Origin of the sequence: Marinilactibacillus sp. 15R (assembly GCF_001895285.1) — a bacterium.
In the GTDB taxonomy this organism is placed as follows: Bacteria; Bacillota; Bacilli; order Lactobacillales; family Carnobacteriaceae_A; genus Marinilactibacillus; species Marinilactibacillus piezotolerans.
In genome coordinates this window covers 980,415-1,038,085 of record NZ_CP017761.1, presented here as the reverse complement: position 1 = coordinate 1,038,085, position 57,671 = coordinate 980,415, and the positions used below count along the sequence as shown (strand labels likewise).

Annotated in this window: 53 protein-coding genes, 7 tRNA genes and 3 rRNA genes (2 of these 63 cut by a window edge); 16 read left to right on the top strand and 47 right to left on the bottom strand. The window is 36.7% G+C overall.

All coding sequences use genetic code 11. The features are described from left to right. On the top strand, positions 1-289 hold the 3' portion of the coding sequence (gene alr / locus BKP56_RS05110; protein WP_072694101.1) for an alanine racemase. 881 nt of this gene lie to the left of the window's left edge; only the last 289 of its 1,170 coding nucleotides appear in the window; its start codon lies beyond the left edge, outside the window; it ends in the stop codon at positions 287-289. A gap of 202 nt (positions 290-491) precedes the next feature. On the opposite strand, the gene BKP56_RS05105 is transcribed toward alr, so the two are convergent. From BKP56_RS05105 to BKP56_RS05070, 8 genes are all read right to left on the bottom strand, one after another. Continuing rightward, entirely contained in the window at positions 492-1,319 is an 828-nt protein-coding gene (locus BKP56_RS05105; RefSeq protein ID WP_072694100.1) for a 3D domain-containing protein, read from the bottom strand. Between the two features lie 444 nt (positions 1,320-1,763). Further along, positions 1,764-2,528 carry an ABC transporter permease gene (locus BKP56_RS05100; protein WP_072694099.1) on the bottom strand — a complete coding sequence of 255 codons (765 nt, stop codon included), beginning with the start codon at positions 2,526-2,528 and terminating at the stop codon, positions 1,764-1,766. Continuing rightward, positions 2,518-3,177 (bottom strand): ABC transporter ATP-binding protein, encoded by a 660-nt coding sequence (locus BKP56_RS05095; protein WP_072694098.1) that lies wholly within the window; start codon positions 3,175-3,177, stop codon positions 2,518-2,520. The genes BKP56_RS05100 and BKP56_RS05095 overlap by 11 nt, the downstream gene beginning before the upstream one ends. Before the next feature lie 37 nt (positions 3,178-3,214). Beyond that, positions 3,215-4,114 carry a YitT family protein gene (locus tag BKP56_RS05090; RefSeq protein WP_072694097.1) on the bottom strand — a complete coding sequence of 300 codons (900 nt, stop codon included), beginning with the start codon at positions 4,112-4,114 and terminating at the stop codon, positions 3,215-3,217. Continuing rightward, positions 4,095-5,723 carry an amidohydrolase gene (locus BKP56_RS05085; protein ID WP_072694096.1) on the bottom strand — a complete coding sequence of 543 codons (1,629 nt, stop codon included), beginning with the start codon at positions 5,721-5,723 and terminating at the stop codon, positions 4,095-4,097. Before BKP56_RS05085 ends, BKP56_RS05090 begins: the two co-directional genes overlap by 20 nt. Positions 5,724-5,944: 221 nt before the next feature. Beyond that, positions 5,945-6,571, bottom strand: coding sequence for a glycosyltransferase family 32 protein (locus BKP56_RS05080; RefSeq protein ID WP_072694095.1), 627 nt, complete (start codon positions 6,569-6,571; stop codon positions 5,945-5,947). Between the two features lie 165 nt (positions 6,572-6,736). Next, positions 6,737-8,134 (bottom strand): MATE family efflux transporter, encoded by a 1,398-nt coding sequence (locus BKP56_RS05075; protein WP_072694094.1) that lies wholly within the window; start codon positions 8,132-8,134, stop codon positions 6,737-6,739. A 238-nt stretch (positions 8,135-8,372) separates the two neighbouring features. Continuing rightward, positions 8,373-9,770, bottom strand: coding sequence for an ISLre2 family transposase (locus BKP56_RS05070; protein ID WP_072694093.1), 1,398 nt, complete (start codon positions 9,768-9,770; stop codon positions 8,373-8,375). A gap of 246 nt (positions 9,771-10,016) precedes the next feature. Between BKP56_RS05070 and BKP56_RS05065 the strand changes: the two genes are divergently transcribed. Further along, positions 10,017-10,688, top strand: coding sequence for a CAP domain-containing protein (locus BKP56_RS05065; protein ID WP_091896211.1), 672 nt, complete (start codon positions 10,017-10,019; stop codon positions 10,686-10,688). Between the two features lie 120 nt (positions 10,689-10,808). On the opposite strand, the gene BKP56_RS05060 is transcribed toward BKP56_RS05065, so the two are convergent. Then, positions 10,809-11,603: a carbon-nitrogen family hydrolase gene (locus BKP56_RS05060; RefSeq protein ID WP_072694092.1), complete on the bottom strand. Its 795-nt coding sequence runs from the start codon at positions 11,601-11,603 to the stop codon at positions 10,809-10,811. A 403-nt stretch (positions 11,604-12,006) separates the two neighbouring features. On the opposite strand from BKP56_RS05060, the gene BKP56_RS05055 reads away from it, so the two are divergent. Together BKP56_RS05055 and BKP56_RS05050 are read left to right on the top strand one after the other, a co-directional pair. Further along, positions 12,007-12,324, top strand: coding sequence for a PTS sugar transporter subunit IIB (locus tag BKP56_RS05055; RefSeq protein WP_072694091.1), 318 nt, complete (start codon positions 12,007-12,009; stop codon positions 12,322-12,324). Positions 12,325-12,373: 49 nt separating this feature from the next. Then, positions 12,374-12,700 (top strand): PTS lactose/cellobiose transporter subunit IIA, encoded by a 327-nt coding sequence (locus BKP56_RS05050; RefSeq protein WP_072694090.1) that lies wholly within the window; start codon positions 12,374-12,376, stop codon positions 12,698-12,700. A 56-nt stretch (positions 12,701-12,756) separates the two neighbouring features. On the opposite strand, the gene BKP56_RS05045 is transcribed toward BKP56_RS05050, so the two are convergent. From BKP56_RS05045 to groES, 3 genes are all read right to left on the bottom strand, one after another. Next, positions 12,757-13,671, bottom strand: a complete 915-nt coding sequence (locus tag BKP56_RS05045) for a ketopantoate reductase family protein (RefSeq protein ID WP_072694089.1) — start codon at positions 13,669-13,671, stop codon at positions 12,757-12,759. Between the two features lie 301 nt (positions 13,672-13,972). Beyond that, positions 13,973-15,595 (bottom strand): chaperonin GroEL, encoded by a 1,623-nt coding sequence (gene groL / locus BKP56_RS05040; protein ID WP_072694088.1) that lies wholly within the window; start codon positions 15,593-15,595, stop codon positions 13,973-13,975. A 77-nt stretch (positions 15,596-15,672) separates the two neighbouring features. Further along, positions 15,673-15,957, bottom strand: a complete 285-nt coding sequence (gene groES / locus BKP56_RS05035) for a co-chaperone GroES (protein WP_072694087.1) — start codon at positions 15,955-15,957, stop codon at positions 15,673-15,675. 230 nt (positions 15,958-16,187) lie between these two features. On the opposite strand from groES, the gene BKP56_RS05030 reads away from it, so the two are divergent. Both BKP56_RS05030 and BKP56_RS14230 read left to right on the top strand, forming a co-directional pair. Then, positions 16,188-16,847 carry a CPBP family intramembrane glutamic endopeptidase gene (locus tag BKP56_RS05030; RefSeq protein ID WP_072694085.1) on the top strand — a complete coding sequence of 220 codons (660 nt, stop codon included), beginning with the start codon at positions 16,188-16,190 and terminating at the stop codon, positions 16,845-16,847. A gap of 28 nt (positions 16,848-16,875) precedes the next feature. Continuing rightward, positions 16,876-17,079 (top strand): DUF4305 domain-containing protein, encoded by a 204-nt coding sequence (locus BKP56_RS14230; protein ID WP_072694083.1) that lies wholly within the window; start codon positions 16,876-16,878, stop codon positions 17,077-17,079. A gap of 68 nt (positions 17,080-17,147) precedes the next feature. Here the strand turns inward: BKP56_RS14230 and BKP56_RS05020 are convergent, their stop codons facing one another. Continuing rightward, positions 17,148-17,840, bottom strand: a complete 693-nt coding sequence (locus BKP56_RS05020) for a redox-sensing transcriptional repressor Rex (RefSeq protein WP_072694082.1) — start codon at positions 17,838-17,840, stop codon at positions 17,148-17,150. A gap of 412 nt (positions 17,841-18,252) precedes the next feature. Here BKP56_RS05020 and BKP56_RS05015 point away from each other — a divergent pair, with 412 nt between their 5' ends. Both BKP56_RS05015 and BKP56_RS05010 read left to right on the top strand, forming a co-directional pair. Further along, entirely contained in the window at positions 18,253-20,214 is a 1,962-nt protein-coding gene (locus BKP56_RS05015) for an ABC-F family ATP-binding cassette domain-containing protein (RefSeq protein ID WP_072694080.1), read from the top strand. Between the two features lie 299 nt (positions 20,215-20,513). Further along, entirely contained in the window at positions 20,514-20,975 is a 462-nt protein-coding gene (locus BKP56_RS05010) for an Lrp/AsnC family transcriptional regulator (RefSeq protein ID WP_072694079.1), read from the top strand. A gap of 59 nt (positions 20,976-21,034) precedes the next feature. On the opposite strand, the gene tsaD is transcribed toward BKP56_RS05010, so the two are convergent. From tsaD to tsaB, 4 genes are read right to left on the bottom strand one after another with little or no spacing between them, the layout of a single operon-like run. Then, positions 21,035-22,045 carry a tRNA (adenosine(37)-N6)-threonylcarbamoyltransferase complex transferase subunit TsaD gene (tsaD, locus tag BKP56_RS05005; protein WP_072694077.1) on the bottom strand — a complete coding sequence of 337 codons (1,011 nt, stop codon included), beginning with the start codon at positions 22,043-22,045 and terminating at the stop codon, positions 21,035-21,037. 13 nt (positions 22,046-22,058) lie between these two features. Continuing rightward, positions 22,059-22,553: a ribosomal protein S18-alanine N-acetyltransferase gene (gene rimI / locus BKP56_RS05000; RefSeq protein WP_072694075.1), complete on the bottom strand. Its 495-nt coding sequence runs from the start codon at positions 22,551-22,553 to the stop codon at positions 22,059-22,061. Between the two features lie 26 nt (positions 22,554-22,579). Continuing rightward, a complete protein-coding gene (gene rimI / locus BKP56_RS04995) occupies positions 22,580-23,152 on the bottom strand; it encodes a ribosomal protein S18-alanine N-acetyltransferase (protein ID WP_156849222.1) in 573 nt (190 codons plus the stop codon). Continuing rightward, complete coding sequence (gene tsaB, locus BKP56_RS04990) at positions 23,139-23,864, bottom strand: tRNA (adenosine(37)-N6)-threonylcarbamoyltransferase complex dimerization subunit type 1 TsaB (RefSeq protein ID WP_072694074.1); 726 nt, start codon at positions 23,862-23,864, stop codon at positions 23,139-23,141. The genes rimI (BKP56_RS04995) and tsaB overlap by 14 nt, the downstream gene beginning before the upstream one ends. Before the next feature lie 197 nt (positions 23,865-24,061). Here tsaB and BKP56_RS04985 point away from each other — a divergent pair, with 197 nt between their 5' ends. Both BKP56_RS04985 and BKP56_RS04980 read left to right on the top strand, forming a co-directional pair. Next, on the top strand, positions 24,062-24,256 hold the full coding sequence (locus BKP56_RS04985) for a CsbD family protein (RefSeq protein ID WP_072694072.1): 195 nt from the start codon (positions 24,062-24,064) through the stop codon (positions 24,254-24,256). A gap of 113 nt (positions 24,257-24,369) precedes the next feature. Then, the gene (locus BKP56_RS04980; protein WP_072694070.1) at positions 24,370-25,104 is read left to right on the top strand and encodes an NAD-dependent epimerase/dehydratase family protein; all 735 of its coding nucleotides are present in this window, start codon (positions 24,370-24,372) and stop codon (positions 25,102-25,104) included. Positions 25,105-25,151: 47 nt separating this feature from the next. Here the strand turns inward: BKP56_RS04980 and BKP56_RS04975 are convergent, their stop codons facing one another. From BKP56_RS04975 to BKP56_RS04955, 5 genes are all read right to left on the bottom strand, one after another. Further along, positions 25,152-26,144, bottom strand: coding sequence for a LacI family DNA-binding transcriptional regulator (locus BKP56_RS04975; RefSeq protein ID WP_072694068.1), 993 nt, complete (start codon positions 26,142-26,144; stop codon positions 25,152-25,154). A gap of 70 nt (positions 26,145-26,214) precedes the next feature. Beyond that, the gene (locus tag BKP56_RS04970; protein WP_083540478.1) at positions 26,215-27,264 is read right to left on the bottom strand and encodes an aldose epimerase family protein; all 1,050 of its coding nucleotides are present in this window, start codon (positions 27,262-27,264) and stop codon (positions 26,215-26,217) included. A gap of 52 nt (positions 27,265-27,316) precedes the next feature. Beyond that, positions 27,317-28,840, bottom strand: coding sequence for a UDP-glucose--hexose-1-phosphate uridylyltransferase (gene galT, locus BKP56_RS04965; RefSeq protein WP_072694065.1), 1,524 nt, complete (start codon positions 28,838-28,840; stop codon positions 27,317-27,319). After that, positions 28,837-30,009: a galactokinase gene (locus tag BKP56_RS04960; protein ID WP_072694063.1), complete on the bottom strand. Its 1,173-nt coding sequence runs from the start codon at positions 30,007-30,009 to the stop codon at positions 28,837-28,839. Before BKP56_RS04960 ends, galT begins: the two co-directional genes overlap by 4 nt. A 268-nt stretch (positions 30,010-30,277) precedes the next feature. Continuing rightward, positions 30,278-30,868 carry a DUF998 domain-containing protein gene (locus BKP56_RS04955; protein WP_072694061.1) on the bottom strand — a complete coding sequence of 197 codons (591 nt, stop codon included), beginning with the start codon at positions 30,866-30,868 and terminating at the stop codon, positions 30,278-30,280. 484 nt (positions 30,869-31,352) lie between these two features. Here BKP56_RS04955 and BKP56_RS04950 point away from each other — a divergent pair, with 484 nt between their 5' ends. Further along, entirely contained in the window at positions 31,353-32,057 is a 705-nt protein-coding gene (locus BKP56_RS04950) for a zinc metallopeptidase (protein WP_072694058.1), read from the top strand. A gap of 168 nt (positions 32,058-32,225) precedes the next feature. Here BKP56_RS04950 and BKP56_RS04945 read toward each other — a convergent pair whose 3' ends face one another. From BKP56_RS04945 to BKP56_RS04870, 16 genes are all read right to left on the bottom strand, one after another. Continuing rightward, entirely contained in the window at positions 32,226-33,527 is a 1,302-nt protein-coding gene (locus BKP56_RS04945; RefSeq protein ID WP_072694048.1) for a Zn-dependent hydrolase, read from the bottom strand. Between the two features lie 93 nt (positions 33,528-33,620). After that, a complete protein-coding gene (locus BKP56_RS04940; RefSeq protein WP_072694046.1) occupies positions 33,621-34,100 on the bottom strand; it encodes an S-ribosylhomocysteine lyase in 480 nt (159 codons plus the stop codon). A 65-nt stretch (positions 34,101-34,165) separates the two neighbouring features. After that, positions 34,166-34,816, bottom strand: a complete 651-nt coding sequence (locus tag BKP56_RS04935) for a class I SAM-dependent methyltransferase (protein WP_072694044.1) — start codon at positions 34,814-34,816, stop codon at positions 34,166-34,168. 17 nt (positions 34,817-34,833) lie between these two features. After that, positions 34,834-35,376, bottom strand: a complete 543-nt coding sequence (epsC, locus tag BKP56_RS04930; RefSeq protein ID WP_072694042.1) for a serine O-acetyltransferase EpsC — start codon at positions 35,374-35,376, stop codon at positions 34,834-34,836. 24 nt (positions 35,377-35,400) lie between these two features. Continuing rightward, the gene (locus BKP56_RS04925; protein WP_072694040.1) at positions 35,401-36,540 is read right to left on the bottom strand and encodes a cystathionine gamma-synthase; all 1,140 of its coding nucleotides are present in this window, start codon (positions 36,538-36,540) and stop codon (positions 35,401-35,403) included. 1 nt (position 36,541) lies between these two features. After that, complete coding sequence (locus BKP56_RS04920; RefSeq protein WP_072694038.1) at positions 36,542-37,465, bottom strand: PLP-dependent cysteine synthase family protein; 924 nt, start codon at positions 37,463-37,465, stop codon at positions 36,542-36,544. 366 nt (positions 37,466-37,831) lie between these two features. After that, a complete protein-coding gene (locus tag BKP56_RS04915; RefSeq protein WP_072694036.1) occupies positions 37,832-38,533 on the bottom strand; it encodes a DUF975 family protein in 702 nt (233 codons plus the stop codon). 54 nt (positions 38,534-38,587) lie between these two features. Next, complete coding sequence (locus BKP56_RS04910; protein ID WP_072694034.1) at positions 38,588-39,130, bottom strand: hypothetical protein; 543 nt, start codon at positions 39,128-39,130, stop codon at positions 38,588-38,590. 107 nt (positions 39,131-39,237) lie between these two features. Continuing rightward, complete coding sequence (locus tag BKP56_RS04905; protein WP_072694032.1) at positions 39,238-40,128, bottom strand: hypothetical protein; 891 nt, start codon at positions 40,126-40,128, stop codon at positions 39,238-39,240. A gap of 159 nt (positions 40,129-40,287) precedes the next feature. Beyond that, entirely contained in the window at positions 40,288-41,640 is a 1,353-nt protein-coding gene (gene glmM / locus BKP56_RS04900; protein WP_072694030.1) for a phosphoglucosamine mutase, read from the bottom strand. Between the two features lie 41 nt (positions 41,641-41,681). Next, the gene (locus BKP56_RS04895; RefSeq protein WP_072694028.1) at positions 41,682-42,686 is read right to left on the bottom strand and encodes a CdaR family protein; all 1,005 of its coding nucleotides are present in this window, start codon (positions 42,684-42,686) and stop codon (positions 41,682-41,684) included. Next, a complete protein-coding gene (gene cdaA, locus BKP56_RS04890; protein ID WP_072694026.1) occupies positions 42,683-43,543 on the bottom strand; it encodes a diadenylate cyclase CdaA in 861 nt (286 codons plus the stop codon). The genes BKP56_RS04895 and cdaA overlap by 4 nt, the downstream gene beginning before the upstream one ends. Positions 43,544-43,697: 154 nt before the next feature. After that, positions 43,698-43,770 (bottom strand) — tRNA-Gln (locus tag BKP56_RS04885). A gap of 6 nt (positions 43,771-43,776) precedes the next feature. Continuing rightward, positions 43,777-43,857: transfer RNA gene (locus BKP56_RS04880), tRNA-Tyr, on the bottom strand. A gap of 30 nt (positions 43,858-43,887) precedes the next feature. Continuing rightward, a tRNA-Thr gene (locus BKP56_RS04875) sits at positions 43,888-43,960 on the bottom strand. A 39-nt stretch (positions 43,961-43,999) separates the two neighbouring features. Then, positions 44,000-44,071, bottom strand: a tRNA-Glu gene (locus tag BKP56_RS04870). 180 nt (positions 44,072-44,251) lie between these two features. On the opposite strand from BKP56_RS04870, the gene BKP56_RS04865 reads away from it, so the two are divergent. Continuing rightward, the gene (locus BKP56_RS04865) at positions 44,252-45,637 is read left to right on the top strand and encodes an ISNCY family transposase (RefSeq protein WP_072694024.1); all 1,386 of its coding nucleotides are present in this window, start codon (positions 44,252-44,254) and stop codon (positions 45,635-45,637) included. 139 nt (positions 45,638-45,776) lie between these two features. On the opposite strand, the gene BKP56_RS04860 is transcribed toward BKP56_RS04865, so the two are convergent. After that, positions 45,777-46,052, bottom strand: coding sequence for a GNAT family N-acetyltransferase (locus tag BKP56_RS04860; protein ID WP_072694022.1), 276 nt, complete (start codon positions 46,050-46,052; stop codon positions 45,777-45,779). 365 nt (positions 46,053-46,417) lie between these two features. On the opposite strand from BKP56_RS04860, the gene BKP56_RS04855 reads away from it, so the two are divergent. The 3 genes from BKP56_RS04855 (at position 46,418) to BKP56_RS04845 (ending at position 49,532) form a co-directional block, all read left to right on the top strand. Next, positions 46,418-46,774, top strand: a complete 357-nt coding sequence (locus BKP56_RS04855; protein WP_072694020.1) for a hypothetical protein — start codon at positions 46,418-46,420, stop codon at positions 46,772-46,774. Positions 46,775-46,804: 30 nt separating this feature from the next. Beyond that, a complete protein-coding gene (locus BKP56_RS04850) occupies positions 46,805-48,016 on the top strand; it encodes a cation:proton antiporter (protein WP_083540477.1) in 1,212 nt (403 codons plus the stop codon). Positions 48,017-48,206: 190 nt separating this feature from the next. After that, on the top strand, positions 48,207-49,532 hold the full coding sequence (locus tag BKP56_RS04845) for an IS3 family transposase (RefSeq protein WP_072694018.1): 1,326 nt from the start codon (positions 48,207-48,209) through the stop codon (positions 49,530-49,532). Between the two features lie 105 nt (positions 49,533-49,637). On the opposite strand, the gene BKP56_RS14225 is transcribed toward BKP56_RS04845, so the two are convergent. The 8 genes from BKP56_RS14225 to BKP56_RS04805 all read right to left on the bottom strand — a co-directional run bounded on the left by BKP56_RS14225 (position 49,638) and on the right by BKP56_RS04805 (position 57,330). Next, complete coding sequence (locus tag BKP56_RS14225) at positions 49,638-50,033, bottom strand: NUDIX domain-containing protein (RefSeq protein ID WP_442914829.1); 396 nt, start codon at positions 50,031-50,033, stop codon at positions 49,638-49,640. Between the two features lie 802 nt (positions 50,034-50,835). Further along, positions 50,836-50,908 (bottom strand) — tRNA-Thr (locus BKP56_RS04835). Positions 50,909-50,932: 24 nt separating this feature from the next. Continuing rightward, positions 50,933-51,005, bottom strand: a tRNA-Asn gene (locus tag BKP56_RS04830). A gap of 35 nt (positions 51,006-51,040) precedes the next feature. After that, a 5S ribosomal RNA gene (gene rrf, locus BKP56_RS04825) occupies positions 51,041-51,156 on the bottom strand. 230 nt (positions 51,157-51,386) lie between these two features. Beyond that, positions 51,387-54,300 (bottom strand): 23S ribosomal RNA (locus BKP56_RS04820). A gap of 160 nt (positions 54,301-54,460) precedes the next feature. Continuing rightward, a tRNA-Ala gene (locus BKP56_RS04815) sits at positions 54,461-54,533 on the bottom strand. 97 nt (positions 54,534-54,630) lie between these two features. Beyond that, positions 54,631-56,182 (bottom strand): 16S ribosomal RNA (locus BKP56_RS04810). Together the 16S, 23S and 5S rRNA genes with 3 tRNA genes alongside form the textbook arrangement of a ribosomal RNA operon. Before the next feature lie 419 nt (positions 56,183-56,601). Continuing rightward, positions 56,602-57,330: an O-methyltransferase gene (locus BKP56_RS04805; RefSeq protein WP_072694014.1), complete on the bottom strand. Its 729-nt coding sequence runs from the start codon at positions 57,328-57,330 to the stop codon at positions 56,602-56,604. 112 nt (positions 57,331-57,442) lie between these two features. On the opposite strand from BKP56_RS04805, the gene cbpA reads away from it, so the two are divergent. Beyond that, a protein-coding gene (gene cbpA, locus BKP56_RS04800; RefSeq protein WP_072694012.1) for a cyclic di-AMP binding protein CbpA crosses the window boundary here: on the top strand, positions 57,443-57,671 show its 5' end (the start). It continues 410 nt past the right edge of the window; 229 of the gene's 639 nt are visible here — the first part of the coding sequence; it begins with the start codon at positions 57,443-57,445; its stop codon lies beyond the right edge, outside the window.

Sequence of the window (57,671 nt, the reverse complement as noted above, 5' to 3'; positions counted from 1 at the left end):
GTTATCCAACCGATGGTATTTAACTGTAAACAAAGCAAAAGCTCCAATCGTCGGTAGAATTTGTATGGATCAGATTATGCTGGATGTCAGCGAAGTTGATTCTATCTCACAAGATGATGAGATTGTGTTTTTTGGTGATCCAAGCAGTCACTATCCTTCATTATATACAATGGCTGAGCTGACGAACGGATTTCATTATGAACTGTTATGTGGAATTGGAAAAAGAATTCCTCGTGTTTATAAAGAACAAGGCAATGTAGTTGTCCGAAATAATACATTACTGGATTAATTAATCGTTTTGAAATTTAAATATTGAATATCTTTCCGATTTATTAATAAGAGATTATCAAATTATAATTAGTAGTTGACTATTTTTCTATCGTTATTATATGTAAAAATACCCTCTAAGAATATTTCCTAACTAAACAAGGTAAATAAAAAGTCAAAGTGCTTGAACAGGCACTTTGACTTTTTCATATCTCATATTAAAATTAATTTAAAATTTGTACTTCTATTGAGCGACGTCCAAATTGTAGTGCTTGTTGAAGATCTGTCATGTGAATATCAATGCGGTTCCCATTAATTGCACTACCAGTATCTCCAGCAACAAATTCTCCATATCCTGGAATATAAACTGTAGAACCTAATGGTATAACACTTGGATCAACAGCAATCACATTTGGATTTTCTCTTAAATCAATACCTGAATAAGTGATATTTCCAAGATTAGATTGATTTCTTGAATATGCAGTTGCTTCTACAGTAATCGTTCTACCAGCAACTGGTGCAGTTGCTTCAGATTCAGATGAAGAAGTGTTTACTTCTTTTTCTTGAGTAGCTTCTGTAGTTGCTTCACTTTCTTCTTCAACTACTTCTTCTTTAACTGACTCTTCTACTTCATCCGGTGTTTCAGTTTCTACTACTTCTTCTTCAGAAACATCATAACTAACAACTTCATCGTTGTTCTCAACAGAAATAATTGAAGAATCTCCACTTAAATAAATTGTTGTTCCAACATGGATCATGCTTCGATTATCAATATCATTAACCTTAGCTAATTTATCTACTGATAAATCGGTAGCTTCTGAAATACCCCAAAGTGTATCTCCCCATTGGAAAGTATAACTTACTGAGTCTTCGTTGCTTTGTTCTGCTTTTTGTTCCTCAATTTCGGATGTGATTTCCGCCACTGTTCTTGGTTCCCAATTTGCTGCAGACATTTCTTCTGCATTTGCTTCACTTGTTGCTCCAAAAGTAATCATTGTTGCGAATGCAATTGTTGCTCCTGCTTTGATTAAATATTTCTGCACTGTAGACATAAGTTGTCGTGCTCCTTTTCATTTAGTCGATATCGTATGATTGATATTCTGTCGCATATGTTTGAATGTATAATAGATTGATTAACAAAAATTCTAATCTATCTGCGACCAGATGTTATCTTACCACGTTATCTACAAAATGGAAGGGTGATATGCCCGTTGTTACGCCTTTTTAGTATTACTGTATTATTCTACTTACTTTTTTACAGTTGTGTTGCAGAACATTACTAATAAGATTCTTTAGTAAAAACCAGGAAGCTATATTCGATTTATACATCATATTATGCATTTAAACACCATTTAATGTATTTTAATGCTTTAACTACTGGTTTAATTGTCATAGTATTTACATTTCAACCTTTATTTTGAATTGATTAATTCGCTTTCACGTTTTTTCTCTGTAATATTAAATTATGATCCTATCACTTGTACTTTATTTAATTTTTATTGAATCAATTGCTTCTGGTCATTATAAAATTGTCTATAAGCCAGAAAACTGGCAATCACACTAGAAATACTAGTAACTGCGATAAGCATAAACATTACTACAATCTGATACCTAATTGCTTCTGTAGGCTCTACTCCCGCAAAAATTAGACCTGACATCATCCCCGGTAAACTAACCAATCCTACGGTTTTTGTACTATCAATTGAAGGGGTCATACCTGTTTTAACACTTTCTCTTATAATACTCATTGAAGCTTGCTTTTCATTTGCTCCTAATGCTAATTTTTCTAATACTTGTTGTCTCTGATCTTGGAATTTCTGATTAAGGGCACGATAAGTCAATCCCATTGCTACCATAGCATTACTAGCTATCATTCCCGTTATAGGTACGATCTGTGAAGGAACCCACTCAATAGCTCCAGTAAAAACTAACAACCCTAAAGTAATTGCTGTACCTGTACCTAAAGAAAATATAGAGATTTTAAACGAATCAGGTATGCCTTCACTTCTTTTATGAGCGTTATAAGCAGCATTGAATACAATAAATAATACCATTGCTAGCGTTACCAGCACATTGTCTAGCTGGAAAACATAACTTAAAACATATCCTATAATAAAAAGCTGTATTACTGCTCTCAATCCTGCTATAAAAATTTCATTTCCAAGCCCTAATTTCTGCTTGTAGTCTATAAAGATTGCAATCATTAAAAGTCCTGTTGAGAATATTAATGATAGATTATTGATTTCAAGATTATTTCCCATCATTTTCCTCCAAGCGGCCGTCTACAATATGCAACAGTCTAGTTGAGTCTGAAAGTTCGGTTTCATCATGTGTAATTTTTACAACTGTAATTTGATTTGATTTGTTTAAATCTGAAATTACTGAATGAATAATTGCTTTGTTATTCGCATCTAAAGAACTCGTAACTTCGTCTAACAGTAACACTTCTGGTTGAAACAATAGATTTCGAACCAGTGCCACTCGTTGCTTTTCTCCACCAGATAATTCTGCAACGGGTTTATTATAATAGGCTTCTGGTATCTTCACTTTTTCTAAATATGATTTGATATAAGATTCATCAGCTTCCTTATCTCTTATAAAATAAGGAAAGGTCAAATTATCTTTTACGGTTTGATCGAATAAAGAAGCATTCTGAAAAAAATAAGAAACTTCTTTACGATACACTTCCGGATCGATCTGTTTTAATTCTTTTCCTTTATAAATAATTTCTCCCTCAGTGGGACTGAATAAGCTTCCGATAAGTTTGAGCAACGTACTTTTCCCGCTACCAGAGGGGCCCGTAATTGTCAGAACTTCTCCTTTTTGTATATCCAAAGTAATATCTTCTAAAATTGTTTTTTGGGCAATCTTAAAACTAATCTGTTTTAAAGATATAATTGGTGTATCCATTTTTATCACTCCATATCATGATCTTTGCTCTAGTAAGTTACTGTAAGCCTTGTTCTTCGGCTTCTGTTATTCTTTCAGCCTGTTCTTCTTGTGGTAAATAGGTAAATCCTTCTCCAGTAACTTCCTGTACATCTGAAATAGTCACAAAGGCATTGGGATCAATGGCTTCAACAATTCTTTTAATTGGCAACACTTCGCGTCGACTGATAATAATATACAAAATTTGTTTTTTATTTCCAGTATAATGACCACTGCCATCTAGTATAGTTATTCCACGACCGATCTGCAATTCAATCTGTCTTGCGATTTCATCATATTTTTCTGAAATGATAAAGAAAGATTTTCTTGGATTTAATCCCTCAAGCACAAAATCGATCATTTTAGTCTGAATAAATAAATTGACTAATGTCAGAAAAACATTCTCTGTTCCTATAATAAATACGCTAGGCACCACAATAAAAATATCAATTAATAATAATGAAGCAGGAATATTTATTCCAAGATATTTTTGCATTATTTTTGCTAAGATGTCACTTCCAGCAGTGGTTCCATGACCTAGCATAATTAAACCAATCCCCGCACCCATAAAAACACCTGAACCAATCGGCGCAAGCAGAGTTGTTTCAGGAATAAATTCCCATTTTGTTACAACTAAAAGTAAGACTGAAATAATTCCATTAGCAACTAGAGTATAATTCAACGTTTTTTTATCTAAAAACTTATACCCAATTGCAATAATTACGATATTACAGATAAAAATGGTATAAGACGGCTCTATATTCGTAAGGTAAAATAGAATCAGAGAGAATCCAGTTAATCCTCCCTCTGCTAAATCATTAGGTACAGTAAAAACATTCACACTAATGGCATACAAAAAAGAACCAAGAATGATCAAGATCATGTTTTTAACTGTTTCTTTATTTGCAATTGATTTCATTATTGATCTCCTTTCTGAATACTTCTTTACCTCCTACTACTGTAGAAAGAACTTGCACTTCTTTAAGCTCACTTGGTTCACAGGTAAAGATATTTCGATCTAACAGAACAAAATCCGCTAAGTATCCAGACTTGATTCTTCCTTTGACATTTTCTTCAAAGCTTGCATAGGCACTTTCATAAGTATAAGCATCTACTGCAGAATAAATATCCATTGACTCTTCCGGTAAAAATCCATTTGCTGACTTTTCATCTAATCTCTTTCGTGTGATCGCACAATATAAATTAGCCCAGGGATCAAACGTTACTATAGGAGCATCTGTACTAAGCGATTGATGTACTCCTGCTTTTCTTAATGTTTCAAAGGCATAAGAATTCTGAGCGCGTATTTCTCCTACTCTATCGTATATGATAGGAATGTCATCGTTTAAGAAAATAGGCTGTACATAAGTCAAATACCCTTTATCAATCACACGCTCAAGTAAGTCTTTATCTGTTATTTGAATATGATTAATACCTAAACGCAAATCATTCGGCTTACCTGCTAAAGCATAATCAAAAGCATCCAGAATTCTCTCAACACCTTTATCTCCAATACCATGTATAATGACTTGGAAATCATTCTCTACTGCAACCTGAACTTCATGGTTCAATTGCTCTTGAGTTTTAGTTTCAACACCATAGTTTCCCGGATCATCTGAGTAAGCTTTTCTAAGGGCTGCTGTCCTTGCTCCCAATGTACCATCCGAAAATAACTTAACTGGCCCGATTTTATTATAGAGACTACCTTGTCCAAGTTTATACCCTTTATCAAAGAACGGCTGCATATAGGCATCGTCGTTGAACCAGATTTGATGGTAAAATCGCAGACTCAATTTCTTTTCTGCCTCTAACTCTTTATATAAAGACAGAGTTTCCTCAATTTTATTATCCTTTGCGTCATTTACGTGCATGGAGGTAAGGCCAAAACTATTTGCCAACTTCATTGCTTGTTTCAATAACTGTTTCTTTTTCTCTCTGCTGGGTTCTGGAAGAAATGGTCGTACTAAATCAATAGCTCCTTCCGTTAAGACTCCTGTAGGTTCCCCATTTTCATCTTTTTTAACTTCTCCACCATTTTTCGGAAAAGAAAACTTGGTAATATTCAGTTGTTCAATAGCTTTTGAATTCAAACTCATGATATGACGGTCGACTCGCACCATTGCGACGGGGATTGTAGTAGAAATTTTATCCAAGTCTGTTCGATCGGGAATTTTCTGAATATCTGTAAAGTAATTCTGATTCCAACCTTCCGTATATAAAAAGTCTTCTTCGGTATACTGTTTTTCTTTGATATAATTTTTAGAACGCTCAATTAATTCCTGCATAGAGGTTACATCAGTTAATTTTAACATTTCTAAATATTCTGCTGCCATAAGAAAGTGAAGATGAGAGTCATTCAAACCAGGAATAACTGTAGCACCTTTTAAATCAATTACTTCTGCTTTATCTTTATACTTGTTATACAGTTCACGTCCTCCAACAGCTCTTATGTACTCATTGTCTACTAACATTGTTGTAGCAAACTGTTCTCTTTCAATGTAGATTGTTCCATTTACATATAATTTCAACCAACTTCGCCTCCTAAATTCACTTACTATTGTATCACGAGAATGAGCTGTGAATACAGTTTTTAAAATTAACTATACTCAATCTATTTCCCAAAAATCCAGTCACATTTAATTGAGATTAATATCACAAGAAATAAAGCGCCTTTCTTGACTGAAAATAAAAAAATTTCTACCTGATTGATAAATCAGGCAGAAATTAGTTTTAAAAAATTTATTTCAATTTACAGCCAACTACCTGTAAATTGATGTATTCCATAAGTGTTATCTGTTGCATCAATCTCTCTAGTCCAATAATCTTTTGGAGAGAAATACTCAAGAGGGAATATATGGCAGTTTTCAACTACTTGTTTAGTATTGTCGGGTTTCAATCCGCGCTCTGTCATAATTTCTGTGATTCTAATGACATTAGTCTTGCGGTCATGAGACCCATCTTCTTGTATAAATGTACGTCCATCATAATCGTTATATAATTCTTCAATAAAAGGATGGTGCGGTTCAGCTCCAATTATTCCAGTTGAAATCTCTGTTTCAATTTCAAAGCTGAAGAATGCTGGCAAATCTCTAAAATCATCGATTGGTTTTATCAATTCCATATCTGTATCTACATAAACGCCCCCATATTCTTTCAAAGCGTATAATCTAGCTACATCTGATACAAAAGCCCACTGCTTTTCATCGTAAGCCTGTTTTGTATAAATCCCATGATCTTCCGGCTTGAAATTTGATTCGTCCCACACCATAATTTCCCAGTCTGGACAATATTTTTTCCAGCTTGCCAAACATTTTTTTTCTAGTTCTCCTAGTTCATTTCCACCAAACCAAGCATAATGTATAATTTTAGGTATCATATTTTTCTCTCCTTAGTTAATTAGATAATTATCATGAAATTTTCTTGAAAACTTTAATCTAATTGTAACAAACAGATCCCTGTAAAATCGAATAAAAGGCTTGAAGAAATGAAGTTTTATTTCATATTGATTATATTTGTGTTATTAAATAAGCATCAATCTGGTTTAAGCATCTTCTGCAAAACGTTCATGACTGATCTCCATATGATCAGACATTGGCTGTATTTTTCTTTTGTATACGTATCGCATAGCAACAGCAGAAAAGACAACAGCGACTGCCTCGGATATGACGATTGCCCACCATACTGCATGGACGTTACCAGTGAGTGATAACAAATAAGCTGCTGGAATCAACACGACCAATTGTCTGATGACGTTTACCCATAAACTGAGCATGCCGTTCCCTAAAGCTTGAAATACCGTTCCCATAATTATACTGAAACCTGCCAGTATAAAACTAATACTAATTGTTCTAAGTGCAGATACTCCAATCGCTGTCATTTCTTCTGAAGCATTAAATAAACCTAATAGCTGAGTGGGAAAGAGTTGAAAGAATATTGTTCCTGTTAACATCAAACTGATTGCATAGATGAGGCAAATTTTAATTGCCTGAATCATCCGTTTTTTATTTCTTGCTCCATAGTTAAATGAAACAATAGGGATCATTCCATTGTTCAAACCAAAAACCGGCATAAAAGCAAATCCTTGTAGACGAATATAAACTCCATATACAGCTGTAGCAGTTGAAGTGAATTGTAGTAGAATATTATTTAATAAGAATGTGACTAAGGATGTAATCGAAGTCATGATCATAGATGGTATCCCTACAGAATAGATTCGTTTGATAACTGTCCAGTTCGGCCGGAACCCTTTGTATTTCATATCTACATCATCATTAAATTTAGCATTGAAGGTAAACGCCATAATTGCTGAAACAATTTGTGCAAACACTGTGGCGATCGCAGCTCCATAAACACCCATAGCAGGGAATCCAAATAATCCAAAAATCAAAATAGGATCCAATGCTATATTTAAAATCGCCCCTGTTCCCTGAGTAATCATCGTGTATAATGTTCTACCTGTCGCCTGAAGCGTACGTTCGTAGACAAACTGCATGAATTTCCCAATAGAAAAAGTTGTTATAATCATTGTGTATTCTATTCCATACTGAATAATAACTGGATTATCTGTTTGAGCTTGAAAGAAAGGACGAATCAATAATAATCCTAATATCAGAAAAACTGCATAATGAACAAATCCTAAAAAGACACCATTATTGGCAGTTTTACTTGCTAAATCTCTTCTATCTTCACCTAATCTTTTTGAAAGTTCTGCATTCATCCCTACTCCTGAGCCAACTTGTATCGCAAGCATCAGCATTTGGACTGGATAAGCAAGAGATAATGCAGCCAGTGCCTCTTCACTGATTTGTGCAACGAACATACTGTCTACTACGTTATATAGAGACTGAATCAGCATTGAAATCATCATAGGTAGTGATAAATTCAATACAAGTCGGTTCATCGGCATTGTTCCTAATTTATTTGATTTCATTTTTTTCATAGACTACACACCTATTCTACTTATCGAAAATTTATTTTAACCTTACCTAATATTTTAGTTAACTTTACTATTATACCCAAATCATAAAGCGAATAAAAGAAGTACCTTTTTCTCGTGTGTGTCAAGTTGTTGTAGGAAATCTCTAGAATCACTTTTTCCTGTTATTGTTTTTCGCTGTTTACTGAGGGATATGGGCTCATTGAGCCTTTCTCCCTCAGTAAACAGCCTTAAACTCTCTTTATTTTAGTGCTTTAGCCAACTGTCCCAGAGCGTGAGAAGACGCACAGTACTTTCCAATACTGCCTTCAATCACACCGATTGATTTTTTAGTTTTATATTTCTTTAGTAATGTACGGATTATCCCTTTGAATTCAGGGATGATTTCCTGTTTAAAAGCAGGAATCGTTTCAGTTAGCGCTTGTAAAAACAAACCATTCTTACGAGCCGAAATGATAGCCGCTAAGTTACCTGCACCTTTCTGTCCGAATCCACGACCTTGTCGTTTCATACGATAACTATAGGGACGGTGATTACTCTCGCAAACGCCAATCCCTTTTCGAAGAGAAAGATGACGTAAGTGAAGTTTCTTTAAACTGTCCCAATTTCGATCCAAGTAGCTGAGTAATTTTGTCAGTTCAACCTCATATTCAGCTCTACGATAATCGTCTTCAATGCGATTATTTGCTTGGGCAATCACTGCACAAACCTGAGTATAATCCCATTCTCTAACCGCTGAAATCATCTGGTAAGACATTTCCTTATCGAAAAACAAACGCTGTTTGATTTTTTGATTCACATGATAGGCATCTCGGAAGTGTTCATGTCGTGCGCATTTCCCAATAATCGAATCAAATTTGTCCTTCTCATAGCCACTACCTCCATCACTATTTGAAATAATGACCGTATTTCGAAGATTATACGTCGCTTCAATCCACGCACTCGCTCGTCTAAAAGCCTCTTGGCTCGATTTTGTACTTTCAAACATCAGGGAATGCACTAGAACAGGCCGTTTTCCTTTTTTCGCCACACCTTCATGAATCTGCACACGATGAAGCTCCGCACGTTCTTTTCCTTTACGTCTAGTCAAAAGCAGGCCATCCCCTTCAATAAATAGAACAGGTACTTTTCTCTTTTTTTCCATCCCTGTTTCATCAGACAAAGGTTTCTGTTCTGTCCATTCTTGAACTTTTTGACCGACACGTTGGGTAATGGAGTGAATAGCTGAATGACTTAAAGAAAAGTTGGTTAATAAATCAATTGCATCGGCAGCTTTACGATACACCCCATCTGAAGCCATTTGCGCTGCTTTCATTTCTACCAAGGGAGAATTTCTTGAACGAGGAGACAATTGTAAAAACTTATCTAGCGGGATAAGACTGGTTTCTCCTTTTTTACGCACACGTCTACGTGAAAATTCAACGGTCCCAAAGGTAAATTGCATCGTACGCTTTCTTACACTATCTATCTCGTACCCTTGATCTTTGTATGATTGAATACACTTTTTATCTAAACGCTCCATGCATTCTTGAAAGTATTCCTCCGCTTTTTGCCTGAAAAGCTCCTCAAATAAGATTTCTGCCTCTAAAAGTGTATTCGACTCTTCTAATATTCCCATCATTTGTGCTATAATTTCCATCGTAAAGAAGACCTCTTTCTCTCTAGTTTCCGCAAATTCTAGATTAAGGGTCTTCTTTCTTTTTGTCTACCCTATTTTTTTCCATTTCCTACATAAACTTTACACATAGCTTTTTCTCATTAAATTATTTCCGATATTAGCTATAATATTTATTATCTTAATAAAGAAGTACAAATCAAACTCTAGTATTTTCCCGTTTTTCTGATACAATATTCTAGAGAAAAGAGAAAGGAGCTGGAATAATATATGAAAGTTATTAGAAAATTAATTACTTTACTTCTGGCCATACTTTTCGGTTTCTGGTTAGCAACAACTGGAATTCTACACGGTACTATCGTTGGCGATTGGTTAGAAACCATTGTCAATATTGTTCCTTCTCCAAATGAATGGCCAAACTTCAGTACAGTAACTGATAAATCACTGGATATCAGTGATTCTAGTGACCAGTTAAGTACAATTGAAAAATCTGATCAGTCAGCTTCTTCCTACCAATCAGAATCATCTGAGGTAGATTATCAAATAGTTGAAGAACGTATTTTTATTTTATTAAATGACTTAAGAGAAGAACAGGGGTTAAACAGTCTTAAAAAAAATAATATACTGAAAAAAGCTGCAGACCTTAGAGCTCAGGAAACAGAAGTTTCTTTCTCACATACTCGTCCTAACGGCAAGAATCCATTTACTATATTTGAAGAAAATGGATTAGCTTATCCTTACCGAGTAGTCGGAGAGAATTTAGGAATGGCAACGTATTATTTAGACGAAAAAGAAATGGCCGAGCTGCTGTTTAACGGGTGGGTCGAAAGTGAAGGTCATTACGAAAACATGATTCGTCCGGATTATGAAGAAATTGGTATCGGCGTTCACTATGATGGCGAGTTCTTATACGCTACCCAAATGTTTGGAACTCCTATGTAAAAGGAAAAATAATTATAGAAACTATAGAACAGCGAGTGCTCTTATATTATGTGAGCACTCGCTGTTTCTGTTATTCCTTTTTTATGCTTCTTATATAGCAGAAAATATGCAGGACTGAAATTACACTGAGTAACGATTATACAGTTCAGGTCGACGGTCCTCAAATACATTGATCTGTTCTTTAATGGTTTTACGTTTCTCTAAATCTAAGGTCGCATTTAAAATCGTTTCATTATCGTTGGAACTAGCCAGTACTTCGCCAGCAGGATCTACTATAAGTGAATGTCCACAAAAAGTGAGCTTGTCTGTTGTTCCTACACTATTTACTCCCACCACAAATAACTGATTTTCAATTGCTCTTGCTTTTAATAAAGTCTCCCAGTGAGATACTCGAGGATTTGGCCATGCTGCCGGGATAAATAATATCTCAATCTCCGATAATGCTAATAGTCTTATCCATTCTACAAATCTCAAATCGTAACAAGTTGCTATCCCTACCTTTACTCCATCTAACTCAAAAATCCCTAACTGATTACCTGCAGTAAATTTATTATGTTCTTCAGAGGGAGAAAATAAATGTACTTTATGATAAGTGTGGATTAGGTTCCCTTCCCGATCAAACTGATAGCTTGTATTATAGTACTTTTCCTCATAAACTGTTGCCACAGTTCCACCAACTATATTCACCCGATACTTTTCACTCAAATGACTGAGAAATGCTTTAGTCCGTTTCCCATCTTTGTCAGCATTGGTCTGAATATTATCTGGAAAGAAAGACACATTCCACATTTCGGGTAAAACGATTGTATCTGGATGATATTTTTCCATTGTCTTTTCAATTTCATTTTTTATTTTTTTTTCATTTTGAAGCGGATCATCAAAAGCTAAATCTAATTGAATTGCACTAATTTTCATCTTGTTCTCCTCTACTCAGATTTTATTTATCACTAGTTAAAAACTTCTTTCTAAGATACCCTGCTACAATATAAAATCATATTTTTAATTGTAGATTTAGCTTATCATTATTTTTATATTTAGCAAATATGATAAAGTTATGATATGAAAATATAACCGGTACCAGAACATTTTAATTGGTAACTATTGAATTTATATCGAAATTAGTGTATAAATAGTATATAGTAGTAAACGATTTCATTGCAGTCTTTTAAGCCGTCTCTGATGATTATTCGAATTATTTGTTATTTGAACAAAAAATGTAACCGCGTTCAATTATTAAAAATCAGAAAACCGACGGACTTAAAAAGAAGGCTTCAGCTGTCGTATACGTATTAAATTTGTTTCAAAAGGGGAAATTACTATGTCAACGAAAACTATTATGTTAGTGTGTGCTGCTGGAATGAGTACCAGCATGCTTGTTTCAAAAATGCAAAAAGCTGCTGAAGCAGACGGAATAGAAACAGACATCTTCGCAGTTTCAGCAAATGAAGCAGACAGCTATTTAGAATCTAAACCTGTAGATGTATTAATGTTAGGTCCTCAAGTGAAATTCTTAAAAAAACAAATGGAAACAAAAGTTGAAGGAAAAGGTATTCCTGTAGAAGTAATCGATATGAGAGATTACGGTATGATGAATGGAAAAAGCGTGTTAGACAAAGCTTTGGAATTAAGTAAATAAATTATAAAAATCTTCTCGCTGAGAAATATACTTAAGAAGGGAATTTAGTATGTCAGATAGAACAGAAGAACAAGAAGAAATGCTGCAAACTATCATGGGATTGATCATGCATGGTGGCGACGCTAAAGGTAATGCAATGGAGGCAATACAAGCAGCAAAAGAAAGTGATTTTGAAGCTGCTGAAGCAAGTTTGAAACTAGCTGATGAAGCCTTAACACGTGCACATCATTCACAGACGGGTTTATTGACAAGAGAAGCTTCCGGAGATAGTGTAGAACTATCACTATTAATGGTTCACGGTCAAGATCATTTGATGAATGCTATTACATTTAAAGATTTAGCCGTTGAAATCGTAGAATTATATAAAACACGTTAATGTAATTATAAATCAAGACTCTGAGATTTTTCTCAGGGTCTTGTTTATTTACTATATTAAAATAATTGTTCCATTTCTTTTACTTTTGTATACAAAAGTTCATTGACAGGGGTTGGAATACCATGTTCTTTAGATTTAGCTAAAATCGTCCCTGCAAACAGTTCTACTTCAGTCAGTCTTTTAGCTAACCCATCTTGTCTCATGGAGGGCATTCCTTCCGGATCTACTGTATCGATGATATCAAATGCACTTTGAATATGTTCTTCTTTCAATGGAATCCCTTCTGCTTGGGCTATCAATACAACTTCTGCCATAGCTGCCCAAGCTTGTTCATGATAGTCTCCTCCAGTTTGAATACCTTTATAAGTCGTTTCATTGACCATAACAACCTGGTTCACGCCTACATTCATGATAAATTTCTGCCAGATTTTCAATATTATATCTTCTTCTATAGTATAAGGAAACTGGGCTTCATCAAATAGTTCTTTTACCCTCATCAGTCGTTGCTCTTTTTCTGGTACATCGACTCCGATCTGCAGCCATCCCTTAACTTTAGATCGTACATTTTGTCCTTCTCTTGTCGCATCCATTCCGATTGCAACTGTAGGAATTACTTTTTCATGTCCGAATCTCTCTCCTAAAATTTGTTCGCTGGATATCCCATTGATTAATGAGAGTATAGTGGTATGTTCTCCAACCTGATTCTTCATCGATTCCATGCCACTATCTAGTGTTAGAGACTTAGTACAGACAATGACTAAATCTGCTGGATTCCCTTTTTCTGTTTCCAAAATATAATTGAAATCACAGTATTCTCCATTCAATGTGACTCCCTCTTTTTCATACCGTCTTTTTCTTTCTTCATTTACAATAATTCGTACACGTTCTTTTCCCAAAGCAGCTGATAAGTGCTGACCATATAATATACCTAAAGCACCTAATCCAACGATTGCGATTGTTTGTTTAGTCATCTCTACTTCACCATTCTTTCGATTATCATTTATGTATTTATCATAGAACCTATCTTACCATATTCATGAATCATGGGTATTATTTCATGTTTTAATTTGTAGCTCAAGATCGAAATGATTGATGAGTTAGACATAATTGACTTTTTCTTCTTGCTCACAAAAGATTTCTTTAATGAGATACCTGTAAATCACTTTATCTTATTTTTGATACAATTTATTATTTTGAACCGCATATAAAATCAAAATATAATCCAAAAAAGCCACATCAAATTCGACGTGGCTTCCTTTATCTAATAATTTTTTACATCATTCCGCCCATTGCGCTTGGATCCATTCCAGCTCCTGGAGCTTCTGGTTCAGGAATATTGGCAACTGCCGCTTCAGTTGTAAGGAGTAATGCAGAAACAGATGCAGCGTTTTGTAATGCAGAACGCGTTACTTTAGTAGGATCAATGATACCTGCTTCTACCATGTTGACCATTTCACCTGTAGCTGCGTTAAATCCAATACCTGGTTCCACATGTTTCAAGCGTTCAACAATTACACTTCCATCAAGTCCAGCATTGAATGCAATTTGACGAACTGGTTCTTCTAACGCACGAACTACGATTTTAACACCAGTTGCTTCATCGCCGGTAGCTTCAATTTCTTCCAGCTTGTTCAAAATGTTAATATAAGCTGTTCCACCACCAGCAATCACACCTTCTTCAACTGCTGCACGAGCTGCGTTCAAAGCATCTTCAATACGTAATTTACGTTCTTTGATTTCTGTTTCAGTTGCTGCTCCAACTTTAATGACAGCAACCCCACCAGCAAGTTTAGCAATACGTTCTTGTAACTTCTCGCGGTCGAATTCAGAATTTGTTTCTTCTGACTGAGCACGTAACATAGAGACTCGTTGTTCGATTTTATCCCTTTCTCCAGCTCCTTCTACAAGTGTAGTGTCATCTTTAGTAATAACTGCTTTGCCGGCAACACCAAGTTGATCAATGGTCATATCTTTCAAGTCTAGACCTAGATCATCAGTAATCACAGTACCATTTGTCAAAATTGCGATATCTTCAAGCATTCCCTTACGACGGTCACCAAAACCAGGTGCTTTAACCGCGACAACGTTTAATGTTCCTCTTATTTTATTCAGTACTAGTGTTGGCAGTGCTTCACCTTCAATATCATCAGCAATAATTAATAATGGACGATTTTGTTGCATGATGTTTTCTAGAACAGGAAGAATGTCTTGTACAGAAGAAATTTTCTTGTCTGTGATCAAAACATAAGGATTATCCAGATTTGCTTCCATTTTTTCATTATCCGTAACCATATACTGAGATAAATATCCACGATCAAATTGCATACCTTCTACAACATCTAATTCAGTTTCAATTCCTTGAGATTCTTCGATCGTAATAACACCGTCACTACCAACTTTTTCCATAGCATCTGCTAATAGTTGACCGATCTCTTCATCTCCAGATGAGATTGCTGCAATTTGAGCGATTGATTCTTTTCCTTCTACTTTAGTAGAAACTTCATGTAAAGCTTCTACTGCACGTTTAGTGGCTTTTTCAATTCCACGGCGGATACCAACTGGATTGGCACCAGCTGTAACGTTTTTCATTCCTTCATTAACGATTGCTTGTGCTAGCACCGTTGCAGTGGTTGTTCCATCTCCAGCGATATCATTTGTTTTGCTTGCAACTTCAGCAACTAACTGAGCACCCATATTTTCAAACTGATCTTCCAGTTCGATCTCTTTTGCAATCGTCACACCATCGTTAGTAATTTGAGGAGCACCAAAAGATTTATCTAAAATAACGTTTCTTCCTTTGGGACCTAATGTTACTTTTACTGTGTTTGCCAATTTGTCTACTCCACGTAGCATTGCTGCACGTGCATCTTCAGAAAATTTAATATCTTTAGCCATTATTTCCACCTCTTAATTAAATTTTTCAAACTTTCAATTTTATGATTTGACACGAATAAAATACAACTTCATAAAAATTATTCTACAACAGCAATGATATCTGAATCTTTAAGAACTAAATATTCATTGCCTTCATATTTAACTTCTGATCCAGCATATTTCTCGAAAATCACTTTATCTCCAACTGCAACGTCCATATCGGCACGTTTCCCGTCATCTAAAACTTTCCCACTACCCACAGCGACTACTTTAGCTGTTTGCGGCTTTTCTTTTGCTGACTCCGGTAAAACAAGTCCACTGACAGTTTTTTCTTCTTCTTTGATTACTTCCAGAAGAACACGATTTCCTAAAGGTTTTAACATGGTGTTATCCCTCCATATAATTTTATAGTTGAGTTTATATTCGTGTTAGCACTCGATGCACCCGAGTGCTAACTCCAATACTTAGTATATTCAAAACTGAGTTTTCTTGCAACCCTTTTGAAGTTAAAAAATTGATTAAAATCATATCTGGAATACTGACAAAATTTATGTTAAGTTACTAGTAATGTCAAAAACGACTTTATTATCTTTAGAAAATGAGGATGAATCTATTGGAACAATCACATAAAAAAACAGCTCTCCAAATCATACTGCTGTATATATTCGTTCAGTTGGCAACCGTACTAACCGCTCAATTTCTACCTGAAAGCATTCGTACAGATGGGGTAATCTGGTCTAACCTGCTTTTCTTTACTCTTGGTGCAGTCGGAATGATTTATCTCAACCAGAAAAAAGATTTTACATTTTCTTTTGAAAAACCCTTTAGATCAAATATTCCTGAAATTATCTTATGGGGATTTCTCGGATTAATTATTGCGCTCTTTGCGCAATTTATTGCTACAATGATTGAAATCAATTTCCTTGGTGCATCTCAAGACTCACAAAACACTCAAAATATTATTGCAATCATCAAGCAGTATCCTTACTTTCTTCTACTCTCTTCTATAGCCGGACCTATTATGGAAGAATTTGTCTTCCGTAAAGCAATATTTGGTATGGGTTTAGAGAAAATCGGCGGAATAGGTGCAGCTGTTGTCAGCTCGCTCATGTTTGCAGTCATTCACTTTGATGGAAGAATTTTAGTTTATTCTACTATGGGACTTGTTTTTTCTTGGTTGTATTTCAAGACAAAAAACATTTGGACACCTATCATCGCCCATTGTCTTATGAATACAGCTGCTGTAATTGGAAATCTGATTCTAAATAACTAAAGAATTTATTGTATGAAAGGATTTTTAAATGACCGAAAAACAAATTCTAAGCTATATATTTTTTAAGTACGTAATGTGCTTTATATTACTCTACTTCGTCATTGATATTGTCGGATTGGAAGGATGGGGTATATTCCCGTTGTTGTTTGCCTTTCTGGCTACCAAAGACTTTGTTCAGGGAACTCGTCTAGCAGATTCATATTTTAAAATCAGGAAAAACCGAAATAAATAATCAAAAAAGCAGCTACCCGTTGATTAATTCAATCAAACAAGGTAACTGCTTTTATTTTCCTGTATTACTTAATCTTCTACAAATATCTCTCCAGTTTCTTCATCAATGATTACTTCTTCCTCATCATCTAATTCTTGATAATAATTGATGAAATAAATCAACGTTTGTAATTCATTAGTCAAGTCAACATTGTGTACACGCACACTGTCAGGAACATTCACTCGAATAGGTGTAAAGTTCATAATTCCTTTAACGCCACCTTCGACAAGTTTGTTCGCCATTTCCTGCGCAATTTCTGAAGGAACAGTCAAAATCGCAACATCAATTTGCTGCAGATCCAACTGTTCTACCATTTCATCTATATGATAAATGGGAACACCTTGGTGAATGGTTCCAATCAATTTCTCATTGATATCAAATCCTGCACTGATACGGGTATTATTGTTTCTTCTGAAATTATAATTCAAGAGAGCTTGTCCTAGATTTCCTACACCGATCAAGGCAACATTCGTCAATCGATCCTGGTTCAATGTTTTACTGAAAAAGTTCATCAATGCTTCAACATCATATCCATATCCACGTTTTCCTAATGCACCAAAGTACGAAAAATCTCGTCTAATTGTTGCACTGTCAACTTTTACTGCTTCACTAAGCTTTGCAGAAGAAACACGATTTTTTCCTGCTTCATGGAGAAAGCGTAAATAACGATAATAAAGGGGTAATCTCCTTGCAGTAGCTTTTGGAATTTTCTTTTCTACCATACTTTTTCTCCTTCAAATTATAATTCAATATAAAACTTCCCATTAAACTAAAAGTAATATACCTCATCTAATATTTTTAACTTTCATTTCACAAATTCCTATAGTATTTCACTAACTATTATAGCACGGAATTTATAAATTGGAAGTTAATATGACTATAAAATAAGGGATTCTATATTACCTATGAGAATATTATCATATATGATCATATCAGCTTGTGAAAAAATCGATAGAATTCATCTTATAAAAAGCAATTACATCTATCGAAATTTCATCATTTTTTTAAGCAGTTATTATGATCCATCATCGACTGTTCTGTTTATCAGTCATGGAATATGCTAAACTTATAAGACAAGATATTTGAGGAAATTTAACTGTTTAACGTACAAATTTTAAAAATGAGGAATATAAAATGATACTTTTGCAAACTCAAAAAATAGCTCGTCATTTCGGTGCTGAGGTACTATTTAATGATGTCACATTGGAAATCAAAGATAATGCTAGAGTTGGTTTAGTGGGACGAAATGGTGCTGGAAAATCTACCTTACTGCACATTATTTCCGGACAGGAAGAACCAGATGCTGGAAGAGTCAATAAAAAGAAAGATATAACCTTAGGGTTTTTAGATCAACATACTGGTTTAGAATCCAATAAAACGATATGGGAAGAAATGCTAGCCATATTTGAACCTGTTATCCAGATAGAAAAAGAAATGAGAGAAATTGAGTATCAAATGAGCTCTCCTGATTTATTATCAGATAAAGAATACTATCAGGAATTGCTAAAAAAATATGACTCGCTTCAAGAGTCATTTAAACAATTGAATGGATATGGCTACGAAAGTGAGATACGCTCTGTTCTTCATGGCTTTCGCTTTTACGAATCCGACTTTTCAACTCCCGTTTCCCAGTTATCTGGAGGACAAAAAACGAGATTAGCTTTAGCGAGACTACTGCTAGAAAAGAAGGATCTGCTTATTTTAGATGAACCCACCAACCATTTGGATATCGAAACCTTATCCTGGTTAGAAAAATACTTGCAGAATTATACGGGAGCTTTGCTGATTGTTTCCCATGACCGTTATTTTTTAGATAAAGTTATCAACGAAGTTTATGAAGTAAGTAATAAGAAAGTCCAGCATTTTACTGGAAATTATTCTAACTATCTCAAACTTAAAGCTGAACTGATCCAGAAAATGTGGAAAGAATATGAAAAACAACAAAAAGAAATAGAGAAAACAGAAGATTTCATCAATCGGAACTTAGTTCGTGCCTCAACAACTAAAAGGGCTCAGTCACGTAGAAAAATGTTGGATAAGATGGATAAAATAGACAAACCTCAAGGTGATGAAAAGTCTGCCCATTTCAGTTTTCATACTGAGCGAGAATCTGGTGGAGTTGTCTTACAAACAGAAGATCTGGCAATTGGTTATAGCCATCCTTTAGCCAGCCACATTGATATGGACATCCGTAAAACAGATGCCATTGCACTGGTTGGACCGAATGGAGTAGGAAAAACAACTTTGCTTAAAACCATAGTAGGACAGTTGCCTAAACTGTCTGGAACAATTCAGCTAGGTACAAAAGTAGATCTTGGTTATTATGATCAAGAACAAAGCTTACTTCATTCCAATAAAACCGTGTTAAATGAGCTATGGGACGAACATCCTTCCATACCAGAACAATCTATTCGCACTTTACTTGGCAGTTTTTTGTTTTCTGGGGATGATGTCGAAAAATCAATTACTGCTTTAAGCGGCGGTGAAAAAGCTCGAGTTGCACTGGCAAAATTAGCTATGGAAAAAAACAACTTCTTGATCCTAGATGAGCCCACTAACCATTTGGACATTGATTCAAAAGAAGTGCTTGAAAATGCTCTGATCGATTTCGAAGGAACACTTTTATTCGTCTCACATGACCGCTATTTTATTAATCGAATGGCAACAAAAGTAATCGAAATCTCTACTGATGGTTTATCTTTATATCTAGGAGATTACGACTACTATCTTCAAAAGAAAGAAGAACTTGAGGAATTAGCTCGACTAAAAACTGAAGAAGAAACTCAAGATAATACCACTACTGAGGAAATTAGTCTTCCGCAGGATCAAGGAATGAATCGTGCACAGCAAAAGATTCGTCAACGCGAAATTCGCCGTTTGAATAGATCTATAGCAGATCTTGAAGAGCGTATGCAAAAAAGTGAAGCTGAATTAGATTCTATCCAGATAAAACTTAGTGATCCGTCTGTCTACGATCAACCTGAAGAAGCGGTAGCGCTAAGTGAAAAACATGACAACTTACAGGCAGAACAGGATTTACTCCTCGAAGAATGGGAAAATCTAAACTTAGAACTTGAAACATATGAAAAAGACTGATTATTCCTCTCAAAATTGGAGTAATGTTTAATATACTATTGATTTTGATATTTAATTTCTTTATAGGTATAGTTAGAATAATCTATAATTTAACGGTTTAAGGCTTTAATTTAAGTGTTCTGATTTATTTTCAAAACATTGGTATACTTATTTTATTCTGTTGCATTTTAGGCTATGTAAGGTATAATTGAATCACATTGTTGCTAAGATTCTTATTCAACAGAAAGCAAACTTAATTAGTAAAACTGTAGTATTACCCGCAATTATTCTTTTATTGTTAAAAAGGAGTTCGTTTTTAGATGGATCAAATGGATAAAAAAATCGTTGAAATTTTACAGAAAAACAGTCGAGCATCTCTAAAAGAAATCGCTGGTGAAACTTATCTTTCTTCTCCAGCCGTCTCTGCTCGTATTCATCGTTTAGAAAATGAAGGAATTTTAGGACGTTATATTGCTGCGCCAGATCTAAAGAAGATGGGCTATCATATTCAAGCCTTTATTCATTTAGATTTAAGTCCTAATCAAAAAGAAGATTTTTATCCTTACATTGAAAATTGTACCAATGTACTAGAGTGTAATTGTGTTACAGGAGAGTTTTCAATGTTGATCAAGGCAGCTTATCCTACTACAACAGAGCTGGATGATTTTATTAATAATTTACAGCAGTTCGGAAAAACATCTACTCAAATCGTTTTTTCTACACCGGTACCTGCTAGAGGTGTTCAGCTTATTGCATCTGAAGACGCAGAAAATTCAAAGTAAAGTAAAAAGCAACGTTATTTCTATCCTCTTACCAGAGAATATAGAAATAGCGTTGCTTTTTATAATGATAGTCCGGGCTTCGCATTTAAAGTCAAATCTAACTGGTCCGGTTCAATAGACTCTGTAAAAGCAGCAGCACCTATCATTGCTGCATTATCCCCACATAAAGATAATGGTGGGATAATCAACTCTGCTTCAGTTAATTCTTCTGAAGTGGCTGCAGTGAGTGCTTCTCGCAGCCCCTTGTTCGCTGCTACTCCCCCTGCTAAAACGATTTGTTTTACTTTTCTTTCTTTTGCACATCGAATCGTTTTGTTAACCAGTACTTCAACAACCGCAGCCTGAAAACTTGCTGCTAAATCATTTTTATCAAGTACTTCTCCTTTTTGTTGTGCATTATGCACTGTATTGATAAATGAACTCTTCAGACCACTGAAACTAAAATCATTTGTATCATCCTGCATCATCGCTCTAGGAAAGTGAAAAGTATCTTTCCCATGATGAGCCATTTCATCAATATGTTTTCCACCTGGATAAGGAACACCCAATACTCTACCAACTTTATCATAAGCTTCTCCGGCTGCATCATCTCTAGTTTCACCGATAACTTCGTACTGCCCAGCTTGTTTCATATAGACTAATTCAGTATGGCCACCACTTACGACTAAAGATAAAAGCGGAAAACGAAGTGGTTGGATTAACTGGTTAGCGTAGATATGTCCGATAATGTGATTAACTGGAATCAATGGGAGCTTGTGGGCGTATGCTACAGCTTTAGCTGCATTCACCCCTATTAAAAGGGCTCCCACTAGACCAGGACCTTCCGTTACAGCTATTGCATCCAATTCATCATAAGAAGTCCCTGCTTCTAAAAGAGCTGCTTCCATTACTAATGTCATTTGTTCTACGTGATGTCTACTGGCAACTTCAGGTACGACACCTCCAAATCGCTGATGACTTTTTATTTGAGAAGCAACTACATTAGATAGCTGTTCTGTTCCGTTTTCTATAACAGCTGCACTAGTTTCATCACAACTTGTTTCAATTGCTAATACTCTTTTTAACTTCATTTTATTCACTCCTTCATAATACACATTTCAACACAATTGCATCTTCTCTAGGATTAGAATAATAGTTTGAACGAACACCAACCGGTTGGAAACCTGATTTTTTATAAAGTAAAATAGCTGGTTTATTAGATACGCGAACCTCTAAAAACAGCTCCGTGACTTTTCGCATCCTCATTACTTTTTTTGCTTCTTCAATCATTTTCATTGCAATGCCCTTGCGCTTATAATCATTTCCTACCACAAGATTATAAACTTCTGCTTCCGATTCAATTAAATCTCCAGCAGGAAAAGTTATCATTGACCCTCCAAGAAAACCAACCACTTTTCCATTATCTTCAGCGATCAGATAAAACAGATTAGGTAAATCGATTGTTTCTTGAAATTGTTTTACTGTCCATGGTGATCCATGTTCAAAGCTTTCGTTTGATAAATCATATAGTCGTTGAGAAATTTCTTCCTGATTTTCTAATAAACGATACGTTATGTCTACAGGATTATAATTTTTCATAACGCCGCTCCTTATTTTCTAAAATACTACTTTCCTAACATCATAGCCATCTCTAGTGCATCTTCGTGATCATTAATATAATATCCTTTTTTGATTCTACCATTTTCAAACTCCATTTTTCTATAGAGGCTTTGGGCTCGCTGATTTGAAACACGAACTTCTAGACTTATTGTCTTTATTTCTTCTGCTAACGCGATTCTTTTAAGTTCATTAATCAAAAAAGTAGCAATCCCTTTGCTTTCATATGCTGGTATGGTTGCAATATTTGTAATATGTGCTTCCTCTGAAACAAACCAGGTTCCTAAAAATGCTACTGGTGTCTGATCATCTGTTACTACGATATAGAAAGCATTTTTATTATATCGAATCTCATGTAGAAGTGCTGACCGATTCCACGGTGTCTGACCACTATAACAAAGCTTTTCAATAGATATAATGGCTTCAATGTCATCTTCGGTAGCAATATGGACATTTAAGAAATCCTGATCATTCAGTGCAAAAAAATTGTGTTTCAATTCTACACGGTCTGCTATAGGCAATGGAAAAGTATGTGTATGTTTCGGTAGTTTATCAGCTAACCATTGTTTAATATTTTTCAACTAAGCTACCTCCTAGATCATCAGGATTTGCCTCTTTCCAGTTTTCTTCTGCTTCTGTTAATTTTGCGTATTCTGGAACAAAAGTATGGATATCAATTGTTTCTGCTTGCGCTCCTAACATTGCAAGCACACTAGCTCTTGGTAATTGCTGATAGCTTGGTAATAAAATCAGATTTTCTTTTAGACAATGTTTAAAAAGGGGCAAATGTTTCTCCAGATCAGTCCCAATCATTTGAACTGTTTTATGTTTAGATGCTAGTTCTTTAGCCCACTCTTCTGCAGAGATATGTTTATCCCTTTCAAGTTCAATCAGTTCTTCATTTTGATAAGTATAAAGACCAGTATAAACATTACCTCTTCTTGCGTCCATAATTGGAACAATTAATGAGCCTTTAAGCTGTTGAGCATTACCAGCCATAACCTTCAAACTTGAAATTCCTACTAATTCTATTCCTTTTGTCCATGCAAGGGTTTTAGCTACTGTTACTGCGATTCTAACACCAGTATACGACCCTGGACCTTTTGCTACAGCTATCCTGTCAATATTATCTATTGTTAAATTAGCGTCTCTTATGACATATTCAATTGTCGGCATCAATTGTATACTGTGATTTCGTTTTACGTTAGTTGTTTTTTCTGCCAAAATCTGATTATTTTCAATGACTGCTACACTCATTGACTGGTTTGATGTATCCATTGCTAAAATACGCATGTCAGGTCTCCTTGCTACATTACTTTTCTTTCTTATAGTTTAGCATATTTATGCCTCCCTAGGAACTGATCAGCAACCATCAATGAGCATATTCTTTGCAATTTATTAAGCACCAGCCTAAACTTTGCATATAGTCATCTATAAAGTTTTGTAAGCCATTGCGTTCACTATTTCAAAATCTGAAAGGAGAAATTAAAATGACAGACAAAAATGATAGCATGAAAAACAAATTAAACGGTATGAAAGATAAAGCAGTCGGTGAAGCTAAAGACCAGTATGGGAAAATCGCTGACGATAAAAGCAAACAAGTCGAAGGAAAAACCCAAAAGGTTAAAGGGAAAGCTGAAGAAAGTTACGGGAAAGCTACCGAAGACAAAGATGAACACCGTTAAGATTCATAAATATGACCATTAACAATACTGTCCACCTTTTCAGGGATTTCCTGTTAAAAGGTGGACAGTATTGTTAAAAAAATACGTTTAAAAATTTTACTCGGAGGAAACTCATGGACAAACTTTTAATTACCGGTGCTACAGGCACGATTGGAACTAATCTAGTAAAACATTTACAATCAGATTACGAACTTGTTCTTGCAGATATTGATTTTTCAGACTTTCCTGAAGAATTAAAAGAAGGTTCTACAATTATAGAAAAGGATCTTTCCAAGTTAGAAGAATGGGAAAATGTCCTCAAGGATGTGGATTATATAATCCAATTAGCCGGCAACCCAGATGCAGGTGCTGAATTTTATGAAGGATTACTAGATTTAAATTATAAATTACCACAGAACCTCTATATGGAAGCAGATAAATCAGATAGCGTTAAACGGATTATCTTTGCCAGCTCTATTCATGCTAGTAATGCTTATCCAGATAATGTCCAAGTCAAAACATTGGAGCCAGCGCGACCAGATGATCTATATGGTGTTTCCAAGGTCTTTTTAGAAGGATTGGCTAGTTACTATGCTTATAAAAAAGGAATTGAATCTATTGGAATTCGTATCGGGGATTATAAATCACCTGGAGAGGGTGTTGATCCCGAAGCTGATTTTTATTCACGTGGTAAATTTTTCTCTTACAGAGATATGAACCATTTAATCGACTGTTGCTTAAAAGCGGAACTGGAAGAACCTTACTTGTTGGTAAATGGTATTTCAAACAACTCGTTTCCAATACTGGATATCGATCAAGCTCGCATAAAATTAGGCTACCAGCCGCAGGATAATGCTTTTGATGAATAATATCAGAAAAGTTTCTACTAGCATTGACTAGTAGAAACTTTTTTTCTTTATGCACTATCTCTTTTAATCAGCTTTGTACTTAATATCACAGTTTTAATTGCTTCCCTGTCTTCATGTATCTTTTCATGAAGAAGTTGGATACCGCTCCTTCCCATTTCTTCTGTATAGACTTTTACTGTCGTTAAAGATGGAGTAATATATTTTGCAGTCGAGATATCATTGAAACCAATAATACTGACTTCTTCCGGTACTCTAATTCTATTTTCGTACAATGCTTTCAGACAGCCTATTGCAATGGCATCATTGGCAGCAATAAAGGCAGTAGGCAAGTTTTCTTTGCCTAGTATACTGATCGCTTTTTCCATATTTTCTTTACCGTCCTCTACACGAAAAGCACCTTTAAAAAAATAGGATTCGTTATAAATTCCCTGTTTTTTAAGATATCTCCTAGCGTAACTAGTCCTTGGATCTGTCCATGTTCCCGAAGAATCACTGTATGATTCTTCTCCGGCTATAAATCCTATTTTTTGATGCCCAGCTTGAATCAGATAATCAATGTTTTGTTTCATAGCTTCTTTAAAATCTATTAAAACAGTATCATTCGCCTGATCATGTGGAACATAATCTACAAAACAGACTTGAGGAGCTTGTCTTCTCAACTCTTCTACTTGAGCCGGACTGAATTTCCCTATTGCTAAAATTCCTGCTAGATCTTTTTCCAGTTTGTCTTCTTGTCTATGATAAATTCGAACGATATCATATCCCATTTGCTGTGCTTGCTGTTCCGCACCTAATCGAATTGATAAATAATATAAATCATTCAACTCTTCTTCTTCCGTATACCAATTTACAATGGCCAACTTCAATTTTTTTTGTTGGGTTTTCTTGCGATGGTTTTTATATTCTAATTCTTCAGCTGCTTCAAATATTCTCTTTTTTGTCTCATCTCCTACGGAAAGAGTTGGATCATAATTGAGTACTCTTGAAACTGTTGAAGTTGAGACCTCTGCTTTTTCTGCAATATCTTTTAATGTAGCCATTTGTTCACTCCTTCTAACTATACATCACTTATTGTACAAAAAGATGCTCCAGAGAGCACCTTTTATTTAATTATTTTAGTACATTAAATCGATACATAGTTTGTGAGTGATATGTTTGCTCAGGTTGTAAGAAAATGTTTCCAAACTTAGACTGATTAACTGCATCAGGTAATGTTTGTGCTTCTAAAGTGATTCCTGCATATTGTTTAGCTGGCTCTCCCTGAATTTGGAAAGCATCCATTTCCTTATTATGCGTAAAAATGACCACACTATTTTCTTCCGTACTCATAATCACTTGACGTCCACTTTTTTCTTCAGAAAGTACAGCTTGAACAGCTTCACCTTTTTGTTCTAATACAAATGGATGATCTAAACCAGATACTGATTTTATCTGTGGATCATCAGATAAAACTGCCTCCCGGACTAATTTTGACTCAGAAAAGTCAAATGCAGTTCCTGAAGAATCTTTTAATACTCCAGTTGGTAAGTTTCTATCTCCAAGTATTCCGTATTTAGAACTTGAAAGCTGCAATTTATGATCTAAGATCGTTTGTTTAATGTCTCCTGTCAAATTAAAATAAATATGATTAGTTGGATTGAATAACGTTGTTGCATCTGTATGAGCTGTATATAAAATCTTCCATTCATTCTTTTCAGTCAGTCGATACTCAACTTTGACTTCAAGATTTCCAGGATAGCCATTTTCTCCAGCGAGACTTTTATAGGAAAAGATTATACTAGCATGATCCTCTTCATTCTTTGTTTTTACTTTCCATAATTTAGTGTCTAATCCTGCCGGTCCTCCATGTAGCTGGTTTCCTTTTTCATTCACATCGAGTTGTACTTGTTGTCCTCCAACTGTATATTGTCCATCAGTGATACGTCCAGCAACTCGGCCGATCGTTGCTCCATAAAACGGTCTATGGGCAACCATATCTTCTAACCTTTCAACATTCAATGTAATATTTGCTTTCTCTCCATTTTTATCTGGAGTGACAATTTTTGTAACGATTGCACCATAGGGAATGGCAGATAATGAAATACCATTTGAATTAGTCAGTGTATATTCTATGACTTCTTGATTTTGAAACATGCCGAAAAACTTTGTTGTAATGTCCACTATACTTCCTCCTAATAAGCTCATAGCTTGATAATAAAAAATAATTTTTATTTTATACTTTTTTCAATAGTTCAAGGAAACGTATAAATGCCTTTTTCCCCTGTTCATCTCTTTTAAATATACCAGCGTCTTTTAAGACCTGCAAAAAGATTTCACCTACTGCATGATAAATAATTTCTGTAACATTCTCAGGGGTTATTAGATTTCCTTTCTCTTTTAATGCTTCTGCCCATTTCTGATGAACAGGGGCAACTTGTATCTCCCCACCCAGCAAAAACTCTTTTACAGACTCTAATTCTCTTTCTAATCTAGGAGGCAATATAGCCAGTCCCATTACTTCGATTAGCCCGATATTCTCTTTTTTTATATGTTGAACATTGGGATGGGGATGGAAAATACCATCTGGGAATTTATCATTTGTTCGATTGTTTCTGAGTACTAAGTCTAATTCAAACAGCTTTTCTCTTCTACGAGCAATAGGTGTTACAGCGTTATGTGGCGTTTCGTTTGTATAAGCTAGCACATCAACTGATCGATCAGAATATTCACTCCAAGTATCCATTACTTTTTTAGCCGCTTGTTCTAAAGAATCCTTATTCTCACTTTGTAGACGTATAACTGACATTGGCCACTTAACAATTCCCGCTTTGACATCTGGCAAATTTTCTAATTGAAAAGATTGTTCAATGTCAGCATATTCTAGCGGGAATGTATGACGGCCGCCCTGATAATGATCATGCGATAATATTGATCCGCCTACAATTGGCAGTCCAGCATTTGAACCAACAAAATAATGCGGTAGTGTAGTCAAAATATTGAGTAAATTCTTGATGGCATGTTCTCCTACATTCATTACACGATGTGCTTCTGATAAAAAAATTGCATGTTCATTATAATAAGAATAGGGAGAATACTGGAACCCCCATGGTTCTCCAGATACATCCATTCGTATGATACGATGATTGGATCGTCCTGGATGTATTTCATTTCCAGCATATCCTTCGTTTTCCATGCAAAGCATGTTTACGGGATAATTTGATTTTTCAGTTTTAGCTATAGCAATGTTTTTTGGATCTTTTTCTGGTTTGGATAAATTGATTGTAATCTCTATTTCTCCATATTCAGTCTGATGTTTATATTCAATATTTTTCGCAATTTCTCTTGTCTTAATATAATTACTTTCCTTGCTGAAAGTATAAAAATAATCTGTTGCCTTAGTTTTATCCTGTCCATAAAGCTTCCAGAATTGATGATTCACTTCAGAAGGTCTTGGTGTGACAATATTCATTATCTTAGCGCCGAATATATCTTTCTCAGAAGAAGTATCTCCAATTATTTTAGTATCTACTGCATATTTTATTAAATGGTCAAGTAAAGCTAGATGAGACAGGATGCTTGTTTTTTGACTAGACTCTATTTCTAAATCTTTTTTCTCCAGTAACTCTAAAAGTTGATTTACTAAATAGATGCGGTCTAAAGGATCAACTTTTCCTTTCTCAACATGCCAATCAATAAACATTAGAATGATTTGATCAATAGAATGATTCAGAGGCGGTTTTAGTCCATCTTTTTTCATGCTTCAACCCATTCCTTAGTACCGTCTGCTGTTTCTGCGATATAGAATTCAGCTGTATGCCCAATTTCTTTTTCGTACTCTTTTCCTACATTTTCGATAAAAGTCTCTACTGCATCGTTCTCAACGATTGCAATACAGCATCCACCAAAGCCGCCACCGGTCATTCGTGCTCCAACAACACCTTGTTGAAGCCATGCTAACTTCACTAATAAATCAGTTTCTTTGACGGTAACTTCGTAATCTTCATGCAAGGAAGTATGTGATTCGTTCATTAATTGACCAAATATTTTTAAATCTCCTGCTTTCAAGGCTTCAGCTGCTTGTTCTGTTCTGATATTTTCATAAACCGCGTGTTTTGCCCGACGTGTCAGCACATCATCGTTGATGATAAATTCATTTTTTTCAAACGCTTCTTCTGTCAGCTCTCCCAGGGAAGACACATTCACTACAGTCTGTAATTTTTTCAGCGCTTCTTCGCATTGTTGTCTTCTTAGATTGTACTCTGAATCTACAAGTTCTCTTCGAGTCAGCGAATTCATGATCAATATTTTGTGATCGGGTAATTTTACAGGAACTTGTTCATATTTTAGTGTATTTGTATCAAGTAACATGGCATGTTCTTTCTTCGCCATTCCTACCGCAAACTGGTCTAAAATTCCTGAATTTAATCCAAGGAATTCATTTTCTGTTTTCATTCCTAATTTAACTAGATCCAACCGTGGAATTCCTAATTCAAAACATTCATTTACCAAGACCCCTATCAATAATTCTAAAGAGGCCGATGAAGAAAGGGATGCTCCGTTTGGAATATTTCCATTGATATAAATTTCAAAACCATTTGGCAGTTTCCCATAATTTTGTTGAATGTAGTGAATCATGCCTTTAAGATAGTTCGTCCATTTATCCATCTGTTTATACTCAATATCAGTCAACTTAAAAGATAGCATTCCATCATTAGGAAAATTAGCGGAGTAGGCGCGGACTAAACTGTCTTTTCGCATTGAAATAACTGCATAAGTCCCCATTGTTATTGCACTGGGAAAAACTTTTCCCCCGTTATAGTCAGTATGTTCACCAATTAAATTGATTCTTCCAGGTGAGAAAAAGATACGTTCTCCATCTTTACCAAAAACTTCTTTAAATTCAATTAATAGCTGTTCTCTATTCATACGACTCCCTCTTTCTATATTTATTAATTTCATTGTAAGCCTTTTAGTAAATATTAACAAGTAAATTTACTAAATAATGTAATGATAACAAAAACGCCTAATCAACTGATCAGACGTTTTTATAGTTTCAGTTAGGATTCGTTATAAAATTCCTAACATACCCTTTTCTTTTTTAGCCATATGTTTATTCTTATTTATATAATATTTACTTTTTAGAACGTACTATTATTCCATTTTATATAGTCACTGACTTCTATTCCATATAGAATTAGCTGTTTTCTGAAAATCCCATAAATAAGTAAATTCCAAGAATTGCATTAAATCCAGCAGCAGAAAAAACACTAAAGCGCTCTGGAATACCAAAATATTCTTCTGAAACAACAGCTGTTCCGATTGCACCACTTACCATAAGCAAAAGTGCTATCGTTGCCCATACTGCCAAGGAAACGTATTGCTGGTTACGGTATCCTCCCAGCATAATCATTACTAAAGAACTGATAGATAGTAGCACAACCATTACCGTTACAGTAATGTGCATAATATTGTGGACATTCCAAACAGATTTATCTGTAGTAAGCGGAAATGCTGAATAGCCAACAGCGGATATCCAATTCATAATAGCAAACAAGTAAATCCCTATTCGTAATACTTTATTTAATCTTCTTTGAATAAATACGCACACCATCATAACTGAAATCAATCCGCATATGTCATATAACACTGCCAACTGATTCCAGAGCATTAAAGAAGGTGCATTTGTAGCACTCAAATCACTGACAGCCTGTTTCATCCAATTATAACTTGGGTAGGCTAGCGGACTAAATACTACAGCTACCGAATAAGAAAATAAGCTGATCATTCCTAGTAATCCTAACCAATTTATCAAAGCTTTTTCAACTTTTTCTACCTCATTTCTTGTTCTTTAAATAAAAGCACGTATATACTATTTGATAAGCTTATTATAACGATATATAAGAAAATCATGCTATTTTTTTTAAACTACTTCAGTATAAATTTAAAATACAATTTTGCCTACTACATTTCAAGTTCAAATATAAAAATTGGTAGTTAACCGTATATCTTACTATAGGATAAAAAAGATAAATTCTGCTCAACTAATACTGGCGATATACAGGACATATATCCGTATGTTCTTATTGAGATTTTAACAATAAATTAGCAATGGTATATTTTAGATTAATTAATCATTTTTTCTTGTTTTCTTCATATATTACTCAAAAATTTGTTTCTATTCTTTCTGAAATCAATGATTTAATATGGTATAATAACAGAGTACAAACAACAAGACTATAGAATCTATGACTTAACAGGAGGTCAAAATTATGCCTTTTTTCCCATTTTTTTGGGATCCTACCTTTATATTGATTATCATTGGTATGATCATCTCAGGTTTAGCAAGTATGTACGTCCAATCCACTTATAGTAAATATGGTGAAGTAAATAGTAAAAATGGTTATACTGCTTCAGATGTCTGTCGTAAAATCCTTGATGCCGCTCATCTAGAAAATGTTCGCTTAGAAGGTATTCGGGGTAATCTAACTGATCATTATAATGCTCAAGAGAATGTGCTGAGATTGTCAGATACAACTAGAAATTCAAGATCTGTTGCTGCCATCGGGGTTGCTGCTCATGAAGCAGGACATGCTCTCCAAGATCGTGATGATTATGCACCCTTAAGAATACGTGCTGCTTTAGTCCCCGTAACTAACTTCGGGCAAACAGCTGCTTTTCCAATACTTTTCTTAGGTTTCTTTCTAGGAGAAGGTGGAGGGATGTTGGTTAATATTGGAATTTTACTATTTTCTCTAACCTTATTATTCCAGTTAGTCACGTTACCTGTAGAATTCAACGCCTCAAATCGTGCGATCCAGGTTCTTGAAACGCAAGGCCTATTGAGCCGAGAAGAAATTCCTCAAGCACGCAAAGTATTAAATGCTGCTGCATTAACTTATATCGCTGCTGCAATTGCTTCGTTCTTAAGTGTATTGCGTCTAGTCTTGATTTTCAGCGGACGCAGCAGAGATTAATTTATTAAATTTTTTTCGTTACCGTTCAGTTCCGGAAAGAAAATAGCACTCTTTTTTCTCTAGGCACTGATACGCTTGACTAGATACATTCATTAAAAACTGATTTTACACTTTCTAATTCTGTAAGCAAAAATGGTACAAGTCCTTCAAAAGGCTTGTACCATTTTTTTATACTACTTGTAATTTTTCAATATAGTCTTTTAATACTTGAATAGTTTGGATACAGTCTGATAAGTCAGACCATTCTTTTGGATTATGACTTATTCCATCTTTACTTTTAACAAACAACATAGCAGATGGAATATGTCTTCCTACGATCATAGCATCATGTCCCGCACCGCTCGACAAGTAGTAAGGCTCGATTCCCAGTCTAGTCATACTTTGTGCCAATCTCTCTTGGCGCTTTTCAGAAATCGGAACTGGAGCCACGTCATGAACGTTTTGATGCATAAATTTCACACCTGTATGTTCCTGAATTTTTTCGCCTGTTTTAACAATTTTTTCAACTAATTCCGTTCTTGAGTCAAACCGAATATCTCGAATATCTACGAATAATATAACTTCTCCTGGTATAACATTTGTTCCATTTGGTTTAACTTGAATATTCCCAACCGTTGCAACTGCTGTATCATTAATTGTGCGGGGAAGTGTACTGATTTTTTGGATAAACTCGCTTGCTGCAACAAGTGCATCCTTACGGTCATCCATTGGAGTATTTCCAGCATGACCTGCCAGTCCTTCAAACGTTACTTTCAACCAGTATGGCCCGGCAATTCCTGTTACGATCCCACAAGGCAACCCTGCTTTTTCTAACTTTTTCCCTTGTTCTATGTGTACTTCGACAAACGTTTCAATTTCGTCAAGATCTCTACCTGTTTCACTGTACACTTGTGCCGTTAGACCGACATCTTGGATGACTTCTTCAAACAATCGATCATCGTAATCTTTTCTCAGAAGTGTTTTTTCCATATCAGTGTCTCCTACCATAGCTTCGCTTCCTGTTAACCCTCCGTTAAAACGTGAGCCTTCTTCATCCGTAAAGATTACTACTTCATACGGTTTCTCTGGAACATACCCTGTATCCTTCCAGGCTTGTGCGACTTCTAAAGCAGATAACACTCCGATTGTTCCATCAAAATGTCCGCCATTAGGAACCGTATCTACATGTGACCCACTCATGATAGCAGCTTTTTTACTATCTTTTCCTTCCAGACGCCCGAAAATATTCCCTGCTCCATCTTCACTGACTGCTAAACCTGCCTCCTGCATCCATTCTATCACTCGGTCTTTTGCTTCTCTTTCCAATGTAGAAAATCCCGGTCTTCTAGAACCATTATCTTCTGTCAACCCAATATTCGCCAATATACTAAGCCTTTCAGCTAATCTCTCCCCTGAAATACCATTAACTGAAAACTGATCATTGTAAGACTCCAGCAATTTTTCGTAAAGACCTATGTAAATCTCTCCCATATTGTTCTCCCCTTTTCCAATTTTGTTTATTATACCATGTTGTGTCAAAAGAAAAAGAGACAGCTCAAATTGAGACAGTCTCCATTTAACTATTTATTCTGTATCTTCTGCAAAGACAATATTCCATTCATTCCGTTTGGACAAAAACTCACGTGCTACTTCTTTTGCACCTTCTAATGTATGATGAGCTGCCCAACCGCACTGTTTCTCATTACTTGCTGGTACTTCATCCGCTTCTAGTATATCTTCCATAGTGCGCTCTAACACTTTTAGTATTTCGTCATAATTTTCATGATTCAATACTGTAAGATAAAACCCTGTTTGGCATCCCATTGGTCCAAAGTCGATTACATAATCAGCATGATTGCGAATATGCTCTGCTGTCAAATGCTCTAGTGAATGAACCGCCATCATATCCATGTGTTCTTTGTTAGGTTGTGAAAAACGAACATCATATTTTACGATAATATCTCCATGGGCCCCTGTTTTGCGATCCGCTACTCTTACATAAGGTGCAATTACCTTATTATGATCCAAGTTAAAACTTTCAACATTCATTCTTTTTTCAGTCATGATCTATGTTCTCCTTTTATACTTTAGTACGATTTCCTGCACTAATTGGTTATTGATTGATTATTTTAGTAGGACATTTTTGTTCCTTCAAATATCCAGACAAATTTATTCATTTGTCTAAATGAGAGATCTGAGAATCCAGCTTGTTTTAAAGCTTCATAAACTACGGGTAATAGCGGATAGTGCTCTCTATTCAAATCTTCTACCAATTCAGCATACCCCATATTCATTGCTTCTTCAATCATTAATTTATAGGCTGCTTCAGAAATAAACATGGTATCTGCAAAAATAACTTTTCCTCCAAATGTCAACAGTTGATTATATTGTTTTAACACAATACTTTTTTCTTCATCCGTCAAATGATGAAATACATAAGAACTCACGATAGTATCTATTTTATGGGGCGGAGTAGGATATTGCTGTAAATCTCCATCATAAACCATAAAGTGTTCTGGAAGCTTTTTGTTTGCTAATTCGCGCATTTGACTAGAAGGTTCTACCGCAAATACATTCTTTTCAGCATTTAATAATTTATAGGTCAAATTCCCTGTTCCTATACCAAATTCCATCACATTATCGCTGCTCTTTTCAACAATTTCTTCAAGAATTCTATCATAGTCTGCAAATACCTCTTTATATTGTTGATCTTTTCCTTGGACGTAAGCATCATACTCTTCAGCCCATTCTGAAAAAACATTTAAGAATTCTCTTCCCATATTATCTACTCTCCAATCTAAAGATCGAACTGTGCTTTTTCATTCTGTTCTTTTGTTTTGACAACGTGAGCTGGAATTCCAACTGCTGTCACACCTTCAGGGATATTATTGAGCACTACTGCACTAGCCCCAATCTTTGCTTTTGCTCCAATAGTAACCTTGCCAATGACTTGGACATGTGCAGATAAAAGAACCCCATCTTTAATCGTTGGATGCCGTTTACCCGTTGTATTTCCTCTCCCACCAAGTGTTACACCATGAAACATTCGTACATCGTTTCCAATCTCAGCAGTCTCACCAATAACGATTCCCATACCATGGTCTATAAAAAGCCTCTTCCCTATTGTTGCACCCGGATGAATTTCGATTCCTGTCATGAACCGAGCAAAATTGGATAGGACTCGTGCCAGTAACTTTATATTCTTCAAATAAAGAAAATGCGCTATCCGGTGATAAAATAATGCCCACACTCCTGGATAGGTTAGTAAAATTTCTATAGCTGTCCTAGCTGCTGGATCGTTCTTTTTATAAGTTTGAATCAATTCATTGAAGGATTCCATGACTTCTCCTTTTAACTATCTAGTTTAAATACTAGCGAATCCTAATTCCAAATCTTCAATTAAATCTTTTAAATCTTCTATTCCAACAGACAATCGAATTAACTCATCTTTTATTCCTGATTTCAACCGATCTTCTTTCGGGATAGATCCATGTGTCATTAGTGCTGGAATTTCTATAAGACTTTCAACTGCTCCAAGGCTTTCTGCAAGAGTAATCAATTTAAGGTTTTCAACAAATAATTTCGCAGATAGTCCTTCTGTTAATTCAAAAGAAATCATTCCACCAAATCCAGTCATTTGTTTTTTTGCAATTGAATATCCCGGATGAGAAGCCAGTCCTGGATAATAAACCTTAAAAACTTTGGGATGCTGATCAAGAAATTCTACGATTTTTAAGGCATTATATTCATGTGCATCCATACGTATAGCCAATGTCTTGATTCCTCTTTGAATGATCCAACTATCTTGAGGTCCAAGAATTCCTCCTATAGCATTTTGTAAAAAGCCGAGTTCTTCAGCTAACTTTTTATCATTTGTCGTGACTAATCCTGCTACAACATCACTGTGTCCTCCTAAATACTTTGATGCACTGTGTAAGACGATATCAGCACCTAATTCTAAAGGTTTCTGATGATACGGTGTAGCGAATGTATTATCTACAATTGAAATGATATTATGTTTTTTCGCGACTTCTGCTACTGCTTGAATATCTGTTATTTTGAGTAAAGGGTTTGTTGGTGTCTCTAGAAATATTGCTTTTGTATTATCTTGGATTGATGCTTCGATCGCATCGATTTTAGTAGTGTCTACGATAGTGAAGGTTAGTCCCAACCGTTTTAAGATTTTATCCATCAATCGATACGTTCCTCCGTATACATCATCTCCAACAATAATATGATCTCCTTTTGAGAAAAGAGAGAATATCGTATGAGTACCAGCTGAACCAGAAGCAAATGCAAATCCACGAATTCCGCCTTCCATATCGGCAATCAACGCCTCTAGTGCTGCTCTAGTTGGATTACCAGTTCTAGAATATTCATATCCTTTATGAACACCCACTTTATCTTGTTTATATGTTGATGTCTGATGAATCGGGACATTAACTGATCCCGTTGCCTCATCATGGCTGATTCCACCGTGTATATAAGTCGTTTTCATTCTCATATTATTCTGCTCCTTTATAAATGTTTTTTGATAGGTACCGTTCACTACTGTCTGGGAAAATAGTAACAACCGTACTATTTTCTGGTAAGTTTCTAGCTTCCTTCAATGCTCCTGCAAAAGCGGCACCACTAGAACTACCAACAAACAAACCATTTCGTCTGGCAAGCTCTCTTGTATAATAAAAAGCTTCTTCATCTGTAATTGTATAAACCTGATCAACCCATTTTAATTTTAAAAACCCTGGTATGAATTCCATTCCAATTCCTTCGGTATCATGTGGTCCCGGCAGACCTCCTCCTAATATAGATCCTTCTGGTTCTACTACAGCTGTTTTAATGTTCTCATTCAGCTCTTTTAGATACTGTGCTACCCCACTAAATGTTCCTCCACTTCCAGCACCAGCTATAAAAGCTGTTGGATAATGATTTTCTAAATCTGCTATGATTTCTGGAGCGAGCGTTTCATAATAGGCTCTTGGATTCATTTCATTTTCAAACTGCAGTGGTAAATAAGAATTTGGAATAGTCTCTTTTAGTTCTTTTGCCTTCTCTATCGCCCCTTTCATTCCTTCATTAGTAGCGGTATGAATAATTTTAGCCCCTAATGCTTTCATTAACTGCTGTTTTTCCTGACTAAACTTTTCCGGAACAACAAAAATCGTAGTCATTCCATAAGTTAAGGCTGAGATAGCTAGCCCTATACCCGTATTCCCCGCTGTGGGTTCTATAATTGTTGTTTTACTATTGATGAGCCCCTTTTTAAAAGGCTCTTCGATCAGTTTTTTCCCTAATCTATCTTTGATGCTTCCACCTGGATTAAACATTTCAAGCTTCGCAAGTATTCTTGATCCTTGTGGTATATCGAAACCTTTTACTTCAAACATCGGAGTCTTCCCAATGAGTTTGGTTATATTATCGTAAATCATTACTTTCACTCCTTTTTATATTATTTCATAATTATCTTTGGATACTTTACTCTAGAAAGCACAAAAAAGCGCACAAGGAATATCCTCATGCGCTTTCGTTATTTTACTAAAATCAGGTTGGATTAAGCTAACTCTACCCTTTTGCAAAAATTCCAGGAGTATCTAATTAATGTTAGAGAAGACCATTGATTTTGATAAAATATTTTTGAAGGCATGAAGAATAAACTGTGCAACAAGTACAACAGCAGGCATTATTCATGTTCAAAAATGAATTATTCAAAAATCAGGTTCCTTTCCAAAGTAGTTTTGATGTGAGGTCATAATATCACTGTTAGAAATTTAAGTCAATTACTATTTTAATAGATTCTAGTATACTTGAGAATTATCTAACAAGTCATTATAAAAAACAGCTTTAGCTGTCTGAATATAGGGCGTTATAAAAAGGTATCCTAAACCGAAAGTAAGAGCACCAATTAAATGCCAACCTATAAAACTTAATTCCAGAAGAAATAGCTTTCCTTTATATCCGGCCATCAACTCTTTACTACGTGATATACAATCCATTACTGTTAAGTTTTCTCCATTTGCCTCTGAATCCTTATAGATATAGTATGCTTGAGAATAAGCAAGAGATGCTATTATCCCAGGTATAATCAGTAAAAGTGACCATAAAATAACAAAAAATCCTGTTATGATATAAATAGCTAACACTTGTATAACATGCCCTTGTTTAAATATCCGCAATGAATCACTAAGTGGATCAATTTTAGAATGCGAGTTGCGAACTAGATCAAGTAACGTGAATGCCACACCAGTCGCAAAGAGTATAGTCACTAAATCAACTATAATACTTTTAAAGTTTATAAAATTATTCATACCATATTCAGTTGCTTCATTTACCACATTCTGATCAAAAAACTCTATTCCAAAAAAGTCTAATGTATTCGATGCTTCTCCAGTAAAAATAATTGCAATCAAGACTGGAATCACATTCAGCAGCGCAGCATCCTTCCATTTTCCATTTAATATTTGTCTTGCTGTACTTCTAATCTCTCCTACAGATAACATAGGTACCCTCCTACAAATATTCAGATAGCTATTTACCTGAATATGCGTTTGTGTTTATAATTGATAATTAACTTTGTATCTACTTTCAGATTCTAGATACAATAGTTTTTGTATCAGATCTGCAGTTCTTTCATCTTGTAACTGTTCATATAATCTTATGAGATTTTTTAAAATATAAAATCTTACAATTTCATCATTACTCTCTAAATCTATAAATGTCTCTTTAAATCGTTCTTCATACGCTTGAAACAGCATACTTCTTTGTTCTGTTCCCGCTAGTCCAATCTTCCATGTAGCCTGAAAGAGATCTACGGAAAATTCATGGTTGAGATCATAAGTAATGTTCCAGATTTCCGGAAAGACTTTGAGGATGCGCTTCTCTGTATCACTAGTTGCTAAGTAAGATAATAGTTGTCCCGCTCTTAATCTGAGCTCTATGTTAGATGATGATAGATCTTCAACTAATTTATCCCAGACTTCATAGACCCAATCTGCTTTATTACTCACTGTTTCGATTAGCAGTAAAAAAGCCTTATTCTGCGTTTCCCAGTCATTTACCTTAGCAAGTTGAAATAGCATTTTTGTTTCTGCATCCATAAAATCTACTCATTCCTTTAGAATTTTTATATGACATTCGTTGTTTTACTTCTACACTTCTATCATACTCAAATTCATCTAAAGATTATATCGTGCTTAAGACTGATTTATGAATCGAATGATTCATAAATTTGTTCGGATAATGCTATTTTCTCATCTATTTCTCTTTTCATCTTTCTTAAGCGATTCTGTACAGTCAGAATCTGTTGTTTAAGATTTTCTAGGCTACTGATATTTTTATTGATTTTATTATTATTACTGATGTCCGTGAATATATTATCAAAAAAGATATCCATCGCTCTATGTCCTCCTGAAATAAATTCATAACTGCTATTCCATTCATATTCGACATCTCTGAGTTCCAATTCATATCGACGTAACTCCGATTCTACTTTAGACATAAGATTTTCTGCTTCATCAATTTTATCGTACTTCATCATATCTGTGAAAAAACCTCCGCCCAACATATCCATTGTGGACCAATTGTTAGCAGAGCTGAGATGTTTAAGGGCTTCATCAATTCTATTGAGTATGTTTTCTCCTGCACTAAATGCTTCATCAACCTCAACCAGTTCCTGGCGCCATCCCATTCTTTTTTTAGATTCTTCATCTACTTTTTGATGGTAACTTGGATCGCTAATAAATAGCAGGTTTTTAAGTTCTTCCAGTTCAGATCTAATTTTGGTCACATTAAATTCTAATTGCACATAGTTAGCTTTTGCTTCTTCAAGTTGTTCTGCTGCTTTATCTAGCTGGTATCTTGCCTCGATTTGCTCCTGTTTTTCTTTTTCGATTTTCCTTTCTTGTGATCCAATAACATTACGTATGAAGTATGCAAAAGATTTTTCTTCCGCTTCTTCTATATCTTTTGTCTCTTCTTCATACTGTACTTTTGCTTGATTATATTGATTTGTACAGTATTGAACATCGTTTTTTGCATCATTTAATTTCCTGATCAAAATGCTTAATTTTGACTGCACTATTTCTAGGTCTCTCATTATCCATCTCTCCTTGATCTTCATTTTCTGATTTTATGTATATCCAGCAGTATTTTCATTATACCGATTGCTATATTTTATTACTATCATTTTTGTAATTTTCTGCACAAAAAAACAAGCCAAGATTTTATATTCTCAGCTTGTTTAAACTTTAAAGTATTAATTTGTACCTAACTCTGCACGAACAACATCCGCAATACGTTCTACATAGTTTACAACAGCTTCTTCAGTCTCCGCTTCAGCCATTACACGTAATAATGACTCCGTTCCACTTGGGCGAACTAAAACACGGCCATTTCCAGCCATTTCTGCTTCTACTTCTTCAATAACAGATTTAATTGCTTCATTTTGCATAACATTATGTTTATCTGTAACAGGAATATTTACTAATTTTTGAGGAAAAGTAGAAACTTCCTCTGCTAATTCTGATAATTTCTTGCCTGTTTGTTTCATAACATTTAATAACTGGATACCTGTAAGTAAACCATCACCTGTTGTATGATAATCAAGGAATACCACATGCCCGGACTGTTCACCACCGAGATTATAACCGCTTTTCAGCATTTCTTCCACTACATAACGATCTCCAACTTGTGTTTTTACAGACTCTAGACCATGTTGTTCTATTGCTTTATAGAAGCCTATATTACTCATTACAGTAGATACAATTGTATTTTTTTTCAAGCGACCTTCATCATGCATGAATTTACCACAAATATAGAGAATTTTATCTCCATCTACGATATTTCCCAATTCATCTACCGCAATCAAGCGATCACCATCACCATCGAATGATAATCCAACATGTGCATTTTTTTCCAGTACAAATTCAGCTAAGTGTTCTGGATGTGTGCTCCCAACTCCCGCATTTATATTCAATCCATCAGGGGAGGCACCTGTAACATCAAAGTCAGTATCAAGATCTGCAAAGAGACGATTCAATAATGGACTAGCTGCCCCGTTTGCTCCATCTAAAGCAACATGAAGTCCTGTAAGACTACCAGAGATCGTCTGTGTCAAGAACTGAATGTATTTCAGCATACCTTCTTTATATTCTTCTGAAGTTCCTAAGCCTTCCGCACTTGGACGTGGCAAGGTATCTTCATCTGAATCTATAAGTGCTTCTATTTCCAGTTCCTGAACATCTGATAACTTAAATCCATCAGATCCAAAAAATTTGATTCCGTTATCTTGAACGGGATTATGGGATGCAGAGATCATGATTCCAGCAGTAGCTCCTTGCTGACGTGTCAGATAAGATACTCCTGGAGTAGTCAATACACCTAATCTTAATACTTCTGCTCCTACTGATAATAATCCGGCAATCAAAGCATATTCTAACATGCGACCAGAAACGCGTGTATCTTTTCCGACTAATACTCGAGGTCTTTCTTCCTCTGTATGTTGGGCCAATACGTATCCACCATATCTACCCAGTTTAAAGGCCATTTCTGGAGTTAACTCGGCGTTTGCAATGCCTCTCACTCCATCTGTCCCGAAATATTTTCCCATTAGTTAATATTCTCCTTTATCAATTATACAAATCGCTTTTATTATTCTGCGCTATCTCCAGTATTTTCCTCTTCATTTGGAGTTACTCGAATCAACACTTCCAACTCTTCAGGATCTGTCTCTGTAATGCCTTCTGGCAATATCAACGGAACTGTTCTCACAGTTGATTCTGTAATTCCAGATATGTCTACTTCAACAGGGAAGTTATTCAGAGCTTCTAAAGCATCTGTTTCTCCAGTTACATTAACATTTTCTGGTTGCCCTTGTGAAAATTCCAGAGTATACTGGTAATTCTCATCTGCAGAACCAGTTTCTTTTAATACGATGGGTACTGATCTTTGTGTTCCTTCAACTGGAATTCTTACATCTACCTGCTGCGGATCGATATTGACGTTTAAAGGATCCCCTGTTTCATCTAAAACTAAGACGTTCAATGTCATCTGGATATCTTCGGATACATTACTTTCTTCTGGAACTACAACAACCATTACATCACTAATTTGATCAATTGTCGATTCCGCCCCTGAAACACGGACTTTTTCGGTTGAGAGAACCGGAGTTCCTGCCGTATATCCATCAGCTAAATGAGTAGCTGCATTGAATTCCACTCTAATATCATGTTCTTCCACTTTTTTTTCTTCGATTGTTAACTCAAATTCTGATGGACTGATACTGTACTCTAACTGATCACTCAGCCCATCTGCTTCCAGACGGACAGTATGCGTACCCGGTCCTAATTCATTCAAGTCAGGTGTTACAATATTAAAGTTCTGAGTAGCTAATGTCTGGGTTAAAATAGCCTGTGGTCCTTCCAGACGAATCGTAGCTGTTTCCGGGATGCCAGAAACAAAATACTGATCTCGATCTACATCTATATTGATTGGGATATTGGTAATGACCTCTGAGCCTGTGATGCTCGCACCATCAGTCGGGTTGGTTGATAAGTTTCTTGATTCTTCTTCATAATAAACATACGAAAACAGTAAAATCGCAAAAAATACTGCAATAATCCGAGTAAACCAATTATTATTTAAATTCCATTTCACTTACCAGACACTCCCTTCCGAACCGCTTCAATAATTTGCTGTATCGGTCCCTGTGTCTCTTTCTCCTTTGTACTCATTACTAATTCTTTATTCAGATAATCAATTACATCATTACTATCCATTTCTGTAATTAAGTTTCCACCCCGGGCAAGGCTGATCTCTCCAGTTTCCTCGGACACAATTACTGTAATTGCATCTGTTACCTCAGATAAGCCAATTGCAGCTCGATGTCTTGTCCCCAGTTTTTTAGGAATAGCCGGACTTTCAGATAAAGGTAGATAACTTGCAGCAGTAACAATCTTAAAGTCTTTAATAATGACTGCTCCATCGTGTAAAGGCGTATTAGGAATAAAAATATTAATCAGTAGTTCCGATGAAATATCTGCTCCTATTTTTATTCCAGTTTTTATATATTCATCCAAACCGCTTTCCATTTCTATAGAGATCAGAGCTCCTATACGTCGCTTACTCATATATTGAATCGCGGTTGCTAAGTTGCTTACAACTATTTCACTTGGATTGCTTTTCTTTCTTCTTCCAAATAAGTAACCTCTACCTAAATGTTCCAAACCTCTTCTCAATTCTGGTTGGAAGATGATGATCAAAGCCAGCGCGGACCATTGAATGACGAAATCTACTATAAATTCTGTAGTATGCAGCTGTAGCAACACACTAAATAATTTTAGTAATAATATTACACCAATCCCTTTTAACAATTCGATTGCTCGGGTACCGCGTACGATTTTAATCAGCTGATAAATAAAAAATGCGACTATCATAATGTCGACTATGTTGATTCCTGTTCTCAACGTAAGTAACTGTGACCAGTCAAAATCTGATAGGAAATCAAAGGGCATGAACGTCACCTCCTAGTTCTAAACATGCACGAAATTAGTATATCATAACTAAACAATATATTCGTAGGTAATAATGAAATTTATAACAATTTCACCCTAAAAACATTCAAAAAAAGCTGTATAGCACTTCTGCTACACAGCTTTCAACACAATACTGGGCTACCAGGATTCGAACCTGGGGAATGACGGGATCAAAACCCGCTGCCTTACCGCTTGGCTATAGCCCAAAAAAGTGGAGGGAGTAGGATTCGAACCTACGAACCCGAAGGAGCGGATTTACAGTCCGCCGCGTTTAGCCACTTCGCTATCCCTCCATAATAAAATAAAACAATATTCTTGATAAATGCCGGCTAAAGGAATTGAACCCTCGACCCACTGATTACGATTCAGTTGCTCTACCAACTGAGCTAAGCCGGCAAACTATTAAAGTGAGCTTGACTTAAAAATATATTTCAATGACCCCTACGGGATTCGAACCCGTGTTACCGCCGTGAAAGGGCGGTGTCTTAACCGCTTGACCAAGGGGCCATATATCATTCTGCACTTTTTGAGCACAAGATATATTGTATTATGGATTCCCTCTTTTGTCAACCATTTTTATATAATTTTTTATCTTTTATCGTTCGAACGTGATAATGTCCTAAGTAGGTCGAAGCATAAAATGTCCCAAAATGATAAAATAAAATCATGAAAAGGATAATACTAACGATGAATGAAGATAAGAAATATAAAGTAATAAAAGCTGTGGCAGAAAAAAGAAAGGAAAAAAAGAGAGCTTGTGTTGAACTTGGGCTCTCGATGAGGCAAGTTAACAGATTGATTCAAGACTATCAAGAAGGAGGAAAAGCTGTTTTTTCACACGGCAACAGAGGAAAAGCAGCTAGGCACGCCGTGCCAGAGGAAACAAAAAGACAAGTGATCGAGCTCTATCAAAGTTTTAAGATAAAGCCTAACGTGAAGCATTTTACTGAAATTTTGAAGGAGGATCATGCTATCTGTTACACCGATACGACCATTCGTCATATTTTATATCAAGCTGATATTCTATCACCTAAGGCTCAAAGAAAAACACGTAAGAAAATAAATGCTCGAATCAAAGCTAAATCAATGAAAGGTAAAAAAGAGTCTTATACCCCACTGGTTCCAAGAGCCGAAGATCAAATGGAGTTACCCGAAAAAAGTCACCCTAGCCGTCCTAGAAAGAAATATCAGGGGGAGCTTATTCAAATGGATGCCAGCTCCTATAACTGGTTTGGTAAAGAGGTGACACATCTCCATTTAGCTATTGATGACGCTTCTGGTAATATCGTCGGGGCTTATTTCGATATGCAAGAAACACTCAATGGCTATTATCATGTGCTCAATCAGATCCTAACGAAACAAGGCATCCCTTTAGCTTTTTTAACAGATAAACGAACGGTTTTCGAATACACATCAAAAGCCATGAAAGCGGTCGAAGAAGATACCTTTACCCAGTTTGGTTTTGCCTGTCATCAACTCGGTATTGAGATTAAAACCTCCTCTATTCCACAAGCTAAAGGCCGCGTAGAGCGCTTAAACGGGACTGTTCAATCACGACTTCCTGTAGATTTAGACTTAGCTGGAATACAATCTATGGAGGAAGCCAATCACTTTTTAACGAAATGGATTAGGACTTTCAATAAGAAGTTTGGCAATAAAACGAAGGAATCCATCTATGAAAACGCACCAACTAAATCAGAAATCAATTTATTATTAGCACGAGTAGCGAATAGAAAAGTGGATAGTGGGCATCATATTCGGTATCAAAACAACTACTACCTGCCTACGGAAGGCAGTGAAGAGCACTACTTCACGCGAAGATCAAAGGTGTTGGTTATCGAAGCGTTTAACGGAGATATCTATGTAAATATAGCTGAAAAAATATACACAACAAGGAGACTGAAAGAACATGACTACTACTCACAAGAGTTTGATCCGATTCCAGAGCAAAAAAAAGAAAGACGCCAGTATATTCCCCCACAATCTCACCCGTGGAAACTAGAATCTTTCAAAAGATATCTTCGCAGTGTCGGAAAAACACTCGAAGAGTACGAAGCTGAACAAACAGCTTAGGACTAATTTTAACAAATTCGGTCACATTAATGCAAGCTTTTGCGAAGTAAAAGCTTGCATTAATGTGAGCCTTGGTTTTAGGACATTTTAACTTTCGCTTGACACCATTTTTATATAATTTTTTATCTTTTATTATTCTTTATGCATTTGCATTGATAGATTGATACTTTTCAGATTTACGTTTGAATAGCTCCACAACATATGGACAACTTGCCACGATTTTCTTGTTTTCTTTTTTCATTTCTTCCACTACTCTATCTACTAACTGTTCTGCTACTCCTTGACCTCTCAAAGAAGGATCAACAAACGTATGATCAATAGCAACCTGGTTTTCTTGTGGAACATACGTAATTTCAGCTATTACCTTTCCATGTTCTTCTTTATAGAAACGATTGTTTCCTTTGGTAAATTCCATTTTACTCTCTCCTCTAAAGATCAGATTTAATTCCATTCTATCATAAATTCAGATAGAACGCTCTTATCGATCAGTTACCGTACTTTCAACTACACAGATTTTATTTATTTAAAGAGATTACTGCTTACCAAAGTATTATAAATTTTCGATTCGTTTAAATACAAGATAAGTATATTATGTTAGTTGTAAAAAGGATCAATATAAGTGTTTTTTTCATTAAATATGTCAACATTCCCAAAAAAACGCTTTTACAATCGTTTTTTTTGAAAACCTACATAAATCATTTGACATCTAAAAAAAGAAGAGTAAACTGATAATGCTAGAGGATTATCTCTGGTTTAATAGGAAAAAGGAGGAACTATGTTATGTCTGAAAGAGTAAACGATAATAAAATACTCGTTATTATGATTTTAAATAAAACAGAATTATTAGATGAATTACTATTAGAATTTACTAATGTAGGAATTGATTCTGCGACTGTTTTAAATTCTGTAGGAATGGCTCAACAATTGTCAACACTTGAGCATACTCGCATACTATCAACACTACGCCCATTTATCACTTCTGATCATTCTGAAAATAAAATGATTTTCACTATCATAAATGAATCGCAAGTTGAAACGATCCGAAAAGTTGTTAATGACGTCATTGGTGATTTATCAAATCCCGATACTGGTGTACTGTTTGCACTACCTACATTATTCACTGAAGGCTTTCATTAAGAATTTTTCTAGGAAGGAAGAGATTTTAAATTGGAACTAAATACCATGTTTTATGTGGCCCTCACTTTGCTAGTAGGGTCTTTGTTTGGTCGTTTAGCTGCTTTAATTAAATTGCCTACTGTGACCGGTTATATTTTTGGCGGCTTACTACTTGGACCATCGTTTTTTCATATCATGCCCGAAACCGTTGTTGAAAGTATGGATATTGTTTCTGAAATTGCATTAGCCTTTATATCATTTACCATTGGGCTTTCTTTTAAAGCAAGCTATTTAAGACGTGTCGGGCTTACTCCATTGATTATTGCAGCTTTAGAATCTACTTTAGCGGCTGTTTTAGTAGCTGCTTCATTGTTATTGATTGGGACTGATCCCGCCTTCGCATTAATAATGGGAGCAATCGCTGCAGCCACTGCTCCTACTTCGATTCTATTAGTTATGAAGGAATATCGGGCAAAGGGTCCGGTATCTGAAATGCTTAAAAGTGTAGCAGCATTAGATGATGCAACTGCTCTGATTTTGTTCGGATTTTGTTCTACAGCTGTGAAGATTCTTGTGAATACCGGAGACCAAGATATCAATATTCTATCTTCAATATTCCAACCAATCTTTAGTGTATTTTTATCACTCGCTATTGGAGCAATAATAGGATTCATTATGAAATATCCTCTTAAATACACTAAAACATCTGGTCAGAAATTAACGCTTTTAATTGCTTTTGTTTTTCTAACTAGTAGCGTTTCAGTTGGACTGGGAGTTTCAGAGTTACTAGCTGCCATGATGACGGGTACTGTTTTAACTAATATCTCAAGTGACGCTCCCCAAATGGGAGAATTTTCGGATCGGTTTACACCTCCGATTTTCTTGATGTTCTTTGTTCTAGCAGGTGCACAACTTGATGTGCATATCATTCCAACAGTAGGTTTAATCGGAATTATGTACACCATCTTCCGTATAGTAGGTAAAGTAACTGGGGCTTATTTTGGATCATTGTTAATGCGTACTCCTAAAGTTGTTCGAAACTATTTAGGTTTTATGCTATTACCTCAGGCTGGTGTAGGTATTGGACTGATTACCATTTCAGCCGGTATCCTTCCTGAGTATGCTGATCAAATCAGGACTGTTGTCTTGAGTGCAACTCTACTCTATGAGTTTTCTGGTCCAGTTATCACTAAACTTGTATTGCGTAAAACTGGAGAAATAGGTGCTATTCCTTCAAATGTACAAGAAGTTGCAGATTTTTAGAATAAAAAAGATCTTCCTTTAAATATAAAATGGACCCTATAGAATGGACACTAAAAAAAGTGCCCTCTATAGGGTCTATTTTTGTATACTTATATAGAAAAATATAAGTATGGTTGATTTAAGATTATTCAGTCCATTAAAACCATATTCCACATTGACTGCACAACTACGTGCAGAAAGGAGCTACTAAATGTCAAAGTTAACATTTACACCAAAACAAATCCAATTTTTAAAGACAAACCCATATGTAAAAAATGTATCTGAAAAAAGCATTACTTATTCCGATGAATTCAAACGCCATTTTGTTTCAGAATCATTGGACTCAAAAACGGCAAAGCAAATATTTTCTGAAGCAGGATTTGATTTGGATATGCTTGGTGAAACTAGAGTAAAAGCATTCTCTAAGAAATGGCGAAAAAAATATCGGGATAATGGCGTTTTGGCGTTGAAAGACACTCGACAGGACCATTCGGGCAGAGTTCGAAAGACAGAACTAACATCTGAACAACAAATTGAAAAGTTACAAGCCAAAATCTCCTTACTAGAACAAGAAAATGAACTGTTAAAAAAATCAGAATGGAGCGAAAGGAGGCTAGAAAAAAACGAAAAGACTAGCGAAATCTTCGCAAGAATCCATAAAATGAAAACAGATGGTTCCTACACAGGAACCATTGTAGATGCATGTGATGTGTTGGAGGTTTCCCGTTCCGGTTACTACAATTATTTGAAGAGTTCAGGCACTAGGAATGTACGAGATGAAGAAGATCAGGCTTGGAGAACCAAAATTGAAAAAGGTTATAGTTATCGTGGTTACGAGAAAGGCTCTCGAAGCATTGTCATGTATTTCAAGAATATTCTGGGTATCACAGTCAATCGTAAAAAGGTACAGCGTTTGATGAGGAAATTTAATATTTTCTGCCCCATTCGTAAAGCGAATCCCTATAAAAGAATGGCAAAAGCTACCAAAGAACATCGCACTGTTGAAAACCAGCTGGAACGTCAATTTGATCAAGGGATAGCCCACAAAGTTCTATTAACAGATATTACTTACCTACCTGGAGCTGATGGTTTCCTGGGTTATTTATCAACCATTAAAGATGGTACGACGAAAGAAATTTTAGCTCATTATGTATCTGATAATCTAAAACTTGATATTTCGCTAAACACCGTAGATGCTTTAATGAGCGCTCACGGTGCAACGTTACATAAAGATGCTTTTATCCATTCAGATCAAGGCGTACATTACACTAGCCCTAAATTTCATAAGAAGTTGATAGAGAATCATTTAGGGCAGTCCATGTCCAGAAGAGGTAACTGTTGGGACAACGCCCCCCAAGAGTCATTCTTCGGACATTTGAAGGATGAAATGAACTATGAAAATTGTACGAACCTAGAAGAATTGCGAGCAACTGTGAGTGATTACATTGACTATTATAATAATGAACGTGGGCAATGGAACCTAAAAAAATTGCCCCCTGTTCATTACAGGGAACAATTTTTATCAGGTATTGCATAAGGTCTCTTTTTTTAAATGTCTTTGACATAGGGTCCATTTTAATATAAAAGGAAGATCTTTTTTTGTATAATGTTGTACTTATTATAACTACCTTCAAATAGTGTACTAGTCTTGTCTGTTTACTATATGTAATATTTCAGGATTTCTATTTTTGGTATAATTAAGTAATATTTCGTTAATAATAGAAGGTCTAAAATTTATTGAGTTTAAGCTCGTGACATCAACCCATTTTGTAAACATCTTTTCCTCTCGTGTTAGAGTCGGCAGATTAAGGGATTGATTCTTTAGATCAAGACTGTAAACATAAATAAATTGGTGATAATCTAAATCTTTGTACTTCAAAAAATTTTCGATTACAGCTATAAGTTTGATTACTTTAACGTCATCGAGTCCTGATTCTTCTTTAAACTCTCTAATTATTGCTTCATCGGTCGTTTCCCCAGTCTTTACTTCTCCTCCAGATAATGTTACTGTTCCATCATCTTCATTTGAAACTAGTATTTTCCCATCTTTTATTAAAATATCACAAGACCGAACATCAAATCCGTTTTTTACAATTTTTCGTGGAATCCACTCCGATTATCAAATCATTTAGTTCTTCATATAGTAATAAGCTTATTTCCATAGCAATATATCAATTATTATGCCTGATAATATATCAATATCGTTTATTAATCCAGATACTTTTAATTTCTACGAACATTTAGAAAAATAGATCAAAATCATCTATTATTATACTCCACTCAAGTTCTCATATAGAAATTTTAAGAAATGATCAAGTACAAATAATAATAAAAAGCAAAAAGACAAGAAGTGGATATTTGTGCAAATGAGCTTGGAGAATTTCTAAACGAAGGAAATATTCGAAGTGCTAACGGATCCATTTACAAACAACCAACGTGAAGGAAATTTAATTCATAATATGAGGCACACTAATGCTTTACGTTAAATGGCATTAATGAAGCAGTTAAATATATATTAAAAAGACTCAGTAATAAAGATATCAAAACAGTCTTAAATTTTTATGTAAATGCACAAAAATCGCACTACCAAAAAACGGCAGAACGATTTCAATTCTTTCACTTTATAGTTTTTGTAAACCAGTGATGTAATTAGACCCGTTCCCTACCTTGCCATTTCAAGAGAGTGAAATGTAGAGTAACATATAACATTACAAAACTTATTAAATCAACCTACCTTTAAAAGTAATCAAAAATTATTTTATATAATATCAACTCATCATCGCTTTCGTCACTATTCGACAAAATAAAAAGACAACGTTTCAGAAACGTTATCTTATCAAAGCCACTTGCCGGGTTTGAACCGGCGACCTCATCCTTACCATGGATGCGCTCTACCTGCTGAGCTAAAGCGGCCTATTCTTTTTTTCCAAATAAAAACTCCGCAAGCAGGGCTCGAACCTGCGACAACGCGATTAACAGTCGCGCGCTCTACCAACTGAGCTATTGCGGAATCAAAAAACTATTTTCAATAAATAAAAAAGAGCTGCACGGCAACGTCCTGCTTTCACAAGGGGAAACCCCTCACTATCCTCGGCGCTGGGAAGCTTAACGGCTGTGTTCGGAATGGGAACAGGTGGATCCTTCCCGCCATCATCACCGCACAATGACTCTTTTTATATCTTTTAGAGAACGTTGTTCTCTGAAAACTAGATAGTTGAACTTTCCAAACAAGTTTGTCTACAACACCATCATACGCTTTTCCCACTTTATTCCAGTTTCACTCGCCAGGCTTCTCAGAAATACTTCGCCTCTCTTCAGCTGTCTAGGGACCGCTAAAGAACGCCTTTTGTATTTCGAGCAAGCCTGAACGTCTCGTTCCACTTTATATATTGTGGTTAAGTCCTCGATCGATTAGTACTGGTCCGCTCCATACATCACTGTACTTCCACTTCCAGCCTATCTACCTGATCATCTCTCAGGGATCTTACTTCCTTAAAGGAATGGGAGATCTCATCTTGAAGGGGGCTTCACGCTTAGATGCTTTCAGCGTTTATCCCGTCCACACATAGCTACCCAGCGATGCCTTTGGCAAGACAACTGGTACACCAGCGGTATGTCCATCCCGGTCCTCTCGTACTAAGGATAGCTCTTCTCAAATCTCCAACGCCCGCGACGGATAGGGACCGAACTGTCTCACGACGTTCTGAACCCAGCTCGCGTGCCGCTTTAATGGGCGAACAGCCCAACCCTTGGGACCGACTACAGCCCCAGGATGCGACGAGCCGACATCGAGGTGCCAAACCTCCCCGTCGATGTGAACTCTTGGGGGAGATAAGCCTGTTATCCCCAGGGTAGCTTTTATCCGTTGAGCGATGGCCCTTCCATACGGAACCACCGGATCACTAAGCCCGACTTTCGTCCCTGCTCGACTTGTAAGTCTCGCAGTCAAGCTCCCTTCTGCCTTTACACTCTTCGAATGATTTCCAACCATTCTGAGGGAACCTTTGGGCGCCTCCGTTACTCTTTAGGAGGCGACCGCCCCAGTCAAACTGCCCATCTGACACTGTCTCCCAACCGGTTGACGGTTGCGGGTTAGAGTGGCCATACAGCGAGGGTAGTATCCCACCATTGCCTCCACCAAGACTGGCGTCCTGGTTTCATTGGCTCCTACCTATCCTGTACAAGCTGTACAGACACTCAATATCAAACTACAGTAAAGCTCCATGGGGTCTTTCCGTCCTGTCGCGGGTAACCTGCATCTTCACAGGTACTATAATTTCACCGAGTCTCTCGTTGAGACAGTGCCCAAATCGTTACACCTTTCGTGCGGGTCGGAACTTACCCGACAAGGAATTTCGCTACCTTAGGACCGTTATAGTTACGGCCGCCGTTTACTGGGGCTTCAATTCAAAGCTTCGCCGAAGCTAACCTTTCCTCTTAACCTTCCAGCACCGGGCAGGTGTCAGCCCCTATACATCTTCTTTCGAATTAGCAGAGACCTGTGTTTTTGGTAAACAGTCGCTTGGGCCTATTCACTGCGGCTGACCAGTTGGTCAGCACCCCTTCTCCCGAAGTTACGGGGTCATTTTGCCGAGTTCCTTAACGAGAGTTCTCTCGATCACCTTAGGATTCTCTCCTCGACTACCTGTGTCGGTTTGCGGTACGGGCAGCCTACTTCTAACTAGAAGCTTTTCTTGACAGTGTGACATCAGATACTTCGGTACTATAAGTTCCCTCCCCATCACAACTTGTCCGTGTGAGCAGAAGCATTTGACTCCTACTCAGACTTATTGCTTGGGCACGCATATCCAACAGCGTGCTTATCTTAGCCTCCTGCGTCCCTCCATTGTTCAAACAAAGCAGACTGGTACAGGAATCTCTACCTGTTGTCCATCGCCTACGCCTATCGGCCTCAGCTTAGGTCCCGACTAACCCTGGGAGGACGAGCCTTCCCCAGGAAACCTTAGTCATTCGGTGCACGGGATTCTCACCCGTGTTTCGCTACTCATACCGGCATTCTCACTTCTAAGCGCTCCACAAGTCCTCACGATCTTGCTTCAATGCCCTTAGAACGCTCTCCTACCATAGAACCATTGGTTCTATCCGTGGTTTCGGTACCTTGTTTAGCCCCGGTAAATTTTCGGCGCAGGGCCACTCGACTAGTGAGCTATTACGCACTCTTTAAATGATGGCTGCTTCTGAGCCAACATCCTAGTTGTCTGAGCAGCCCCACATCCTTTTCCACTTAACAAGGATTTTGGGACCTTAACCGACGGTCTGGGCTGTTTCCCTTTCCACTACGGATCTTATCACTCGCAGTGTGACTCCCGGATCTACATCAGTGGCATTCGGAGTTTATCAGGATTCGGTAACCCGATAAGGGCCCCTAGTCCAAACAGTCGCTCTACCTCCACGATGCACTATCCGAGGCTAGCCCTAAAGCTATTTCGGAGAGAACCAGCTATCTCCAAGTTCGATTGGAATTTCTCCGCTACCCACACCTCATCCCCGCACTTTTCAACGTACGTGGGTTCGGGCCTCCAGTGCATTTCACTGCACCTTCACCCTGGACATGGGTAGGTCACTTGGTTTCGGGTCGACGACGGCATACTAAACGCCCTATTCAGACTCGCTTTCGCTGCGGCTCCACCTCTTCGGCTTAACCTTGCATGACATCGTCACTCGCCGGTCCATTCTACAAAAGGTACGCCATCACCCGTAAAAGGGCTTTGACTACTTGTAAGCACACGGTTTCAGGTGCTGTTTCACTCCCCTTCCGGGGTTCTTTTCACCTTTCCCTCACGGTACTGGTTCACTATCGGTCACTAGGGAGTATTTAGGCTTGGGAGATGGTCCTCCCGGATTCCGACGGAATTTCTCGTGTTCCGCCGTACTCAGGATACCAGCTAGGTAAGATCAGATGTCGTATACGGGGCTTTCACCCTGTTTCGCACAGCATTCCAACTGTTTCTACTATCTTCACTCGTCCATATCGCCGGTCCTACAACCCCAGAGAGCAAGCTCTCTGGTTTGGCCTCTTCCCGTTTCGCTCGCCGCTACTCAGGGAATCGCATTTGCTTTCTCTTCCTGCAGGTACTGAGATGTTTCAGTTCCCCACGTCTACCTTCTCTCCAGCTATGTATTCACTGAAAAGATATCACCCTATGATTGGTGATGGGTTCCCCCATTCGGAAATCTTTGGATCAAAGCTCACTTACAGCTCCCCAAAGCATATCGGTGTTCGTCCCGTCCTTCGTCGGCTCCTAGTGCCAAGGCATCCACCGTGCGCCCTTATTCACTTAACCTGGTGGTTAAGCGTATGATTATTAGCGATGAGAGTTTCATTCAAGGAACAAAACTGTTCTCAATTGTTAATCTCGGTGTTGTTACTTAACATGTTTGTATTAATTCAACTATCCAGTTTTCAAAGAACAAGCACAATCTTTTTTATTGATAAGATTGTAATGGAGCCTAGCGGGATCGAACCGCTGACCTCCTGCGTGCAAAGCAGGCGCTCTCCCAGCTGAGCTAAGGCCCCATTATAATGATTAAATTGAGAACGATTAAGCTCTCAAAACTAAACAAAGTAAAATACCTGTGCAAGGTTCCGTTTGCCCTTAAGGCAATATCCTTAGAAAGGAGGTGATCCAGCCGCACCTTCCGATACGGCTACCTTGTTACGACTTCACCCCAATCATCCATCCCACCTTCGGCGGCTGGCTCCCAAAAGGGTTACCCTACCGACTTCGGGTGTTACAGACTCTCGTGGTGTGACGGGCGGTGTGTACAAGACCCGGGAACGTATTCACCGCGGCGTTCTGATCCGCGATTACTAGCGATTCCAGCTTCATGCAGGCGAGTTGCAGCCTGCAATCCGAACTGAGAATGGCTTTAGGAGATTAGCTAAACCTCGCGGTCTCGCAACTCGTTGTACCATCCATTGTAGCACGTGTGTAGCCCAGGTCATAAGGGGCATGATGATTTGACGTCATCCCCGCCTTCCTCCGGTTTATCACCGGCAGTCTCGCTAGAGTGCCCAACTGAATGCTGGCAACTAACAATAGGGGTTGCGCTCGTTACGGGACTTAACCCAACATCTCACGACACGAGCTGACGACAACCATGCACCACCTGTCACTCTGTCCCCGAAGGGAAAGCTCTATCTCTAGAGTGTTCAGAGGATGTCAAGACCTGGTAAGGTTCTTCGCGTTGCTTCGAATTAAACCACATGCTCCACCGCTTGTGCGGGTCCCCGTCAATTCCTTTGAGTTTCAGCCTTGCGGCCGTACTCCCCAGGCGGAGTGCTTAATGCGTTAGCTCCAGCACTGAAGGGCGGAAACCCTCCAACACTTAGCACTCATCGTTTACGGCGTGGACTACCAGGGTATCTAATCCTGTTCGCTCCCCACGCTTTCGAGCCTCAGCGTCAATTACAGACCAGAAAGTCGCCTTCGCCACTGGTGTTCCTCCATATATCTACGCATTTCACCGCTACACATGGAATTCCACTTTCCTCTTCTGCATTCAAGTCTTCCAGTTTCCAATGACCCTCCACGGTTGAGCCGTGGGCTTTCACATCAGACTTAAAAGACCGCCTGCGCTCGCTTTACGCCCAATAAATCCGGACAACGCTTGTCACCTACGTATTACCGCGGCTGCTGGCACGTAGTTAGCCGTGACTTTCTGGTTAGATACCGTCAAGGCCGGGGCAGTTACTACCCGACTTGTTCTTCTCTAACAACAGAGCTTTACGATCCGAAGACCTTCTTCACTCACGCGGTATTGCTCCATCAGGTTTGCACCCATTGTGGAAGATTCCCTACTGCTGCCTCCCGTAGGAGTCTGGGCCGTGTCTCAGTCCCAGTGTGGCCGATCACCCTCTCAGGTCGGCTACGTATCACAGCCTTGGTGAGCCATTACCTCACCAACTAGCTAATACGCCGCGGGTCCATCCATAAGCGGCAGCCGAAGCCACCTTTCATCTGAGAGACAGGTGTCTCAAAGACCTATGCGGTATTAGCATCCGTTTCCGAATGTTATCCCCCTCTTATGGGCAGGTTACCCACGTGTTACTCACCCGTTCGCCACTAATCCATTCTCTGCAAGCAGAGAATTTCATCGTTCGACTTGCATGTATTAGGCATACCGCCAGCGTTCGTCCTGAGCCAGGATCAAACTCTCGTTTTAAGTTTGAAAAGCTCATTGTATTAATTGTGGATGAACCTTGTTCATCCGATAGTTGTCTTGATCCAATAAAGAATCGAAGACCCCTGCACATTTGGTTGTTTTTACTTTGTTCAGTTTTCAAAGATCAATCGTTTAAGTCTTCATGTTAAGCGATTCTTGCGAAGTTCAACTCAACTTGTCGACTCATATTATATTACATTATGTTGTCTATAATGTCAACAACTTTTTTAAATGTTTTTCTAACTAATTTCCGAAAGGCTTATTTGACTAAATGTTTCATTTGCGTTTCGTTTATCAGCAACGAGTAATACTTTACCAGTTATTCCAGGATACGTCAACATTTTTTCACTTATATTTTTAATCTTTTTTTGAAGAAATTAAAAAAGCTGTTATACCAGCTTTTTTAATTTCTAGTCTCTTTATTCCTCTTTCATAAAAGAAAAATCAAATTCTTCTTTTTTTGTAATCAGTAATAAACCGTCTCCAAGAGGCAGCAATGTTGTCTCTAAAGCCGGATGGACCAAAACAATGTCTAAAAAAGCATTTAATTTTTTATGAATTTTTCTTCTGCGCCTTGGGATATCTTTGTCTTCTTCCAAAATCGTTCCTCCCTGGAGTACATCATCTACCGCGAGTATACCGTTTTGTTTCAATACTCGCATGCAATTAGGGAAAAAATCATAATATTTCGCTTTAGCACTATCCATAAAAATGAAATCATATTTATGACTTGCTAATTTTTCTAACCATTCATCCGCTTGTCCTTCTAATAATGTAACTTTATCTTCTATTTGTAATGCTTTGAAATTTTCTTTAGCTTTTTCCATCATTGTTGGATTACGCTCGATCGTAGTGATCTTACCTTCTCCATCCATATACTGTGCCATCAACCCAGCCGAAAAACCAATCGCTGTTCCTACTTCTAGAATTTCTTTAGGTTTGATCTGACCAAAAAGCCATATAAAAAAAGTTACTGTTTCATGTGGTATAATTGGTACTCGCTTGTCATTTGCTTCTTTTTCAATTTCGCCTAATTTTCCATCTAATTGCTTTTGAGCTGTTCTTAAGAATGTTCTAACTTCATCCATAACTACTGGGCGATCCATCATTTCATTTAATTTATGCAATTTAAAAACCTCTACTTTCATATTAAGAATTCCCTTTATATTTTACATGTATTCTTGTATTTCTCCAAGCAATTATCTGGTATAATAAATATGTGAGAATACGTATAAAAAAATGAGAAGGAGCAAATAAATAATGCTGATCAAACAATTAACGGTCCCAAAAAGCGCTGTAAATACAATATCTGAAAAAGCTACTTTGCAAGAATCAATTGAACTATTAGAGGAAACAGGATTTAGATGTGTACCTGTATTAGACGAAAGCGGAAAAATCTTTCGTGGTAACATCTATAAAATGCATATTTATCGTCACAAAGCAAATGGCGGAGATATGAATCTCCCCGTTACCCATCTTTTAAAAAATG

Coding starts and splice junctions, on each gene's coding strand:
- tsaB (WP_072694074.1), bottom strand. CDS start 23,864: ATGCGTATTTTAGCAATGGATACATCAAACCAGTCAATGAGTGTAGCA.
- BKP56_RS05105 (WP_072694100.1), bottom strand. CDS start 1,319: ATGTCTACAGTGCAGAAATATTTAATCAAAGCAGGAGCAACAATTGCA.
- BKP56_RS05045 (WP_072694089.1), bottom strand. CDS start 13,671: ATGACTAAACAAACAATCGCAATCGTTGGATTAGGTGCTTTAGGTATA.
- BKP56_RS04955 (WP_072694061.1), bottom strand. CDS start 30,868: ATGATCAGCTTATTTTCTTATTCGGTAGCTGTAGTATTTAGTCCGCTA.
- tsaD (WP_072694077.1), bottom strand. CDS start 22,045: ATGAAGTTAAAAAGAGTATTAGCAATTGAAACAAGTTGTGATGAAACT.
- BKP56_RS05015 (WP_072694080.1), top strand. CDS start 18,253: ATGATACTTTTGCAAACTCAAAAAATAGCTCGTCATTTCGGTGCTGAG.
- BKP56_RS04975 (WP_072694068.1), bottom strand. CDS start 26,144: ATGGCTACATTAAAAGATATTGCAGAAAAAGCAGAGGTCTCAACTTCA.
- rimI (WP_072694075.1), bottom strand. CDS start 22,553: ATGAAAAATTATAATCCTGTAGACATAACGTATCGTTTATTAGAAAAT.
- BKP56_RS05090 (WP_072694097.1), bottom strand. CDS start 4,114: ATGAAATCAATTGCAAATAAAGAAACAGTTAAAAACATGATCTTGATC.
- epsC (WP_072694042.1), bottom strand. CDS start 35,376: ATGGAATCCTTCAATGAATTGATTCAAACTTATAAAAAGAACGATCCA.
- BKP56_RS14230 (WP_072694083.1), top strand. CDS start 16,876: ATGACCGAAAAACAAATTCTAAGCTATATATTTTTTAAGTACGTAATG.
- BKP56_RS05080 (WP_072694095.1), bottom strand. CDS start 6,571: ATGATACCTAAAATTATACATTATGCTTGGTTTGGTGGAAATGAACTA.
- BKP56_RS05075 (WP_072694094.1), bottom strand. CDS start 8,134: ATGAAAAAAATGAAATCAAATAAATTAGGAACAATGCCGATGAACCGA.
- groL (WP_072694088.1), bottom strand. CDS start 15,595: ATGGCTAAAGATATTAAATTTTCTGAAGATGCACGTGCAGCAATGCTA.
- BKP56_RS04905 (WP_072694032.1), bottom strand. CDS start 40,128: ATGAGAGACCTAGAAATAGTGCAGTCAAAATTAAGCATTTTGATCAGG.
- BKP56_RS04805 (WP_072694014.1), bottom strand. CDS start 57,330: ATGAAAGTAGAGGTTTTTAAATTGCATAAATTAAATGAAATGATGGAT.
- BKP56_RS04910 (WP_072694034.1), bottom strand. CDS start 39,130: ATGGATGCAGAAACAAAAATGCTATTTCAACTTGCTAAGGTAAATGAC.
- BKP56_RS05060 (WP_072694092.1), bottom strand. CDS start 11,603: ATGAAAATTAGTGCAATTCAATTAGATTTAGCTTTTGATGATCCGCTT.
- BKP56_RS04915 (WP_072694036.1), bottom strand. CDS start 38,533: ATGTTATCTGTAGGAGAGATTAGAAGTACAGCAAGACAAATATTAAAT.
- BKP56_RS04960 (WP_072694063.1), bottom strand. CDS start 30,009: ATGAATAGAGAACAGCTATTAATTGAATTTAAAGAAGTTTTTGGTAAA.
- BKP56_RS04945 (WP_072694048.1), bottom strand. CDS start 33,527: ATGGGAGAGATTTACATAGGTCTTTACGAAAAATTGCTGGAGTCTTAC.
- BKP56_RS05010 (WP_072694079.1), top strand. CDS start 20,514: ATGGATCAAATGGATAAAAAAATCGTTGAAATTTTACAGAAAAACAGT.
- galT (WP_072694065.1), bottom strand. CDS start 28,840: ATGAAAAAAGATGGACTAAAACCGCCTCTGAATCATTCTATTGATCAA.
- groES (WP_072694087.1), bottom strand. CDS start 15,957: ATGTTAAAACCTTTAGGAAATCGTGTTCTTCTGGAAGTAATCAAAGAA.
- BKP56_RS05020 (WP_072694082.1), bottom strand. CDS start 17,840: ATGGTAGAAAAGAAAATTCCAAAAGCTACTGCAAGGAGATTACCCCTT.
- BKP56_RS05065 (WP_091896211.1), top strand. CDS start 10,017: ATGAAAGTTATTAGAAAATTAATTACTTTACTTCTGGCCATACTTTTC.
- BKP56_RS04950 (WP_072694058.1), top strand. CDS start 31,353: ATGCCTTTTTTCCCATTTTTTTGGGATCCTACCTTTATATTGATTATC.
- BKP56_RS05070 (WP_072694093.1), bottom strand. CDS start 9,770: ATGGAAATTATAGCACAAATGATGGGAATATTAGAAGAGTCGAATACA.
- BKP56_RS05055 (WP_072694091.1), top strand. CDS start 12,007: ATGTCAACGAAAACTATTATGTTAGTGTGTGCTGCTGGAATGAGTACC.
- BKP56_RS04855 (WP_072694020.1), top strand. CDS start 46,418: ATGTCTGAAAGAGTAAACGATAATAAAATACTCGTTATTATGATTTTA.
- BKP56_RS05100 (WP_072694099.1), bottom strand. CDS start 2,528: ATGGGAAATAATCTTGAAATCAATAATCTATCATTAATATTCTCAACA.
- BKP56_RS04865 (WP_072694024.1), top strand. CDS start 44,252: ATGAATGAAGATAAGAAATATAAAGTAATAAAAGCTGTGGCAGAAAAA.
- BKP56_RS04925 (WP_072694040.1), bottom strand. CDS start 36,540: ATGAGAATGAAAACGACTTATATACACGGTGGAATCAGCCATGATGAG.
- BKP56_RS05095 (WP_072694098.1), bottom strand. CDS start 3,177: ATGGATACACCAATTATATCTTTAAAACAGATTAGTTTTAAGATTGCC.
- BKP56_RS04940 (WP_072694046.1), bottom strand. CDS start 34,100: ATGACTGAAAAAAGAATGAATGTTGAAAGTTTTAACTTGGATCATAAT.
- cdaA (WP_072694026.1), bottom strand. CDS start 43,543: ATGCCCTTTGATTTCCTATCAGATTTTGACTGGTCACAGTTACTTACG.
- BKP56_RS04980 (WP_072694070.1), top strand. CDS start 24,370: ATGGACAAACTTTTAATTACCGGTGCTACAGGCACGATTGGAACTAAT.
- BKP56_RS04845 (WP_072694018.1), top strand. CDS start 48,207: ATGTCAAAGTTAACATTTACACCAAAACAAATCCAATTTTTAAAGACA.
- BKP56_RS05050 (WP_072694090.1), top strand. CDS start 12,374: ATGTCAGATAGAACAGAAGAACAAGAAGAAATGCTGCAAACTATCATG.
- BKP56_RS04935 (WP_072694044.1), bottom strand. CDS start 34,816: ATGGGAAGAGAATTCTTAAATGTTTTTTCAGAATGGGCTGAAGAGTAT.
- glmM (WP_072694030.1), bottom strand. CDS start 41,640: ATGGGAAAATATTTCGGGACAGATGGAGTGAGAGGCATTGCAAACGCC.
- BKP56_RS04920 (WP_072694038.1), bottom strand. CDS start 37,465: ATGATTTACGATAATATAACCAAACTCATTGGGAAGACTCCGATGTTT.
- BKP56_RS04860 (WP_072694022.1), bottom strand. CDS start 46,052: ATGGAATTTACCAAAGGAAACAATCGTTTCTATAAAGAAGAACATGGA.
- BKP56_RS04985 (WP_072694072.1), top strand. CDS start 24,062: ATGACAGACAAAAATGATAGCATGAAAAACAAATTAAACGGTATGAAA.